The 55,241-nt window shown below is 72.1% G+C and carries 57 protein-coding genes, 1 tRNA gene and 1 pseudogene; 33 read left to right on the forward strand and 26 right to left on the reverse strand.

Annotated features, from left to right (window positions below):
* From DY218_RS07500 to DY218_RS07515, 5 genes and pseudogenes are all read right to left on the reverse strand, one after another.
* Positions 1 to 530, reverse strand: a 530-nt coding sequence (locus DY218_RS07500; RefSeq protein ID WP_128555123.1) for an SRPBCC family protein, incomplete at its 3' end; no start/stop codon positions are given.
* 47 nt (positions 531 to 577) lie between these two features.
* On the reverse strand, positions 578 to 1,708 hold the full coding sequence (locus tag DY218_RS35685) for a xanthine dehydrogenase family protein molybdopterin-binding subunit (RefSeq protein WP_407703582.1): 1,131 nt from the start codon (positions 1,706 to 1,708) through the stop codon (positions 578 to 580).
* 27 nt (positions 1,709 to 1,735) lie between these two features.
* A pseudogene (locus DY218_RS35690) lies at positions 1,736 to 2,989 on the reverse strand (xanthine dehydrogenase family protein molybdopterin-binding subunit); the annotation flags it as partial.
* Positions 2,977 to 3,531 carry a (2Fe-2S)-binding protein gene (locus DY218_RS07510; RefSeq protein WP_199566654.1) on the reverse strand — a complete coding sequence of 185 codons (555 nt, stop codon included), beginning with the start codon at positions 3,529 to 3,531 and terminating at the stop codon, positions 2,977 to 2,979. The gene DY218_RS07510 and the pseudogene DY218_RS35690, both read right to left, overlap by 13 nt.
* Complete coding sequence (locus DY218_RS07515; RefSeq protein ID WP_128555125.1) at positions 3,528 to 4,391, reverse strand: FAD binding domain-containing protein; 864 nt, start codon at positions 4,389 to 4,391, stop codon at positions 3,528 to 3,530. The genes DY218_RS07510 and DY218_RS07515 overlap by 4 nt, the downstream gene beginning before the upstream one ends.
* Positions 4,392 to 4,616: 225 nt before the next feature.
* Between DY218_RS07515 and DY218_RS07520 the strand changes: the two genes are divergently transcribed.
* Both DY218_RS07520 and DY218_RS07525 read left to right on the forward strand, forming a co-directional pair.
* Positions 4,617 to 5,744, forward strand: coding sequence for an XdhC family protein (locus tag DY218_RS07520; protein ID WP_128555126.1), 1,128 nt, complete (start codon positions 4,617 to 4,619; stop codon positions 5,742 to 5,744).
* 170 nt (positions 5,745 to 5,914) lie between these two features.
* Complete coding sequence (locus DY218_RS07525) at positions 5,915 to 7,090, forward strand: TetR/AcrR family transcriptional regulator (RefSeq protein ID WP_128555127.1); 1,176 nt, start codon at positions 5,915 to 5,917, stop codon at positions 7,088 to 7,090.
* 64 nt (positions 7,091 to 7,154) lie between these two features.
* Here DY218_RS07525 and DY218_RS07530 read toward each other — a convergent pair whose 3' ends face one another.
* Entirely contained in the window at positions 7,155 to 8,528 is a 1,374-nt protein-coding gene (locus DY218_RS07530; RefSeq protein ID WP_128555128.1) for an MFS transporter, read from the reverse strand.
* A 278-nt stretch (positions 8,529 to 8,806) separates the two neighbouring features.
* Between DY218_RS07530 and DY218_RS07535 the strand changes: the two genes are divergently transcribed.
* From DY218_RS07535 to DY218_RS07590, 12 genes are all read left to right on the forward strand, one after another.
* On the forward strand, positions 8,807 to 10,291 hold the full coding sequence (locus DY218_RS07535) for an aldehyde dehydrogenase family protein (RefSeq protein WP_128555129.1): 1,485 nt from the start codon (positions 8,807 to 8,809) through the stop codon (positions 10,289 to 10,291).
* 29 nt (positions 10,292 to 10,320) lie between these two features.
* The gene (locus DY218_RS07540) at positions 10,321 to 11,289 is read left to right on the forward strand and encodes a VOC family protein (RefSeq protein ID WP_128555130.1); all 969 of its coding nucleotides are present in this window, start codon (positions 10,321 to 10,323) and stop codon (positions 11,287 to 11,289) included.
* Positions 11,286 to 12,092: an aspartate dehydrogenase domain-containing protein gene (locus DY218_RS07545; RefSeq protein ID WP_128555131.1), complete on the forward strand. Its 807-nt coding sequence runs from the start codon at positions 11,286 to 11,288 to the stop codon at positions 12,090 to 12,092. Before DY218_RS07540 ends, DY218_RS07545 begins: the two co-directional genes overlap by 4 nt.
* A complete protein-coding gene (locus tag DY218_RS07550) occupies positions 12,089 to 12,946 on the forward strand; it encodes an alpha/beta fold hydrolase (protein ID WP_128555132.1) in 858 nt (285 codons plus the stop codon). The genes DY218_RS07545 and DY218_RS07550 overlap by 4 nt, the downstream gene beginning before the upstream one ends.
* A gap of 9 nt (positions 12,947 to 12,955) precedes the next feature.
* Positions 12,956 to 13,477, forward strand: coding sequence for a cupin domain-containing protein (locus DY218_RS07555; RefSeq protein ID WP_128555133.1), 522 nt, complete (start codon positions 12,956 to 12,958; stop codon positions 13,475 to 13,477).
* A complete protein-coding gene (locus DY218_RS07560; RefSeq protein WP_128555134.1) occupies positions 13,470 to 14,249 on the forward strand; it encodes an SDR family oxidoreductase in 780 nt (259 codons plus the stop codon). Before DY218_RS07555 ends, DY218_RS07560 begins: the two co-directional genes overlap by 8 nt.
* Positions 14,250 to 14,310: 61 nt before the next feature.
* Positions 14,311 to 15,093 (forward strand): SDR family oxidoreductase, encoded by a 783-nt coding sequence (locus DY218_RS07565; protein WP_128555135.1) that lies wholly within the window; start codon positions 14,311 to 14,313, stop codon positions 15,091 to 15,093.
* A 10-nt stretch (positions 15,094 to 15,103) separates the two neighbouring features.
* A complete protein-coding gene (locus DY218_RS07570) occupies positions 15,104 to 16,729 on the forward strand; it encodes a thiamine pyrophosphate-binding protein (RefSeq protein ID WP_128555136.1) in 1,626 nt (541 codons plus the stop codon).
* Between the two features lie 13 nt (positions 16,730 to 16,742).
* Positions 16,743 to 17,678, forward strand: coding sequence for a PDR/VanB family oxidoreductase (locus tag DY218_RS07575; RefSeq protein WP_128555137.1), 936 nt, complete (start codon positions 16,743 to 16,745; stop codon positions 17,676 to 17,678).
* 71 nt (positions 17,679 to 17,749) lie between these two features.
* Complete coding sequence (locus tag DY218_RS07580) at positions 17,750 to 17,974, forward strand: recombinase-like helix-turn-helix domain-containing protein (RefSeq protein WP_128555138.1); 225 nt, start codon at positions 17,750 to 17,752, stop codon at positions 17,972 to 17,974.
* Between the two features lie 2 nt (positions 17,975 to 17,976).
* Positions 17,977 to 18,999 carry an aromatic ring-hydroxylating oxygenase subunit alpha gene (locus DY218_RS07585; RefSeq protein WP_128555139.1) on the forward strand — a complete coding sequence of 341 codons (1,023 nt, stop codon included), beginning with the start codon at positions 17,977 to 17,979 and terminating at the stop codon, positions 18,997 to 18,999.
* 127 nt (positions 19,000 to 19,126) lie between these two features.
* Complete coding sequence (locus DY218_RS07590; RefSeq protein ID WP_128555140.1) at positions 19,127 to 20,239, forward strand: PAC2 family protein; 1,113 nt, start codon at positions 19,127 to 19,129, stop codon at positions 20,237 to 20,239.
* A gap of 171 nt (positions 20,240 to 20,410) precedes the next feature.
* On the opposite strand, the gene mshC is transcribed toward DY218_RS07590, so the two are convergent.
* From mshC to DY218_RS07610, 4 genes are all read right to left on the reverse strand, one after another.
* Positions 20,411 to 21,640 (reverse strand): cysteine--1-D-myo-inosityl 2-amino-2-deoxy-alpha-D-glucopyranoside ligase, encoded by a 1,230-nt coding sequence (gene mshC, locus DY218_RS07595; protein ID WP_128555141.1) that lies wholly within the window; start codon positions 21,638 to 21,640, stop codon positions 20,411 to 20,413.
* Between the two features lie 131 nt (positions 21,641 to 21,771).
* A complete protein-coding gene (locus DY218_RS07600) occupies positions 21,772 to 22,647 on the reverse strand; it encodes an SCO1664 family protein (protein WP_128555142.1) in 876 nt (291 codons plus the stop codon).
* The gene (locus tag DY218_RS07605; protein WP_128555143.1) at positions 22,611 to 23,201 is read right to left on the reverse strand and encodes a DUF3090 domain-containing protein; all 591 of its coding nucleotides are present in this window, start codon (positions 23,199 to 23,201) and stop codon (positions 22,611 to 22,613) included. Before DY218_RS07605 ends, DY218_RS07600 begins: the two co-directional genes overlap by 37 nt.
* Positions 23,202 to 23,321: 120 nt before the next feature.
* Positions 23,322 to 24,017, reverse strand: a complete 696-nt coding sequence (locus tag DY218_RS07610; protein ID WP_128555144.1) for a histidine phosphatase family protein — start codon at positions 24,015 to 24,017, stop codon at positions 23,322 to 23,324.
* A 111-nt stretch (positions 24,018 to 24,128) separates the two neighbouring features.
* Here DY218_RS07610 and corA point away from each other — a divergent pair, with 111 nt between their 5' ends.
* Complete coding sequence (gene corA / locus DY218_RS07615; RefSeq protein ID WP_128555145.1) at positions 24,129 to 25,121, forward strand: magnesium/cobalt transporter CorA; 993 nt, start codon at positions 24,129 to 24,131, stop codon at positions 25,119 to 25,121.
* A 31-nt stretch (positions 25,122 to 25,152) separates the two neighbouring features.
* Here the strand turns inward: corA and DY218_RS07620 are convergent, their stop codons facing one another.
* A complete protein-coding gene (locus DY218_RS07620; RefSeq protein ID WP_128555146.1) occupies positions 25,153 to 25,941 on the reverse strand; it encodes a ferritin-like domain-containing protein in 789 nt (262 codons plus the stop codon).
* 226 nt (positions 25,942 to 26,167) lie between these two features.
* On the reverse strand, positions 26,168 to 27,223 hold the full coding sequence (locus DY218_RS07625; RefSeq protein WP_128555147.1) for an LLM class F420-dependent oxidoreductase: 1,056 nt from the start codon (positions 27,221 to 27,223) through the stop codon (positions 26,168 to 26,170).
* Positions 27,224 to 27,353: 130 nt separating this feature from the next.
* Here DY218_RS07625 and DY218_RS07630 point away from each other — a divergent pair, with 130 nt between their 5' ends.
* Positions 27,354 to 28,337, forward strand: a complete 984-nt coding sequence (locus DY218_RS07630; protein ID WP_128555148.1) for an aldo/keto reductase — start codon at positions 27,354 to 27,356, stop codon at positions 28,335 to 28,337.
* On the forward strand, positions 28,334 to 30,508 hold the full coding sequence (locus DY218_RS07635) for a helix-hairpin-helix domain-containing protein (protein WP_128555149.1): 2,175 nt from the start codon (positions 28,334 to 28,336) through the stop codon (positions 30,506 to 30,508). Before DY218_RS07630 ends, DY218_RS07635 begins: the two co-directional genes overlap by 4 nt.
* Positions 30,509 to 30,569: 61 nt before the next feature.
* Here DY218_RS07635 and DY218_RS07640 read toward each other — a convergent pair whose 3' ends face one another.
* Positions 30,570 to 31,331 (reverse strand): hypothetical protein, encoded by a 762-nt coding sequence (locus tag DY218_RS07640; protein ID WP_233521422.1) that lies wholly within the window; start codon positions 31,329 to 31,331, stop codon positions 30,570 to 30,572.
* A gap of 47 nt (positions 31,332 to 31,378) precedes the next feature.
* On the opposite strand from DY218_RS07640, the gene DY218_RS07645 reads away from it, so the two are divergent.
* Positions 31,379 to 31,567, forward strand: coding sequence for a DUF5703 family protein (locus DY218_RS07645; protein WP_128555150.1), 189 nt, complete (start codon positions 31,379 to 31,381; stop codon positions 31,565 to 31,567).
* Between the two features lie 98 nt (positions 31,568 to 31,665).
* Here DY218_RS07645 and DY218_RS35695 read toward each other — a convergent pair whose 3' ends face one another.
* The 3 genes from DY218_RS35695 to DY218_RS07660 all read right to left on the reverse strand — a co-directional run bounded on the left by DY218_RS35695 (position 31,666) and on the right by DY218_RS07660 (position 34,235).
* Positions 31,666 to 32,343 carry a chaplin gene (locus DY218_RS35695; RefSeq protein WP_128555151.1) on the reverse strand — a complete coding sequence of 226 codons (678 nt, stop codon included), beginning with the start codon at positions 32,341 to 32,343 and terminating at the stop codon, positions 31,666 to 31,668.
* Positions 32,344 to 32,476: 133 nt separating this feature from the next.
* Positions 32,477 to 32,710, reverse strand: coding sequence for a chaplin ChpH (gene chpH, locus DY218_RS07655; RefSeq protein ID WP_119288983.1), 234 nt, complete (start codon positions 32,708 to 32,710; stop codon positions 32,477 to 32,479).
* A 175-nt stretch (positions 32,711 to 32,885) separates the two neighbouring features.
* On the reverse strand, positions 32,886 to 34,235 hold the full coding sequence (locus tag DY218_RS07660; RefSeq protein ID WP_128555152.1) for a M20/M25/M40 family metallo-hydrolase: 1,350 nt from the start codon (positions 34,233 to 34,235) through the stop codon (positions 32,886 to 32,888).
* A 177-nt stretch (positions 34,236 to 34,412) separates the two neighbouring features.
* On the opposite strand from DY218_RS07660, the gene DY218_RS07665 reads away from it, so the two are divergent.
* From DY218_RS07665 to DY218_RS07685, 5 genes are all read left to right on the forward strand, one after another.
* Positions 34,413 to 34,500: transfer RNA gene (locus tag DY218_RS07665), tRNA-Leu, on the forward strand.
* Between the two features lie 106 nt (positions 34,501 to 34,606).
* Positions 34,607 to 35,179 (forward strand): hypothetical protein, encoded by a 573-nt coding sequence (locus DY218_RS07670; protein WP_128555153.1) that lies wholly within the window; start codon positions 34,607 to 34,609, stop codon positions 35,177 to 35,179.
* Between the two features lie 58 nt (positions 35,180 to 35,237).
* Positions 35,238 to 35,711, forward strand: a complete 474-nt coding sequence (locus tag DY218_RS07675) for a group II truncated hemoglobin (protein ID WP_233521423.1) — start codon at positions 35,238 to 35,240, stop codon at positions 35,709 to 35,711.
* A gap of 28 nt (positions 35,712 to 35,739) precedes the next feature.
* Entirely contained in the window at positions 35,740 to 36,177 is a 438-nt protein-coding gene (locus DY218_RS07680) for a YchJ family protein (RefSeq protein WP_128555154.1), read from the forward strand.
* Between the two features lie 128 nt (positions 36,178 to 36,305).
* A complete protein-coding gene (locus DY218_RS07685; RefSeq protein ID WP_407703583.1) occupies positions 36,306 to 36,782 on the forward strand; it encodes a gluconokinase in 477 nt (158 codons plus the stop codon).
* A gap of 88 nt (positions 36,783 to 36,870) precedes the next feature.
* On the opposite strand, the gene DY218_RS07690 is transcribed toward DY218_RS07685, so the two are convergent.
* Both DY218_RS07690 and DY218_RS07695 read right to left on the reverse strand, forming a co-directional pair.
* Positions 36,871 to 38,439 (reverse strand): APC family permease, encoded by a 1,569-nt coding sequence (locus DY218_RS07690; RefSeq protein WP_128555156.1) that lies wholly within the window; start codon positions 38,437 to 38,439, stop codon positions 36,871 to 36,873.
* A 75-nt stretch (positions 38,440 to 38,514) separates the two neighbouring features.
* Positions 38,515 to 39,462 (reverse strand): hypothetical protein, encoded by a 948-nt coding sequence (locus tag DY218_RS07695; RefSeq protein ID WP_128555157.1) that lies wholly within the window; start codon positions 39,460 to 39,462, stop codon positions 38,515 to 38,517.
* 204 nt (positions 39,463 to 39,666) lie between these two features.
* Here DY218_RS07695 and DY218_RS07700 point away from each other — a divergent pair, with 204 nt between their 5' ends.
* Positions 39,667 to 40,137, forward strand: a complete 471-nt coding sequence (locus DY218_RS07700; protein ID WP_128555158.1) for an ASCH domain-containing protein — start codon at positions 39,667 to 39,669, stop codon at positions 40,135 to 40,137.
* A 91-nt stretch (positions 40,138 to 40,228) separates the two neighbouring features.
* Here DY218_RS07700 and DY218_RS07705 read toward each other — a convergent pair whose 3' ends face one another.
* Complete coding sequence (locus DY218_RS07705) at positions 40,229 to 41,884, reverse strand: FAD-binding dehydrogenase (protein ID WP_128555159.1); 1,656 nt, start codon at positions 41,882 to 41,884, stop codon at positions 40,229 to 40,231.
* Between the two features lie 158 nt (positions 41,885 to 42,042).
* On the opposite strand from DY218_RS07705, the gene DY218_RS07710 reads away from it, so the two are divergent.
* From DY218_RS07710 to DY218_RS07735, 6 genes are all read left to right on the forward strand, one after another.
* Entirely contained in the window at positions 42,043 to 42,579 is a 537-nt protein-coding gene (locus tag DY218_RS07710; RefSeq protein WP_128555160.1) for an NUDIX hydrolase, read from the forward strand.
* 52 nt (positions 42,580 to 42,631) lie between these two features.
* Positions 42,632 to 43,027 (forward strand): YidH family protein, encoded by a 396-nt coding sequence (locus DY218_RS07715; protein WP_128555161.1) that lies wholly within the window; start codon positions 42,632 to 42,634, stop codon positions 43,025 to 43,027.
* On the forward strand, positions 43,024 to 43,350 hold the full coding sequence (locus DY218_RS07720; RefSeq protein WP_233521425.1) for a DUF202 domain-containing protein: 327 nt from the start codon (positions 43,024 to 43,026) through the stop codon (positions 43,348 to 43,350). The genes DY218_RS07715 and DY218_RS07720 overlap by 4 nt, the downstream gene beginning before the upstream one ends.
* Positions 43,351 to 43,461: 111 nt before the next feature.
* Positions 43,462 to 44,484: a phosphotransferase family protein gene (locus tag DY218_RS07725; protein WP_128555162.1), complete on the forward strand. Its 1,023-nt coding sequence runs from the start codon at positions 43,462 to 43,464 to the stop codon at positions 44,482 to 44,484.
* 6 nt (positions 44,485 to 44,490) lie between these two features.
* Positions 44,491 to 45,705 (forward strand): acyl-CoA dehydrogenase family protein, encoded by a 1,215-nt coding sequence (locus DY218_RS07730; RefSeq protein ID WP_128555163.1) that lies wholly within the window; start codon positions 44,491 to 44,493, stop codon positions 45,703 to 45,705.
* A 79-nt stretch (positions 45,706 to 45,784) separates the two neighbouring features.
* Positions 45,785 to 46,132 (forward strand): PAS domain S-box protein, encoded by a 348-nt coding sequence (locus DY218_RS07735; protein WP_128555164.1) that lies wholly within the window; start codon positions 45,785 to 45,787, stop codon positions 46,130 to 46,132.
* Between the two features lie 15 nt (positions 46,133 to 46,147).
* On the opposite strand, the gene DY218_RS07740 is transcribed toward DY218_RS07735, so the two are convergent.
* The 3 genes from DY218_RS07740 to DY218_RS07750 are packed head-to-tail and all read right to left on the reverse strand — an operon-like array spanning position 46,148 to position 49,242.
* Positions 46,148 to 46,741: a TetR/AcrR family transcriptional regulator gene (locus tag DY218_RS07740; RefSeq protein ID WP_128555165.1), complete on the reverse strand. Its 594-nt coding sequence runs from the start codon at positions 46,739 to 46,741 to the stop codon at positions 46,148 to 46,150.
* 30 nt (positions 46,742 to 46,771) lie between these two features.
* Positions 46,772 to 48,481 carry an AMP-binding protein gene (locus DY218_RS07745; protein WP_407703579.1) on the reverse strand — a complete coding sequence of 570 codons (1,710 nt, stop codon included), beginning with the start codon at positions 48,479 to 48,481 and terminating at the stop codon, positions 46,772 to 46,774.
* Positions 48,427 to 49,242, reverse strand: coding sequence for an SDR family oxidoreductase (locus DY218_RS07750; protein ID WP_128555167.1), 816 nt, complete (start codon positions 49,240 to 49,242; stop codon positions 48,427 to 48,429). Before DY218_RS07750 ends, DY218_RS07745 begins: the two co-directional genes overlap by 55 nt.
* A 185-nt stretch (positions 49,243 to 49,427) precedes the next feature.
* Here DY218_RS07750 and DY218_RS07755 point away from each other — a divergent pair, with 185 nt between their 5' ends.
* Complete coding sequence (locus tag DY218_RS07755) at positions 49,428 to 50,702, forward strand: exo-beta-N-acetylmuramidase NamZ family protein (RefSeq protein WP_128555168.1); 1,275 nt, start codon at positions 49,428 to 49,430, stop codon at positions 50,700 to 50,702.
* 227 nt (positions 50,703 to 50,929) lie between these two features.
* Positions 50,930 to 51,544 (forward strand): hypothetical protein, encoded by a 615-nt coding sequence (locus DY218_RS07760; RefSeq protein ID WP_128555169.1) that lies wholly within the window; start codon positions 50,930 to 50,932, stop codon positions 51,542 to 51,544.
* On the opposite strand, the gene DY218_RS07765 is transcribed toward DY218_RS07760, so the two are convergent.
* On the reverse strand, positions 51,534 to 52,052 hold the full coding sequence (locus DY218_RS07765) for a hypothetical protein (RefSeq protein ID WP_128555170.1): 519 nt from the start codon (positions 52,050 to 52,052) through the stop codon (positions 51,534 to 51,536). The two genes, DY218_RS07760 and DY218_RS07765, sit on opposite strands and share 11 nt — an antisense overlap.
* Before the next feature lie 127 nt (positions 52,053 to 52,179).
* A complete protein-coding gene (gene soxR / locus DY218_RS07770; protein ID WP_128555171.1) occupies positions 52,180 to 52,641 on the reverse strand; it encodes a redox-sensitive transcriptional activator SoxR in 462 nt (153 codons plus the stop codon).
* A gap of 118 nt (positions 52,642 to 52,759) precedes the next feature.
* On the opposite strand from soxR, the gene DY218_RS07775 reads away from it, so the two are divergent.
* Positions 52,760 to 53,224, forward strand: coding sequence for a MaoC family dehydratase (locus tag DY218_RS07775; protein WP_128555172.1), 465 nt, complete (start codon positions 52,760 to 52,762; stop codon positions 53,222 to 53,224).
* A 34-nt stretch (positions 53,225 to 53,258) separates the two neighbouring features.
* On the opposite strand, the gene DY218_RS07780 is transcribed toward DY218_RS07775, so the two are convergent.
* Both DY218_RS07780 and DY218_RS07785 read right to left on the reverse strand, forming a co-directional pair.
* Positions 53,259 to 53,876, reverse strand: a complete 618-nt coding sequence (locus tag DY218_RS07780) for a TetR/AcrR family transcriptional regulator (RefSeq protein ID WP_128555173.1) — start codon at positions 53,874 to 53,876, stop codon at positions 53,259 to 53,261.
* A gap of 165 nt (positions 53,877 to 54,041) precedes the next feature.
* A complete protein-coding gene (locus DY218_RS07785; protein ID WP_128555174.1) occupies positions 54,042 to 55,193 on the reverse strand; it encodes an acyl-CoA dehydrogenase family protein in 1,152 nt (383 codons plus the stop codon).
* Positions 55,194 to 55,241 lie beyond the last annotated feature (48 nt).

Genomic DNA, 55,241 nt, shown 5'->3' on the forward strand with positions numbered 1-55,241 from the left:
AGCACGGGCAGGGCGGCTGCTCCGAGGTCCACGGCCGCGGGCTCGGCGGCGGCCGGTGCGACGGCGGCCGGGCCCTGCGCGGGGGCGGCGGGTGCGCGCAGCAGCTCTTCGAGGCGGTCCGCGAACTGCCGCACGATGCGGTCGCCGACCTCCGCCATGATGCCCCGGCCGAACTGCGCGGGCCGGCCGGTGATGTCGAGGTCGGTGCGGACCCGTACCCGGGTGCCGGCGGGGTCCTCGTGCAGGCTCGCGGTGACGGTGGCCGAGGCCGTGCCGGCGCCGCGGGTTTCGTCGGCGCTGAGGTCGAGGACCATGGCACGCTGCGGGGCGTCCCGCCGTACGGTGCCCTCGCCTCGGTAACTCATCTGTACGGCACCGACCTTGACCTTGACACGGCCGGTGAAGCGGTCGCCGTCCAGGGTGTCGAGCACGGCGCCCGGCATACAGGGGGCGACCCGGGCGAGGTCGAGGAAGAGCGTCCACGCCTCGTCGGGTGCGGCGGGGACGGTGAAGGAGTGGTCGAGTTGCATGGGGTGGGTCCTCTCGGTGGTGCAGGGGCTCGGCTCTCGGCGGTCGCTCAGGTGCCGGCGGCGGCCCCGCGGATCAGGTCGCGGACGCGGCTCGGGGAGAGCGGTCCGCGGCGTACGACGGCGCCGTGCGGGCGCAGGGCGTCCTCGACCGCGTTGGCGAGTACGGCCTGAGGGGCGATGGCGCCGCCCTCGCCGAGTCCCTTGACCCCGAGGTCGTTCATCGGGCTCGGGGTGTGGAGCTCGTCCATGTCCAGGTCGGGGATCTCCGAGGAGGTCGGCACCAGGTAGTCCATGTAGGTGCCGGTGCGGGGCTGGCCGTCCGGGCCGTAGATCATCTCCTCGTAGAGGGCGCCGCCGATGCCCTGGGCGATGCCGCCGGTGACCTGGCCCTCGGCGATCATCGGGTTGACGATGACGCCGGCGTCGTGCACGACGACGTACTGGAGGATCTCGATCTCGCCGGTGTGCGCGTCGACTTCGACGACCGCGGCATGCGCGCCGCTGGCGACGGCGAAGCCGGGCGGGCGGAAGTGCACGGTCTCGCTGAGTTCGGTGCCGTGCCGGCCGTCCGTGGGTTCGGGGACGCCGGGCAGGGCGGCCCGGCCGGCGAGTTCGGCGAGGGTGAGGGACGGCCCTTCGGGGTCTTTGGTGGTGAGGGTGCCGTCGTGCAGGTCGAGGGTGTCAGGGGCGACGGCCAGGCGCCGGGCCGCGGCCTCGATGATCTTCTCGCGGACCAGGCGGGCCGCGCGGTGGGTGGCGTTGCCCGCGTTGACCAGGGCGCGGCTGGCGATCGTACCGACGCCGAACGGGGTGGCGTCGGTGTCTCCGCCGATGACGTCGACGGCGTCGGGGCGTACTCCGATGGCGTCGGCCGCGATCTGCGCCATGGAGGTGCGGTGCCCCTGGCCCTGGGAGGGCGCGCCGATGGCGAGCCGGATGCGGCCGGTGGGAGTGACGTCGACACGGGCGGTCTCGAAGGGGCCGAGTCCGGTGGCTTCGATGTACAGGGCGAAGCCGATGCCGAGGTGTCTGCCGTCGGCCGGTCCGTTCCGCTGCCGGGCACGGATCCGCTCGGGCTCGACGCGGGCGACGGCGCGGCGCAGGAGTTCGGGGAAGTCACCGGAGTCGTACGACTGCGGCCGGCCCGAGCGGTCGACGAGACCTGTGGCGTACGGCATCGCGTCGGGTCCGATCAGATTGCGGGCGCGCAGCTCCTCGGGGGCGAGGCCGAGGCGGTCCGCGAGCCGGTCCATGGCGCGTTCCATCGCGAAGACCGCCTCGGGGCGGCCGGCGCCGCGGTAGGGCGTGGCGAAGGTGGTGTTGGTGAACACGCCCTTGACGTCGATGTGCAGGGCGGGGATGCGGTACGGGCCTGCCAGGTGGCACAGCGAGTTGTACGGCACGACGAGGCCGGTCATGTTGTACGCGCCGAAGTTGACGGTGATCCGGTCGCGCAGGCCGAGCAGCCGGCCGTCGGCGTCGGCCGCGAGTTCGATGCGGTGGATCTACTCGCGGGCGTGCGAGGAGGCGGTGAGGTTCTCGTTGCGGTCCTCGCGCCAGCGCACGGGGCGGCCGAGGATGCGCGCGGCGTGCGGTACGAGGAGTTCCTCGACGTAGAGGATGCCCTTCTGGCCGAAGCCGCCGCCGACGTCGGCGGCGATGACGTGCACGGTGTCGGGGGTGAGGCCGAGGGTGTGGGCGACGGCGTCGCGGAGCCGGTGCGGTGTCTGGGTGCCCGACCAGAGGGTCAACCTGCCGGTGTAGGGGTCGACTTGGGCGGACACCGCACGGGTCTCGATGGGCGAGGCGACGTAGCGGTGTGCCTGGAACTCCTCGCTGATCACGGTGTGCGCGCCGGCGAACGCCGCGTCGGGGTCGCCGACCGTGGTCGCGACCGCGACCGCGGTGTTGTCGCCGCCTTCCGGATGGAGCAGCGGGGCGTCGGCGTCCAGGGCGTGGTCGGGGTCGACGAGGACGGGAAGTGCGGAGTAGCGCACGTCGATGAGTTCGAGTGCGTCCTCGGCGAGGTAGCGGTTCTCGGCGAGGACGACGGCGACCGGCTCGCCCACGTAGCGCACGCGGTCGCGGGCGAGCAGCGGCATGGGTGTCATCCGGACCGCGGGGGCCAGGAGTTCGGCGAGTGGGGGCGGGGTGCGCAGTTCTTCCTTGTTGAGGAGTTCGGGGAGGTGGGCGACGTCGGCGCCGGTCCCTACGGCGATGACGCCGGGGGCGTTGAGGGCGGCGCCGACGTCGACCGACTCGATCCCGGCGTGCGCGTGCGGGCTGCGCAGGAAGGCAGCCTCGATCGCGCCGGGCAGGGTGACGTCGTCCACGTAGCGGCCGTGGCCGCGCAGCAGTCGTTCGTCCTCGACCCGGGGTACGGGCCGGCCGATCCAGGGGCCGTCGTCCGGGGCGGGGTGGGTCGTCAGTTCGCTCGTCGCGTTGTTCACTTCGCGCACTCCCCGTAGGTCTCGTCGAGTGCCCGGCCCACGGAGCGGCGGATGTTGCGGTAGCCGGTGCAGCGGCAGAGGTGTCCACTGAGGGCGTCGGCGACCTCGGTGGCGCCGGGGCGCTCCGGGCGGTCGGTCAGTGCGGTGGTCGTCATCAGGAATCCGGGGGTGCAGAAGCCGCACTGCATGCCGTGGCACTCGTGGAAGGCGCGCTGCACATCGGTGAGGGGCGCGTCGTCGGGCGCGAGGCTCTCCACGGTGCGCAGTTCGGCGCCCTCGCACTGGACGGCGAGCGTGAGGCAGGACCGCACGGGTTCGCCGTCGAGGAGGACGGTGCAGGCGCCGCACACGCCGTGTTCGCAGCCGACGTGGGTGCCGGTGAGTCCGAGCCGGTCGCGCAGGAAGTCGCTGAGCAGCAGGCGGGATTCGACGGGGGCGGTGACCGGTTCGCCGTTGACCGTGAGGCGTATCTCGTGCCAGCCGGAGGGTTCGGTGAGCGGCGGGGTGCGGACGGTGGGCGTGGATGTGGGGACGGGGGTGGTGGAGGTCATGAGCAGCGCTCCCATGCGGTGGTGCAGGCGCGGGCGAGGAGGTGGGCGGCGCTCTCGCGCCGGTAGGTGGCGGTGGCGTGCACGTCGTCGGCGGGATCGAGGCCGGCGAGTGCGGCGCACACCGCCGCGGCCACGGCCTCGGGAGCGACGGATGTGCCGATGAGTGCTTCCTCGGCGGAGTGCAGACGTACGGGCACGGGGCCGGCGCCGCAGCAGACGATGCGCGCGGACCGTACGGCATCCCCCGCACGGTCCAGGACGACGGCGACTCCGACGGTCGCGAAGTCGCCGTGTCTGCGGGCGAGTTCCTCGAAGGCCCAGCCGCGCCCCGGAGCGGCCGGGAACACCACCTCGGTGAGCACCTCGTCCGCGTCGACCGCGGTCTGGAAGGTGGCCACGAAGAATTCGGCGGCCGGCACGGTACGGGTGCCGCGTGGTCCGGCGATCACGAAGCTCGCGTCCAGGGCGAGCGCGGCGGTGGGGAGTTCGGCGGCAGGGTCGTGGTGGGCGAGGCTGCCGCAGACGGTGCCGCGGCGGCGGATCTGCGGGTGTCCGATGTGGGCGAGCGCCGCGGCGAGCAGGGGCCAGCCCGCGCGGACGGCCGGATCGGCTTCGGCCCGGTGCTGGCGTACGGCGGCCCCGATGTGCAGGGCGCCTGCGGCGTCCACGTGGCTGCTGCCCAGTTCGGGGATGCGGGTGATGTCGACGAGCAGTCCGGGCCGGGCGAGGCGCATGTTGAGCATCGGGATCAGCGACTGGCCGCCCGCGATCACCTTGGCGTCCCGCTCCTCGTCGGCGAGCAGGGCGAGCGCGTCGGTGAGTGTGCGGGGTGCCGTGTAGTCGAACGGTGTGGGTTTCATCCGGGCCACCTGGCCTCTCGGGTCGTCGAGCGTCATACGTCGCCGCATGTCCGTGGCGCGTCGTCGCACGTCCTCGTACCTCTTGCCTCGTGGGGATCGCGTCGGCCGCGTCGCACGGACCGGATTCCTCCACCAGGGATCTATCTAGTACCTGAAATGATTTACCCTAAAGTTTCTCCTGGCAAGGGGCTGCCGCCCATCTCTCGGTGGAACGGAGTGCGGGACATGCGACACGTCATCGACACGGCGGCCGTCTGGCAGCGGTCGGGCGACCGGTTCGCCATGGCCACAGTGCTGCGGACCTGGGGTTCTTCGCCCCATCCGGCGGGCGCTTCGATGCTGGTGCACGAGGACGGCCGGGTCGTCGGCAGCGTGTCCGGCGGCTGCGTGGAGGCGAGCGTCTGCGCGGTGGCGGAGGAGGTGCTCGCGGGCGCAGACGCGCAGATCGAGACGTACGGCGTCGGGGACGAGGACGCCTTCGCGGTGGGCCTGACCTGCGGCGGCACCATCGAGGTCCTGATCCGGGAGATCACCCGCGCGACCCCGGTCGCCCCGGTCGCCGCGGCGGTCGCCGACGGCCGCCCGGCCGCACTGCTCACCGACGTGGCGGGCGGCGGTTCGCTCGCCGTGGCCGCCGGTTCGGGGCCCGGCACGCACGCGACGCACGGCACGCTCGGCACGGCCGAGCTCGACCGGGCCGCGCGACTGGCCGCCGAGGGCCTGCTGTCCCGTGGTGCCAGCGGCGTCGTACGGGTGGGCCGAGAGCCTTCGGACACGGGCGGGGAAGCCGGGCCGTACTGCGGTCCGGCGCGCGAGTTGCTGGTGCAGTGCTTCGCCGCCCCGGCCCGTCTGCTGGTGTTCGGCGCGGCCGAGTTCGCCCGTCCGCTGGTCGCGGCGGGCGCACTGGTGGGGCGGCGGGTGACGCTCTGCGACGCCCGCGCCGCCTTTGCCACGCCGGAGCGGTTCCCCGGCGCCCACGAGGTCGTGGTCGACCGGCCCGAACGCTGGTTCGCGGCCCATGAACACCTCGTCGACGCCGCCACCGCGGTCTGCGTCCTCACCCACGACGCCCGGTTCGACGTGCCGTTGCTCGCGCTCGCGCTGCGCAGCCGGGCAGGGTTCGTCGGCGCTCTGGGCAGCAGGCGCACCCATCAGGACCGGCTCGGGCGTCTGCGGGAGGCCGGTCTCGGCCCCGTCGAACTCGGCCGGCTGCGCTCCCCCATCGGCCTCGACCTCGGCGGCCGCGGCCCCGAGGAGACGGCCGTGTCCATACTCGCCGAGATCATCGCCACCGCCCGCGGCGGCAGCGGACTCCCGCTCACCCGGCGCACCGGCCCCGTCCACAGCGCCTGACGGAGGATCCTCGACCCTTTTTGAACGACTGTTTTTGTGAACACTCGTTTAATCTGAGGCAGGTGGAATCGCAGCACAAGGGAGAACGGCACTCGTCGACGAGAGTTGCGTCACCCGGCGGTGTTCCCGGTACGGCGTTCGGGGCGCCCGGCGTACGGCAGACTCCGAGGGTGAGACAGGACGAGGAGCCGAGGCGGCGGGGCCGCGCACACGATCCGCAGGGCCGGCGCAGAGCGGTGCTCGACGCGGCGCGACGCCTGTTCGCCGACCACGGCTACACAGGCGTCGGGATCCGCGCCATCGCGGCCGAGGCGGACGTCACGCCCGGCCTGGTGATGGCCTACTTCGGCACCAAGGACGCGCTCTTCCGCGAGGTCGTCGGCAGCGGCGCCGGCGTAGGACCCGAGGTGCTGCGGGCCGCGGGCGAGGATCCGGCACGACTGCCGGACGTGCTGGCCCGCGCCTACCTGGACCGCTGGGACCGGCTGCAGCCCGGTGACCCGTGGCCGGCCCTGATCCGCTCGGCGGTCACCCATGCGCCCAGCGCCGAGCTGCTGCGGAGCATCCTGGAACGGCAGGTCGGCGAGCCGCTGGCCGCGCTGCTCGGGGACGGCCCGGACGCCGAGGTGCGTACGGCCGTGGTCCGCAGCATCCTGTTCGGCGTGATCATGGAGCGGTACGTGTTCGCCCACGAGCCGGCCGCGTCCGTACCGTCGGCGGAGCTCGGCACCGCCCTCTCCGCGGCACTCGCCACCGCACTCGGCCCGGCTCCGTCCGCCGACACCGACAGCGGTACCGACACCGCCGGCGGTACCGACACCGTCGGCGTCCCCACCGCCCGTGCGACGCCTCCGGCACCCACCGAGGCGCCCCGGACGGCACCGGCCGATCGCCGCGAACCCGCCCACTCCCCCGACCTGTTCGCCGCCCTCGGCGAGTGCACGCTGCGCTACCAGGCGCTGCTCGGCCGGATGGTGAAGGAGTACGGCATCAGCCTGCCCGCGCTCGACGTCCTCACCGCCCTGCACACCGCGGACGGATCACGCGGACTCACCATGGGAGAGGTCTCGGCCACCGGGGCGGTACGGGCCGGCGGCCTCACCCAGCACGCGGACCGGCTCGAGGCGCGGGGTCTGATCCGGCGGGAACGCGACCCGCGCGACCGCCGCATCGTCCGCCTCCGCCTCACCGACGCGGGCAGCGAGCTCACCGATCGGGTGGCGGCCGCCCGCCGCGCCCGCGAGGACGAACTGCTCTCCGGCCTGGCGCCGGCGGACCGAAGGCGCCTCTCGGCGCTCCTCGGCACGCTGTCGCGCACGCTGGAGGCCGGTGGCCCGGAACTCTGAGTCCAGAGCTCCGGGCCACCGGCCCCCTATCGCCACTCGATCGCGGCGAACTCCCTTTTCTACGTCAGGAGTTGAGCTGCTCCAGCGTCTTCCCCTTCGTCTCGACGGCGAAGAGCGCGACGATCGCACCGATCAGGGCCACCCCCGCGAGCTGGGCGAAGACCAGCTTCAGGCTGCCGCCGGCGCCGAGGATCCCGCCGACGACGACCGGGCCGAGGATGACGCCGAGCCGGTTCCAGAGTCCGCCGAAGGCGGCGCCCTTGGCGCGGTTGCGGGTCGGGTAGAGCTCCGGCGAGTAGAGGTAGAGCCCGGCGTTGATCGCGTACAGGAAGAAGGTCGTCGCCGAGGCGAAGATCGCCACCTGCAGTCCTGAGGTGGCTCCGGCCAGGGCGAGGACGCCGAGCGTGAGGACCGTGCCGCCGAGCGCCGCGACCAGGGCCGGCCGGCGTCCGATGCGGTCGATGAACATGGCGACGACGAAGGTGCCGATCAGTCCGGTCACGTTGCTGAGCAGGGTGTAGACGAGTGCCGTGGTCAGGTCGAGGCCGAAGTTCTTGGTGTAGAGCGACGGCAGCCAGGTGGAGATGCCGTGGTTGACGTAGTACGCGACGAACCACAGTGCCGACACGATGACGGTACGGCGCAGATACCGGCCGACGAACAGCTCGCGCAGCCGCCCCCGGGTCACGTCCTCCTCCACCCGGTGGTCGGTCGCCGCGGGCGCGGGCAGGACGTCGCCGGTGGCGCGGGAGACCTGTGCCTCGATGTCCGCGAGCGCCCGCTCGGCCTCCTCGGTGCGTCCCCTGGCAAGCAGCCAGCGCGGTGACTCGGTCACGGTGCGCGGCAGCAGCGCGGCGAGGATCACCGGCACGGCACCGATCACGAACATCGCGCGCCAGCCGAAGTTGGGGACGACCCAGACGGCGACCAGGCTGGCGGCGGCGAGACCCGCCGGGAAGATCATCTCGTAGATCAGTACGAAGCGGCCGCGCTTGTCGGAGCGGGCAATCTCGTTGATGTACGTGGCGGCGACCGGGACGACACCGCCGATGCCGAGGCCCTGGACGAAGCGGAAGAGGGCGAAGGTCTCGATGTTCCAGGAGAAGGCGACCGCGAGCGAGGCGATCGCGGTGACACCGACGCCGAGCGCGACGGTGCGCACCCGGCCGATCCGGTCGCCGAGCGAGCCGGCGAGCAGCGCTCCGATGAGCATGCCGATCGACGCGGCCGTCACGGCGAAGGTCGCCTGGCCGGTGCTGAGGTTCCACTCCTCCGTGAGGACCGGCAGTGCGGAGGCGGCGAGCAGCTGGTCGAACGCCTCGAAGAACGTCACGGCGCCGATCATGAATCGGACCTTGACGTGCCACCGGGATTGGGGCAGGCGCTCGAGCCTTGCGGCTATCGAACCTGCGGCAGCCGTGTCGGCCACAGTCGTCATGACGGGGATCCTTCCGCAGCAGAGAAGCTGCGGCGACCCTAGAAGCGCTTAACTAAGCGGTCAATAGTTAATGGCCTAAATACTTTCGACGACACTTCAGGGGTGACCGCCGAGCGCTCTGATGTCGAGCCGACGAACGGCACTTCGGCAAGTCGCGCGACCCAGGGGGTTGCGGGAATATATTTAAGCCCTTAGATTTCTAGCACTTGACCGACCTCGATCGAACTCGCAGCGAACCGTCAACAGGCCCATGCCCCGCCCCTCTTGGAGGTCTTGCCGTGCCTCGCACAGCCCACGAGATCCTGATCGCCGGCCAGTGGCGACGCGGCGCGGGCGAGCCCATCGACACCGTCGACCCGGCGACCGGCGATGTGCTCGCCACCGTCCACTCCGCGTCCGTCGACGAGGTCGACGAGGCGGCGCGGGCCGCGGCGCGGGCCGCGGCGGATCCGGCCTGGCGCGATCTGCTGCCGCACGAGCGGGCCAGGCTGCTCCACCGCATCGCCGACCGCACCGAGGCGGCGGCCGACGAGCTGTCCCGCCTGCAGACGGCGGACACCGGCAAGACGCTCACCGAGACCAGGGCGCTCGCGCTGAGCGCGGCCGGCACCTTCCGGTACGCCGGCGCCGCCCTGGAGACCGCCGAGGAAGCGCTCACCCCGTCCCGTGGCCCGTACGTCACGATGAGCGTCCACGAGCCGATCGGCGTGGTCGGCGCGATCAACCCCTGGAACTCCCCCGTCGCCTCCGACGCCCAGAAGATCGCCCCGGCGCTCGCGGCCGGGAACGCGGTCCTGCTCAAGCCGGCCGCCTGGACCCCGCTCGTCTCCCTCGCCCTCGGCCGCATCATCACCGAGGCGCTGGACGAACTCGGGCTGCCCACCGCGCTGTTGTCGGTCCTGCCGGGCAGCGGCCGGGTGGTCGGCGACGCCATCGTGCGCCATCCCCTGGTGGGGCGGATCGGCTTCACCGGCGGCACCGGTACCGGCCGGACCATCGCGGCCGCCGCGGCCGAGAAGCTGATCCCGGCCTCGCTCGAGCTCGGCGGCAAGTCCCCGACCATCGTGCGCGCCGACGCAGACATCGAACTCGCCCTGTCCGGCGTCCTGTTCGGCATCTTCTCGTCGACGGGCCAGTCCTGCATCGCCGGCTCACGGCTCTTCGTCGCCCGTGAGATCTACGACTCCTTCGTGGGCGAACTCGTGGCGCGCGTGGGCAAGTTGCGGGTCGGCCCGGGCACCGCCCCCGACACCCAGGTCGGCCCGCTCGTGCACCACAGCCACCGCGACGCCGTCGCCGCGCACGTGGACCGGGCACGGGCCGAGGGCGCACGGGTGCTGTGCGGCGGCGCGGCACCCGAGGGCGAGCAGTACCGCGACGGCGCCTACTACCTGCCGACCGTCCTGGACGGCGTGCCCAACTCGGCGCGCATCTGCCAGGAGGAGGTCTTCGGCCCGGTCCTGGTGGCTCTCCCCTACGACGACGAGGACGACCTGGTCCGCCAGGCCAACGACACGGTCTACGGCCTCGCCTGCGGCATCTGGACCCGCGACCACCGCGCCGCCTGGCGACTGGCGCGGCGTATCGACGCGGGCACGGTCTGGATCAACACCTACAAGCAGTTCAGCGCCTCCACCCCGTTCAGCGGGACCAAGGACAGCGGCCTCGGCACCGAGAAGGGCCGCGAGGCCATCCGCTCCTACCAGCGGCAGAAGTCCCTGTACTGGGGCACCTCGGACAGCCCGCTGCCCTGGGCCAACTGACCCGGCACGCCCGCCACTTGGAGTACGTCATGCACCAAGCACCCCCGGTCCTGCACCAAGCACCCGCGTCCGGGCCGATCGCTCGCCTGCGCTCCCTGCGCTACGTGGAGTTGCACACCCCCGCCTTCACCGAGGCCGCCGACTTCTACCAGGAGGTCTGGGGCCTGACCACCGTCGAATCGGACACCGGAGCGCGCTGGCTGCGCGGCACCGGGGACGAGCACCACGTCCTGCACCTCACCGAGCGGGACCGGGTCGGCCTCGGCCGGCTCGCCTTCTCCGTCGGCACGCCCGCCGAGGTCGACGAGGCGGCCCGCCGCCTGGAGGCCCGCGGGATCGTCCCGGTGTACGGGCCCGGCCCGCTCGACCAGGCGGGCGGTGGCTACGGTCTGCGGTTCACCGACCCCGAGCAGCGGCTCGTCGAGATCAGCGCCGAGGTGCACGCGGTCGCGCCGCGCGGACGCGACGCCGCCGTCCCCGTCGGGGTGACGCACGCCGTACTCAACACCGTCGACATCGACGCCGCCGTCGCCTTCTACTGCGAGGTGCTCGGCCTGAGGGTTTCCGACTGGTCCGAGCACCAGATGGCCTTCCTGCGCTGCAACGCCGACCACCACTGCATCGCCTTCAACCGCGCCGAGTGGACCTCCCTGAATCATGTGGCGTACGAGATGACCTCGGTCGACCACTTCATGCGCGGGCTCGGCAGGCTGCGCCACCACGGGATCGTCCCGCAGTGGGGCCCCGGCCGGCACGGGCCCGGCAACAACACGTTCTCGTACTTCACCGACCCGTCCGGGCTCGTCTGCGAGTACACGTCCGAGGTCGCCCAGATCGTCGAGGACGCCTGGATCGCCCGGGTCTGGCGGCGCGTCCCCGAGCTGTCCGACCTGTGGGGCACGGCGGGACCGCCGTCCGAGGAGATCCGCTGCCACATGGCGGGCACGCCCGACCCCGGCCCGCTGCACCGCCCGCAACCCCAGGAGGCCACCGCATGACGACCGCACACACCGTACGCAAGGTCGGCGTGGTCGGCTGGGGCGCGATCGGCCGAGTGGCAGGCGGCGCGCTCGCCGCGGGTGGGATACCCGGCGCCGAGCTGGTCTGCATCGTCGACAACCGTCCGCTCGGGGAAGCCGCCCCCGCTCCCCAGGTCTCCTTCGAACAGGCCCTGGACAGCTGCGACTTGATCGTGGAGGCCGCGGGCCAGGGTGTCGTACGGGAATGGGGCGAGCGGGTACTGGCCTCCGGCACCGATCTGCTCGTCGCCTCCACCGGGGCGCTCACCGACGACGAGCTCGCGAAGCGACTGCTCGCCGCCGGACCGGGCCGGGTGTACTTCACCGGCGGCGCGGTCGGCGGGCTCGACCTGCTGCAGTCCGTCCGCGGACTCGGCCCGCTCGACTCGGTGACCCTGACCACCACCAAGCTGCCCTCGACCCTCGAACAGCCTTGGATGGACGAGGAGTTGCTCGATCGGATGCGGTCGGCGACCGGTCCGGTGGTCGTCATGTCGGGCACCGCACGGGACGTCCCGGTGAAGTTCCCGAAGTCGACGAATGTGGCCGCCTCCGTCGCCCTGGCCGTCGGCGACCTGGACGCTGTGCGGGTCCAGGTCGTCGCCGACCCGGGTGCGCTGCGGACCCGGCACGTCATCGAGGCGTCGGGCCCGCACGGCGCGTACCGCTTCGAGGTGGCGCACGTACCGGACGCGGCGAACCCGGCGACCAGCAAGGTCGTGCCGCACGCGGTACTGCGCAGCCTCGCGGCGCTGGCCGGCCGGACGGGACAGATCCTGTGAGCGCGCCGACCCCGGTCGGCGCACCGACCGCCACCGCCGCCCGGGTGCACGTCCAAGAGGCGGGCGAGCAGGGCCCGTTGCTGCTCTGTCTGCACGGGATCGGCTCCTCGTCGGCCGCGTTCGCCGACCAGCTGGCCGAACTGTCCGCGTACGTACGGGTGGTGGCCTGGGACGCCCCCGGATACGCCGCGTCCGCCGACCCGGACGAGCCGCTCGACCTGGACGGATTCGCCGACGCGGCCGCCGAGGTGATCCGCGCACGGGCCGCCGACGCCCATGTGCTCGGCGTCTCGTGGGGCGGGGTGATCGCACTGCGCCTGGCCGCCCGCCACCCGGACCTCGTCAGGTCGCTGATCGTCGCGGACTCCAGCCCGGGGTCCGGGACCGACGAGGCGAAGGCGGCGGCCATGCGGGCGCGGGCCGATGAGCTCGCGACGCTCGGCCCGCGGGCGTTCGCCGAGTCGCGCGGCCCGCGCCTGGTGTCGCCGGGCGCGCCCGGCGAACTGGTCCGCCGGGTCGTCGACACCATGGCCTCGTCCGTGCGGCTGCCGGGCTACGGCTACGCCGCCGAGTCGATGGCCTCGGCCGATCTGCGCGCCGAACTGCCCGGCATCGCCGCACCCACCCTCGTGATCTGCGGCGAACACGACACGGTGACCGGGATCGAGGCCGGACAGGCCATCGCCGGCGCCATCCACCGGACCGCCTACGTGATCGTCAAGGACGCCGGTCACCTGGCCAATCAGGAGCAGCCCCGGGCGTTCGACGCCTGGGTCCTCTCGCACCTGCGCATCACCGACCGGATACCCGAGCACATCGCCCGGTCCGCAACCGAACAACCCTCGTACGTCTAGGAGTTCACCATGCCTCTGACCACCACCGAGTACGTCGAAGGCGGCGACCTCGCCGCGTACACCGACTCCCTCATCGCCACCAAGGACTCGCGGATCGCGGACTTCGACACGCTGTCCTTCCAGGAGAAGGCCGGTGCCCGGTTCCGCCGCGGTCAGATCCGCTACGTCGGCTCCGGTGCGACCGGCAACCACGAGGGCGACAGCCGCATCATCCCGTCCGGCGGATTCACCTTCTCCAACATGCTGCTGCCGCCCGGCGCCGAGGGCCCGGCGCACACCCACCACGACGTGGAGGAGGCCTTCTTCGTCCTCGAGGGCGAGGTCAAGGTGGGCATCCACCGCGGCCCCGACGAGGCCGAGTACCGCACCCTCGGCTACCGCGACATGATCGTCGTGCCGGCCGGTGTGACCCGCTCGCTGAAGAACGAGGGCGACACCGACGCGCTGTTCTGCGTGGTCATCGGCACCCAGAAGCCGCAGGTGCCGAGCTACCCGGAGTACTCCCCGATGCACGGCGTCACCCGTGACTGACGCTCGCCCGCCGGAATCGGGCACGACCGGCACCCGCACGGTCGTCGTCACCGGCGCGGGCCGTGGCCTCGGACTGGCCATGGCCCGCCGGGCCGGCGCGGACGGCTTCCGGGTCGTCGTCGCCGAACTCGACGACGCCCGGGGGCGGGAGGCACAGAAGCTGCTTCGCGCGGACGGGCTCGACGCCCACTTCGTACGCTGCGACGTGGGCGTACCGGACTCGGTGGCCGAACTCGCCTCCCGTACGGCCGAGTTGGGTCCGCTGCACGCCGTGGTGAACAATGCCGCGCTCGCGAACGGCGTGGGCGGCAAGGAGTTCTGGGACCTCGAGGTGGCCGAGTGGGACCGTCTGATGACGGTCAACGCGCGGAGCCCGTGGCTGGTGTCCAGAGCACTGCTCCCGCAGCTCCTGGCGCACGGCGCGGGCGGCCGGATAGTGAATCTGGCCTCGGACGCGGCCCTGTACGGCTCGCCCCGGCTGGCGCACTACGTGGCTTCCAAGGGCGCGGTGATCGCACTGACCAGGGCGATGGCCAGGGAGCTCGGCGACCGGGGCGTGACCGTCAACGCCGTCGCGCCCGGACTCACCGAGTGCGAGGCCACCGAGACCGTGCCGGCCGAGCGGCACGAGCTGTACCGCCTGAACCGGGCGATCTCGCGGCCGCAGCAGCCCGAAGACCTCACCGGCCTCGTCGCGTTCCTGCTCGGCGACGAGTCCCGCTATCTGACCGGACAGGTGCTCGCCGTCAACGGCGGCTTCACCATGCACTGACCGCCGGGCCGTTCGATCGGCCCACCGGTCAACCCCGCACTACGACTGGAGAGTTCACCCCATGGATCTGGGTCTCGCCGACCGCACCGTGGTCGTCACCGGAGGCAGTTCGGGCGTCGGCCTGGCCACGGTCCGCGCCCTGCTCGAGGAGGGCGCCCGCGTCGCCACCTGCGGCCGGGATGCCGAGCGCCTCGCCAAGGCCACCGCCTCGCTGCCCGCCGACCGGCTCCTGACATCGGTCTGCGACGTGCGCGACGCGGATGCGGTCAACGCCTTCGTACAGCAGACCGCCGACACCTTCGGCGGCGTCGACGGCCTGGTCAACAACGCGGGCCAGTCCCGTATGAAGGGCCTGGACGCCGCCACCGCCGACGACTGGCGGGACGAGCTCGAGCTGAAGTTCGCGGGCGTGCTGCACCCCCTGCATGCGGCCCGCCCGCACCTGAAGGCCTCCGACGCGGCGGCCGTGGTCAATGTCAATGCGGTCCTGGCGAAGCAGCCGGAGACCCGTCTGATCACCACCAGTGCCGCCCGCGCCGGAATCCTGAACCTCTCCAAGTCCCTGTCCACCGAACTCGCCCCCGAGGGCATCCGGGTCAACTCCGTCTGCCTCGGTCTGGTCGACACCGGCCAGTGGACGCGCAGGCACGCGGCCGCGGCCTCCGGTCTCGACTACGCGGACTGGCAGGCGGAGTTGGCGGCGGACCGGGGCATCGCGCTCGGCCGGCTCGGCCGCGCCGAGGAGGTCGCCTACGCCGTGGTGACGCTCCTTTCGCCACGCGCCTCCTACATCACCGGCACCGGCATCGACGTCTGCGGCGGCGTCGGCCGCTCGATCCTCTGAGGAGACCACCATGGATCACGACAACGGAGGCGATCTCCTCGTCGCCGTCCTGCGGGACCTTGGCATCGACACCGTCTTCGGCATCGTCAGCGTGCACAACCTGCCGCTGGTCGAGGCCGTCGACCGCGAACTGCGCTTCGTCCCCGTACGCCACGAGGCCTCCGCGGTGAACGCGGCCGATGCGTACGGGCGGGCCAGGGGCGGCCTGGGCTGCGCCCTCACCTCCACCGGCACCGGCGCGGGCAACGCAGCGGGATCGCTCATCGAGTCGCTGAGCGCGGGCAGTTCGGTGCTGCATGTCACCGGGCAGGTGGAGAGCGCATACCTGGGCAGCGGCCGTGGCTTCATCCACGAGACCAAGGACCAGCTGGGCATGCTGACCGCGGTCTCCGCGTACGCGGCGACGGTGCCGTCCGCCGAGGCCGCGGGCGGGATCCTGCGCGAGGCGGCGGCCGCCGCGCTGCACGCGCCCGGCGGCCCGGCCAGTGTGGAGTGGCCGATCGATCTGCAGTACGCGGCGCAGACGGACGACTCCGCGCCGGCCACCCCGGCCGCACCTGCCGTACCGGATCCGGTCGAACTGGCGGCCGCTGCCGACCTGTTGGCCTCCGCAGAGCGCCCGCTGATCTGGGCCGGCGGCGGCGCCGCACGCGCCGGGACCGAGCTGCGGCGGCTCCTGGAGGCGACCGGCGCAGGCCTGCTCACCTCCAACTCGGGCCGCGGCGCGGTGCCCGAGGACCACCCGCAGGTGATCGGCAACTTCGCGACCGCACCGGCCGGGCGTGCGCTGCTCGCCGACGCCGATGTACTGCTGACCGTGGGCACCCACTTCCGTTCCAACGAGACCGCCGACTACGGGCTCGAACTGCCCGCCGCGCACATCCAGATCGACCTGGACCCGGCCGCGCTCGGCCGGGTGTACCCGGCGCGGCACGCGCTGCACGGCGACGCGGCCGCCACGCTCGCGGCCCTGCTGCCGCAGGCCGTGCCCGCCGAGGCCGGCTGGCGCGACCGGATCGGCGCGGTGCGCACCGAGGTGCGGGCGGCCCTGCACGAAGGCATCGGGCCGCAGGCCGCGATCTGCGACGCGCTGCGCTCCGCGCTGCCGCGCCGCGCGGTGGTGGCCCGCGATGTGACGATCCCGTCCAGCAGTTGGGGCAATCGGCTCCTGGAGATTTACGACCCGCGCGACAACGTCTTCCCGCGCGGCGGCGGCATCGGCCAGGGCCTCGGCATGGGTATCGGCGCGGCGCTCGCCCGCCCCGACTCCCCCACCGTCGTGCTGGCCGGCGACGGCGGACTCGCCGTCCACCTCGGCGAGCTGCTCACCCTGGCCCAGGAGCGCCCCCGGCTCACCCTGATCGTCTTCAACGACGGGGGCTACGGCGTGCTCCGCAATATGCAGGACCGGTACGCGGACCGCCGCTCGGGAGTCGATCTCGTCACCCCCGACTTCGAACTCCTCGCCCGCGCCTGCGGGTTGCCGTATCTGCGGATCGCCGCCGAGGAGCACGCCGAGCCGGTGCTCGACCAGGCCGTCGCCTCCGAAGGGCCGGTTCTGGTCGAGGTCGACCTGGCCTCGCTCGGCCCCATGAAGAACCCGTTCACCCCGCCCGTGAAGATCCCGGGCCAGTGAGGAGGCAGCAGCGATGAGCGAGAACTCCCTGCAGCTGACGGTGCACCGGATGACCTGGGAGGCCGAGGGTGTCCTCTCGGTCGAGCTCGTGCATCCCGAGGGCAAGCCGCTGCCCGAGTGGACTCCGGGCTCCCACATCGACGTGGTGGCCGGTGCGTACACCCGCCAGTACAGCCTCTGCGGCGATCCGCGGGACACCGGCAGATACCGGATCGGGGTGCTCGACGAGCCCGCATCGCGCGGTGGTTCGCGGCACGTGCACACCAAGCTGCGCCCCGGACAGCTTCTTACGGTCTCCGAGCCGCGCAACCACTTCGTGCTCGAGGACGCCGGCGCGTATCTCTTCGTGGCGGGCGGCATCGGGATCACTCCGCTGCTCGCGATGGCCCGCGAGGCGGCCGCCCGCGGCGCGCGGTGGCGGATGGTGTATGGCGGGCGCAGCCGCGCCTCGATGGCGTTCGCCGAGGAACTGTCCGCGCTGGACGGTGAGTTGACCCTCGTACCGCAGGACGAGCTGGGGCACATCGATCTGGACGCGGAGCTCTCCGGGCTGCCGGACGACACGCTCGTGTACACCTGCGGACCTGCTCCGCTGCTCGCCGCCGTGGAGGAGCGCTGCCCCGCCGAGCGGTTGCGTCTGGAGCGGTTCTCGGCGCCGGTGGTGGAGCGCACCGGCGGCGAGGAGGCCTTCGAGGTCGAGTGCCGCAGCTCGGGCCGCACCCTGAGCGTCGGGCCGGACAGCTCGATCCTGCAGGCCGCGGAGGAGGCCGGGCTGAGCGTCAACAGCTCCTGCCAGGAAGGGATTTGCGGATCCTGCGAGACCCGGGTCCTCGACGGCACCCCCGACCACCGCGACTTCCTGCTCAGCGAGGCGGAGCACGCCGCCGGCGCCACGATGATGATCTGTGTCTCGCGGTGCGCCTCCGGCCGGCTCGTCCTCGACCTGTGACCCGCCCCCTGTGACCCGTGGCGCCCGGGTCCGCCGCCCGCAGCGCCACCGCCGTACGTACTGGAGACACCATGACCGACAGCTGGCCGTACCTCGAGATCCACCAGAGCCGCACCCACGAGCCGACGCCGTACGAACTCAAGCTCGCCGCCACCCTCGAGGAGGTCTTCACCGTCGAGGGGCACGAACTCGCCGATGTCATCCGTGGCCTGAATGCCCGTCAGGTGCATGCGCCGGACGGCCGGCCGTGGACCGAGCAGACCTTCCGCACCGAGCTGGACCGACTGGGAGCCTGACCATGACACTGTCGACGACCGCCACCGCGGAACACATCTACGCCAACGGCCTGCGCAACCAGTGGCACGCCGTCGTCCCCTCCGACTTCGTCGCGCCGGGCGCGATGCGCAAGGTCACCGCGCTCGGCGAGCAGTGGCTGCTCTTCCGCCGCTCGGACGGCACCCTGTCGATGCTCGCCGACCGCTGTCCGCACCGTGGCGCCCCGCTGTCGCTCGGCAAGCACCTGGGCGACCGGGTGGCCTGCTGGTACCACGGCGTGGAGGTGGAGACGGACGGCACGGTCTCCTCCGTGCCCGGCCTGCCCGGCTGCAATCTGGAGGGCAAGCAGCTCGTCGCCTCGCCCCCGGTGCGCGAGGTGGGCGGCGCGATCCTCGCCTACTTCGGCGACGAGGAGCACCCGGAGCCGGTCGAGCTGACCCTGCCTGAGCCGCTCACCGACCCCGAGGTCGACGCGTTCCTCTGCTATGCCGAGTGGAACGTGCCGTGGCGGTACGCCATGGAGAATCTGCTCGACCCGATGCACGGCGCCTTCCTGCACCACGACTCGCACACGATGTTCGACGGCGACACCACCGCCAAGTTCCGCATCCGTGAGACCGAGCGCGGCTACTTCTTCGAGAAGACCGACCAGCGCGGAGTGAACTTCGACTGGGTCGAGCTGTGCCACACCGGGGTCGACTGGGTGGACCTGTCGATCCCGTACCCGCCGTCGGCAGGGCCCGGCGGCCCGTTCGGCATCGTGGGCATGGCCTGCCCGGTCGACGCGGGCCGTACCGGGGTCTTCTTCTGGCGCTACCGGCGGGTGCAGGGCTGGCAGCGGGCGTCCTGGCGCTTCCTGTACCGGACGCTGATCGAGCAGCGGCACTGGGACGTCCTCGAGCAGGACCGGGTGATGCTGGAGGCGATGCCCGCGGACGCGGACCAGCGGGAGAACCTCTACCAGCACGACCTCGGAGTGGTCCGGCTGCGCCGCCTCTACCGCGCGGCCGCCGAGGCCCAGGGAGCGAAGCCGGCGGGCGGGTAGCCGGGGTACGACGGCCCCGCCCCGAAAGGCGGCGGGCCCTCGCGGACGCCGTAAGGTTGGGGCGTACGCGAAGTGGGGGTCCCCCAGGCCGTCCAGGCCCCGGGGGAACGTCGGAAGGAGGCGCTGGGTGATCGAGCTCGAGGGGGTTCCCGAGCTGGTCGACCCGGTCATGGTGGCCGCGTTCGAGGGCTGGAACGATGCGGGTGACGCGGCCTCCACCGCGGTGGCGCATCTCGACCGCGAGTGGAAGGGCGAGGTGTTCGCGGCGCTCGACGCGGAGGACTACTACGACTTCCAGGTCAACCGGCCCACGGTCTGGCTCGACGAGGGCGTGCGCAAGATCACCTGGCCGACGACCCGGCTCTCCGTGGTCCGGGTGGGCGGGGACAAGCCGCGCGATCTGGTCCTGGTGCGCGGCATCGAGCCGTCGATGCGCTGGCGCTCGTTCTGCAACGAGATCCTGGGCTTCGCACACGAGCTCGGCGTGGAGCTGATCGTGGTGCTCGGCGCGCTGCTCGGCGACACCCCGCACACCCGCCCGGTGCCGGTCAGCGGCGTGACCTCGGACGCCGATCTGGCGCGCTCGATGAGCCTGGAAGAGACGCGGTACGAGGGCCCGACGGGGATCGTCGGGATTCTGCAGGAGGCCTGCACGCATGCCGGTGTGCCGACGGTGTCGCTCTGGGCGGCCGTCCCGCACTACGTCTCGCAGCCGCCGAACCCGAAGGCGACCCTTGCCCTGCTCAACCGCCTCGAGGACCTGATCGACCTGCGCATCCCGCTGGGTGACCTGGCGGAGGACGCGCGAGCCTGGCAGATCGGGGTGGACCAACTGGCCGCCGAGGACAGCGAGGTGGCGGAGTACGTGCAGTCCCTCGAGGAGGCACGGGACACCGCGGAGCTGCCGGAGGCGTCGGGCGAGGCGATCGCCCGCGAGTTCGAGCGCTATCTGCGGCGGCGTGACGGCGGTCCCGGGCAGCCGGGCGGCCACGCCACGGACGGCGGGGACTCGGCGTCGTATCTGCGGGACACCGGCTCCGACCGCACCCGGCCGCCGAAACCCCAACTGCCGGAGTCCGGTGGGTCGGAGTCGTCGCGCACGGAGTCCTCGCGTACGGAGTCGTCCCGTCCGGAGCCGGGCGGTGACGGTGCGTCGGAGGAGAGCGGCGACGGTGACGGTTCCTCGGGCGGGAAGCCGGGGGACGACAGCGGCGGTGACGGGGGCGAGGGGACCGTCTGACGGTGCCTCGGCCGGCCGGGTCTCGCTCCCGCTTGCGGGCGAACAGGCCCCCGTTGCAGTGAAGTTGCCACAGGCCGACGGCCGTCGCGCAGATCGAGCGCGATGGCCGTCGGCCTGTGGCGTACCTGAGCCTGTGGCGTACCTGATGGGGCCCGGGCCGGGTCCCGTCGGCTACAGGGCTACTCCGAGGAGTGCGTCGACCGCGCGGGAGACGACTCCGGGGGCGCCTTCCTCGTCGCCGCCCGTGTCCGCCTGCCGTTCGGCCCAGCGGTCGACCGCGAGGAGCGCGGCCGGTGAGTCCAGGTCGTCGGCGAGCGCGGACCTGATCTCGTCGACCAGGGCCTCGGCGGACGGTCCGTCCGGTCGCGACACGGCGGCCCGCCAGCGGTCCAGGCGGGCGACGGCGTCCTCGAGCACCTGGTCCGTCCACTCCCAGTCCGCGCGGTAGTGGTGGGCGAGCAGCGCGAGGCGGATCGCGGCCGGATCGACTCCGGAGCGGCGCAGCGTGGAGACGAAGACGAGATTGCCCTTCGACTTCGACATCTTCTCGCCGTCCAGGGCGACCATGCCGGCGTGCACATAGGTCTGGGCGAAGGGGTGTTCACCGGTGAGCGCCTGCGCGTGCGAGGCGCCCATCTCGTGGTGCGGGAAGGCGAGATCGGAGCCGCCGCCCTGCACGTCGAAGCCCATGCCGAGGTGTTCCAGGGCGATGGCCACACACTCGATGTGCCAGCCGGGCCTGCCCTGTCCGAGCGAGCCGCCGTCCCAGCTCGGCTCGCCCTCGCGGGCGGCCATCCACAGCATCGGGTCGAGCGGGTTCTTCTTGCCGGGGCGCTCCGGGTCGCCGCCGCGCTCCGCGGAGAGCGCCTTCATGGCGGCGGCGTCGAGCCGGGACACCTCGCCGAAGTGGGCGTCGGCCTCGACGGAGAAGTAGATGTCGCCGTCGAGTTCGTAGGCGGCGCCGAGGTCCCTGAGGCGTTCCACCAAGGGGACTATCCGGGGTATGGACTCCACGGCTCCGATGTAGTGCCGCGGCGGCAGCATCCTGAGGGCCGTCATGTCCTCGCGGAAGAGGGTCGTCTCCCGCTCGGCGAGCGCCACCCAGTCCTCGCCGTCGCGCACCGCCCGCTCGAGGAGCGGATCGTCGACGTCGGTGACGTTCTGGACGTAGTGCACCTGCCGCTTGGTGTCGAGCCACACGCGCTGGACGAGGTCGAACGCGTTGTAGGTCGCCGCGTGACCGATGTGGGTCGCGTCGTACGGCGTGATGCCGCAGACGTAGATACGGGCGACGGGACCGGGGGCGAGCTCGACGAGTCGGCCGGTCGCGGTGTCGTGGATCCTGAGGTCGCGGCCCTTGCCGGGCAGGGCGGGGACCTCGGAAGCGGGCCAGGCATGCATGACTCGAGCCTAACCGGACGCTGCTTCCGGATACGAACCGGACCGGGGCTGTTGGCCGGTTCGGACCTCTTGCGCGGCGGCCGCATCCATGCGTGTCCGGCGGGACGTCACGGGCTACGGGACGTCACCGGCTATACGGGTGGCCAGGGAACCGCCGGCCACTCCCCCGACGGCTTCGGATGCCGGCCGCTGCGCAGCAGCGCGGCGACCCGGGCGCGCAGGGCGGTGATCTCGGCCGGGGTGATCAGCGGTGCGAGGCGCAGGGTGAGCGCACCGTCGTCGGTGAGGGCCCCGGCGAGCGAGCTCAGCACATCGGATGCCTCGGCGGTCAGCCGGTCGCCCGCCCAGCCCCACAGCAGGGTGCGCAGCTTGTTCTCGGTGTTGAAGGTGACCCCGTGGTCGATGCCGTAGAGCCGGCCGTCCGGGGCGGGCAGCAGATGGCCGCCCTTGCGGTCCGCGTTGTTGATCACCGCGTCGAGCACGGAGAGGCGGCGCAGGCGCGGGTCGTCGGCGTGCACCAGCAGGGCGGTGCGTCCGCCGCCGATCTCGGCACGGCCGATCGCCTTCCAGCCGTCGCCCGGCTCGTCGGTGTCGACGAGGGCGAGCAGTTCGGCGCCGGGCGCCTCCAGGGTGTCCTCGGCGTCGCCCTCGCTCCCGCCGCCGTCGACGGCGTCGATCCACAGCTGGCACATGCCCTCGCCGTACGGCCCGTCCCGCAGCACGGTCGGCGGCACCAGACTCCATCCCGTCGCCTCGGAGACCTCGTACGCGGCCACTTCGCGCTGCGCCAGAGTGCCGTCGGGGAAGTCCCACAGCGGCCGCTCACCGGCCACCGGCTTGTACACGCAGGCCGCGGCCCGACCGTCCTCGGACGTGACGTCGCAGAGCAGCACGGCGTTGGACGCCTCGCGGATCCGTCCGCGCACCGTGAGCTCGCCGTGGGTGAGCAGCTCGAGCGCATCGGCCCCCGTCACGCGTCGCGACGGTATCCGTTCTGACGCGGGCATACGTGTCCTTCCGGGTCGAGCGGCAGGCTGCACAGGGGGCAGGGCGGACGGCCGGCGTTGACCACTTCGAGTGCGCGCTTGGCGAACGCCCTGGCCTGTGCGCCGGAGAGCCGTACGCGCAGCATCGGGGGGCCGTTCTCGTCGTCCTGGAGCAGCTGCTCCTCGGCCGCCTCGAGGTCCTCGTCCTCGTCGCCGTCCAGCTCGACGAGGGCCTGGGCCTCGACGATCATGCACTGCTCGTCGCCGTCCCAGGCGAGTGCCATCGTGCCGACCCGGAACTCCTCCTCGACGGGCGAGTCGAGCGGGGCGCTGTCGGCGATCTCGGTGGGGGCGACGGCCGGCACCGAGGCGTTTCCGCCGCTGAGCCGTACGACGTCGTCAAGCAGCTCGTCCATGCGCTCGGCGAGTGCGGCGACCTGGGTCTTCTCGAGGGCGACACTGGTGACCCGGCCTGCGGCGGAGGCCTGCAGGAAGAACGTACGGCGTCCGGGCAGTCCGACCGTGCCGGCCACGAAACGCTCCGGCGGGTCGTAGAGGAACACCTGACGGGACACTTCCTGGCCTCTCCTGGTGGGACTGGGGCTTCGACTGATGACCTTCTGACGGCCTTCGAGGGCGCGGCTGCGTCAAGTGCCGCTCCTGGTCCGACCCGTTCACCCTACTGCGGGCGACGATCACGGTGCGCCCGCACCGCCACCGACGGTCGCGTCGTCGGCGTTCGCCTCCGGCGACACGGGTGGCGGCGCCAGCGGGCCCAGATCTCCGGTGTCGCCGAGCCGCACCAGGAAGGGCCGCAGCCTGGTGTGCCGGATCGCGGTGACCGAGCACGGGTCGACATGGATGCGCTGGAAGAGGTCCAGGTGCAGGCCGAGGGCGTCCGCCACCAGCGACTTGATGATGTCCCCGTGCGAGCACATCAGGTAGACGGCGTCGGGGCCGTGGTCGCGCTCCACGCGCGCGTTCCACTCCCGTACCGCCTCCGCCGCCCTGGCCTGCATCGCCCGCATCGACTCGCCGCCGGGGAAGGCCGCTGCCGAGGGATGCTGCTGCACGACCTGCATCAGCGGTTCGTCGGCCAGTTCGGCGAGCTTGCGTCCCGACCAGTCGCCGTAGTGGCACTCGCCGATCCGGTCGTCCTCGTGGACCTCGGTCCCGGGCCGGTCCGCGAGCAGCGGCGCGATCGTCTCCCGGCAGCGCTGCAGCGGGCTGCTGACGACCGCCGCGATCGGCACGCCGGCCAGCCTGCCGGGCAGTGCGGCGGCCTGCTCCCGGCCCCGCTCGTCCAGGGCGACGCCCGGCGTCCAGCCGGCCAGCAGGCCCGCGGTGTTGGCGGTCGATCGTCCGTGCCGGACAAGGATCAGCGTGGGCATGCCTGCCACCCTAAGGGAGCTCCGGGGCGCCGGTGCCACCCGCCGGCGAACGTGGTCCACGCGCGCGTGATGTGCCCCGCGCGGGTGCGCGCCGTGCACCGGACGGGGAGAATGCGCGCAGTGATAGTCGACTGTGCGATCTACCGCAAGGGCCGCAGGACGGAGGCGTCCGGGGACTTCTCGGACTCGCTGTCCGAGGCGCGCACGTCCGGCGACGCCTTCCTGTGGATCGGTCTGCACGAGCCGACGGCCGACGAGTTCGACCGCGTCACCCACGAGTTCGGGCTGCATCCGCTGGCCGTGGAGGACGCGCTCAAGGCCCACCAGCGGCCGAAGCTCGAGGTCTACGACGACTCGCTGTTCGTGGTCCTCAAGCCGGTGGTCTACGACGACGTCGCGGACACCGTGACGGCGGGCGAGGTGATGGTCTTCATCGGCGACTCGTTCGTGGTCACCGTCCGGCACGGCGCCGGCGCACCGCTCGCGGCCGTACGACACCGTCTCGAGCACGACCCCGACGTCCTGGCGCACGGGCCGACCGCCGTCCTGTACGCGGTCAGCGACGCGATCGTGGACCACTATCTGGAGGTCGCCGACGAACTGCACCTGGATCTGGAGGCGCTCGAGGCGGAGGTCTTCGCACCCGGCCGTGCGGACACCCGTGGACTCGCGGCGCGGATCTACGCGTTCAAGCGCGAGGTGCTCGAATTCCGGCGCGCCACCGTGCCGTTGACCCTGCCGATCGAGCGCCTGACGGGCACCGGCGTGCCGTTCGTGAGCGTCGAGGCGCAGCCGTTCTTCCGGGACGTGGGCGACCATCTGACGCGCGCCAACGAGGCGGTGGAGAGCCTGGACCGCCTCGTGTCGGACATCCTCTCGGCCCACTTGGCGCAGACCGGCGTACGGCAGAACGACGACATGCGCAAGATCTCCGCGTGGGCGGCCATGGCCGCCGTGCCGACCATGATCGCCGGTGTGTACGGCATGAACTTCGACCACATGCCGGAACTGCACACGGCATGGGGCTATCCGGCCGCGGTCGCCCTGATGGCCGCCCTCGTCTTCGGTCTGTACCGGCTCTTCAAGCGCCGGGACTGGCTGTAGCCCGCCGTGCCGTCCCGGATCCGCGGCCTGCTCAGGCGAACTCGGCGGCCGAAGTCGCGGGCCCGCCGAGGGCGTTGCGCCGCTCGGGCATCTTGAGCGACACCATGCGCCGCCAGCCGCCGGCCCGCTCGTAGAGGTACATGGCGTGGATGCCGGCCGCGAGCAGCATGGCCTTGGGGCGCGACCAGCCGAGGATGCGGCCCATGTTCGCCATCACGGCCAGGCTGACGTCGCGGTAGACCTTGATCTCCGCGTGCGCGGACTCGCGCAGGATGCGCTGGATCTCGCGGCCGTGGCCCTCGCGCGCGAGGGCGAGCAGTTCCTCGTGGCAGTACGCGAGGTGGTTGTCCTCGTCCTGGGAGATCATCTTGACCGCCCGGCCGAGCTCGTGGTCCACGGGGAAGAGCTTGCGCAGCTGCTCCATCTGCTCGGACGCGCGCTGCTCGGTGACCCTGCTGTGGGCCAGGTAGGTCACGATGTCCTGTTCGCTGAGCTGCCGTTCACCGCGCAGCAGGTCGTGCGGGAGCCCGATGCCCTGGCCTTCGAGCAGCATCGTGTAGTCGACGTCGGGCGGGACGTCGCACGCGGTCAGGCCCCGCTTCTTCAGCAGGGCGGTGAAGATACGGCCGTGCTTGTCCTCGTCCGCCCCGTGCCGGGTGATCTTGGGGGCGAGGCCGCGCCTGCTCTCCGGGACGAGCGCGGCGATCCTGGCGTTCTCCCAGCCGCCCTGCGCTTCCCCGCTGGCCGCGATGGAGCAGAACAGCCGGTACGACTCGTCGTTGTCGATGATCTCCTGGAAGAGACTCTTGGCCGACAGCATCACTGCCACCTCCGTAAGGCGTCCGCAAAGAACGAGTCAAATGCGGTACGGGGCGACTGGCAACAGCTGTGCCGGACAACTCCGCCGAAAGGCGGACGCGACGGGTGGCCGTTCGACCGCGACCGGGTGCGTAACCGACCGGACTCCGGCGCGTTGTTAGGGGTGACGGCCGTGGCGGGGAAGACCCCCGAGCCCCCACCACGGCCGCAGAAACCTCCCCCTCCGGCTACGCCAGTCCGGCGTGCTCGAGCGCCTCCGTACCCGCGCGCAGGGCGGCGATGCGCTCGTCGAGGGTGAAGCCGGCCGGGGCCAGGGTCAGCGTGGTGACGCCGGCCGCGGCGTACTCCCGCATCCGGTCCGCGATCCGCTCGACGGAGCCGAGCAGCGTCGTCGAGTCGATCAGCTTCTCCGGTACCGCGGCCGCCGCGCCCTCCTTGTCGCCGGACAGGTACTTGTCCTGGATCTCGGCCGCGGCCTGCTCGTAACCCATGCGCTGGGCCAGCTGGTTGTAGAAGTTCTGCTTGCGGCTGCCCATGCCGCCGACGTACAGGGCGGTGTACGGGCGGAAGGTGTCGGCGAGCGCCGGGACGTCGCTGTCGGCGCCGAGCGCGAGCGGGACGGTCGGACAGACGTCGAAGCCGTCCATGGTGAGTCCGGCCTTCTCGCGGCCGGCGCGCAGCGGCTTGACGGCCGTCTCCTCCAGGTGCTCGGCCGACGGGAAGATCAGCAGCGCGCCCTCGGCGATCTCGCCGGTCTGCTCGAGGTTCTTCGGGCCGATGGCGGCGATGTAGAGCGGGATGTGCTCGCGGGCCGGGTGCACGGTCAGCTTGAGGGGCTTGCCCGGGCCGTCCGGCAGCGGCAGCGTCCAGTGCTGCCCCTCGTAGGAGAGCCGCTCCCGGGTCATGGCCTTGCGCACGATGTCGACGTACTCGCGGGTGCGGGCCAGCGGCTTGTCGAACTTCACTCCGTACCAGCCCTCGGAGACCTGCGGTCCCGAGACGCCGAGGCCGAGCCGGAAGCGGCCGCCGGAGAGCGAGTCGAGGGTGGCGGCCGTCATCGCCGTCATGGCCGGCTGCCGGGCCGGGATCTGGAAGATGGCGGAGCCGACGTCGATGCGCTCCGTCTGGGCCGCCACCCAGGACAGGACGGTCGCAGCGTCCGAACCATAGGCCTCCGCGGCCCAGCACACCGAGTAGCCGAGTCGGTCGGCCTCCCTGGCGACGGCGAGATTGTCCGCGTCCATCCCGGCGCCCCAATAGCCGAGGTTGATCCCGAGTCGCATGGGCCGATCCCCTTACTGATCAGTAACGTCCTTGTTGCGGGGACTCTAGCGCGCCCGACCCGGATCCGTCAGCAGTGGGTTATCCACAGGCCGAGACCGTTGCGCGGTCCGGACAGTAATCTCAGCGCCCATGGAGCAGAGGCATCTCGGCCGTACCGGCCTGCGTGTGTCCCGGATCGGGCTCGGCACCCTCACCTGGGGCCGCGACACCGACGAGCACGACGCCGCGGACCTGTTGAAGGTCTTCTGGGACGCGGGCGGCACGCTGATCGACACGGCGGATGTCTACGGCGACGGGGACGCCGAGTACATCGTCGGGCGGCTCCTCGACGGACTCGTGCCCCGCCGTGACCTGGTGATCGCCACGAAGGCGGGCAGCGTCCCCGACCCGGACCGGCGGTTCGACGCATCGCGCGGCCATCTGCTCGCCGCCCTCGACGCCTCATTGCAGCGCCTCGGCACGGACTACGTGGACGTGTGGCAGGTGCACGCCTTCGACCCCGACACCCCGCTCGAGGAGACACTGGGAGCGCTCGACATCGCTGTCGCCTCGGGCCGCGCTCGCTATGCGGGGGTGTCGAACTTCTCCGGCTGGCAGCTGGCAAAGGCGGCGACCTGGCAGCTCGGCGCCCCCGGCGCCCGCACCCGGATCGCCAGCACCCAGCTCGAGTACTCGCTGCTGCAGCGCGGCGTCGAGCGCGAGGTGCTGCCCGCCGCACTCGACCTCGGGGTGGGGCTGCTTCCGTCCTCACCGCTCGGCCGTGGCGTACTGACCGGCAAGTACCGGCACTCGACACCGGCCGATTCGCGGGGCGCCTCCGAGCACTTGGCGCCGTTCGTCGCGCCGTATCTGGACGAGGCGGCAGGGCGGGTGGTGGACGCGGTGGCGACCGCCGCGGACGGCCTCGCGACCACTCCCCTGCAGGTGGCACTCGCCTGGGTGCGCGACCGGCCGGGAGTCGCGGCCCCGATCGTCGGCGCGCGCAACGCGCAGCAGCTCACCGCGGCACTGTCGGTGGAGGCCCTTAGTCTTCCTGACGAGATCTGCCGGGCCCTCGACGACGTGTCGGCGCCCGTGCACCGCTATCCCGATCACGACTGGAGCACCCTGTGAGTACGGAGTCCACGGCGAGCACCGAGCCCGAGACCGCCGGGAGCGCCGACGACACCGGGGCGGACGGAGGCGCCCGCGCCGCCGATGACGCCGGGACCGGCGCGGCCGTCGGAGACGACCGAGCCATCGGGAGCGCCGGGGATGCCGGGAGCGCCGAAGGCGGCGAGGGGGCCGGGGACAGTGGACTGTCCGAGGCCGAGGCCGAGTTGGCCGCCCAGCGGGAGTTGAGAGAGCGCATCGCCCGGCGCAAGGCCGACAAGCAGGCTCCCGTCGACGCGGGCGCCAAACTGAGCGGCACGGCCGCCGACCTGCTCGCGGCGGTACGCGCGGTGGAGAGCGGCGAGAAGCCGGTCGCCGCCCTCCGGGAGCCGCCGGCCGCCCCGCAGGAGTCCCGCCCGCGCCCGGCGGCCGCGGCCGCACCCGCACAGACGGTGGCCGAGCACGCCTCGGCCGGCGTGCGAGCCGTGCTCGCCGCGGGTTCCGCACCCGAGGCCCTCGCCGGCCAGGTGACCCGCACACTCGGCGAGGACGCGGACGACCGGCTCCGCGAGGACCCGTGGCTGCTGCTCCGCGTCCCCGGCGTACGTCCGGAGCAGGCGGACGGCTTCGCCCGAGCGCTGCTCGGCGACGCCTGCGGTCCGGACGACGAGCGCCGCGGGCGCGCCGTCGCCGTCTGGCTCCTGGAGCAGGCAGCGGTGGCCGGCCACACCGCCCTGGATGCCCCGGCCCTGCGCGAGGCGCTCGCCCGGCGCTCCGTACCGGACCCGGACTCGGCGGTGCAGGACGCGATCGCCGAGGGCGACTTCCTCGTCTTCCAGGACGCGCTCGACGATCCGGCGCCGGCCCGTCCCGCCGAGACCCCCCAGAGCGAGGAGCCGGAGGAGCGTCCGGTACGGGTCCTGGTGGGCCTGGAGCGGTACGCACTGGCCGAGGAAAGCCTCGCGGACGGCCTCGCCCGGCTGATCAACTCCCCGGTGGCGGAGGGCGACGAGACCCGTACGGGCCTGGAGCGCGCCGCGGGCGGCGCGCGCGGCTCGGCGGCCGAGCTGATCGGTGCGGCCGCGGGCCACGGTCTCGTCCTGCACAGTGGCGGCGAGAGCGCACGGGCCGAGCCCGCCGCTCTCGTCACGGCGGCCCGCGAGCTCGGCCTGCGCGCGGCGGCCGCAGTCCACAGCGATGACGGGCGCCGGCGCCTGTCCGCCGCGGCCGGCGACGACGCGGTGTGCACGCTGGCCGGACTCCTGTCCGGCGCGGAGGGCCCCGGCCGGGACGCCGAGGGCGCACTGGCCCTGGACCTCCTGGTGGTCCTCGACGCTCCCCAACTGGACGTGGAGACCGCCGCGATGCTCGCCGAGTCCCTCGCGGACGGCACCCGCCTGGTGCTGAGCGGCGATCCGGCCGTGCTCTGGTCGGCCGGTCCGGGGCGGGTGTACGCGGACCTGCTGGCCGCCCGCGCCTGCCCGGTCGTCGTCTCCCGTACGCCCGACCCGGGCCCGCTCGGCGAGCTGGTCTCCGGGATCGGCGCCGGTGAGCTGCTGAGCGTGCCGGCCCCGGACAAGGAGATCGTGATCGTCCCGGTGCGCGATCCGGGCGAAGCGGTGCACCGTACGGTGCAGTTGGTGGCCGACTCCGTGCCGCGGGCCTTCGGGGTCCCGGCCGAGCAGGCCCGGGTGATCACACCGGCCCACGGCGGCCCTGCAGGGACCCGAGCGCTCAACGAGGCCCTGAAGTCCCGCCTCAACCCGGGCCCGGGCCGCTTCGGCGGATTCGACCCCGGCGACGTCGTGGCGTACTCACCGGCCCCCGGGCGGATCCTGCAGGGCCGGGTGGACCGGGCGGACGCGGACGGGCTGCATCTGGACTGCGGTGACCGGACCGTGGTCGTACCGCGTCAGAGCGTCGAGCAGCAGGTGCGGCACGGCTGGGCGCTCACCGCGCATCAGGCCGTCGGCCATCGGTGGCCGGCCGCGGTCGTGGTGCTGCCCGGCGATGCGGCGGGCGCCCTGACCAGGGCCTGGGTGTACACGGCGTGCGGCCGGGCGGAGCGTCATCTGTCGGTGGTGCAGGGCGTGGACCAGGCGCTGCCCAAGGCGGTCGCCGAGATCCCGGCCAAGCCGCGCACGACCCGGCTCGGCACGCTGCTGCGTGCCCAACTGCCGGCACAGTCCTGAGGGCCCGGGCGGTTCCGGGCGGCCGGCCACCGCCCGGGCCGCGGGTCAGCGGTCCGCGTCGTCAGCGGTCCGCGTCGAGCGGTTCGAGGCCCTCGTCGTCGTACGTGGCGGCCGACGGGTCGCCGTTGCGGCCGGGCGATGTGCCGAAGGCGCCCCCGGCCCGGCGTGCGCCGCCCCGCTCCGGCTCCTCCGCGTCGTCGGGGTCCTCGTCGAAGACGGAGCTGACGTCGAAGCGGCAGACGATCTGCTGGGGGTCGGCCTGCTCGAAGGGTGTCTCGAGCCATTCGCCCGGCTCGGCCGGCTCGTCCACGGCCGTCACCCAGAGCGTCGAATCGCCCTCTTCGAGGCCGAACTCCTTGTGCCGGGTGGCGATCTCGTCCGGTTCGAACTCGCCGAAGAGCACGCCGAGCGCGGCATGCGTGCTGTGCCCCACCGACTCGTCGGCGGAGGCAGCTCCGTCCTCGACGTCGGCATCGAGGTCCGCGACCCGCTGCGCCTGCGCGAGCAGCCGGTGCGGCTCCGCGACCGTGTAGTCGCGCCGGATCAGGACGCTGAGCGCGTGTGGATCCTCGGGGCCGGTGTACGGCGGCAGGCCGTCCTCGCCCCCGGGGATCTCGAAGGGGGTGACCTCGTCGTAGGAGTCGTAGAGCAGTTCGTCGTACGCCTCGGCCGCCGCGGCGAGCCGGTTGAACGCCTCGTAGACGACCGGGTCGTCCTCACCTGTGCGCCGTTCGACGGCCGCCAGGTGATGGTCGAGGGCGGCCTTGACCGCTTCGGCGGCGGCGCGTACCTCGGCGGCCGTGGACTGCGCAGCATCAGACATAGTGCAGACGCTATCCGCACCAGGGTGTTGCCCGCACAATAGATGCGATGCCGGAATACGAATTTGTCGACGTGTATGTACCACGCGGGGTTTCCCGCAAGGACACCACCCGCCTGCTCACGGACCACGCCGAGTACGGGCACTGGGAGTTGGACCGACTGAGACTCGACCCCGACGGCAGTCGCCGGGTACGGCTGCGCCGTCGGATCATCCGCCAGCTGCGCGCCACCTGGTGACACCACCGAGGGGAGGGAGCGGGGGCGGGGGGACGAGCAGACGCAACAAAAGGGAGTGGGCCCAGGGCGGCACCCACTCCCCTCATCTCACGCCCCGACTACGCGGCGCGGCGTGACGACCTGCGGTACAGCACGGCACCGCCGAGCAGCAGTCCCGCGGCCATCGGCACGGCGGCTGCGATCGGCAGCTCGCTGCCGGTCTCGGCGAGTTGAGCGGTGGGCTCCGCGGCGACGAGCTGGGTGTCCGGCTCATTGGGCTCGGCCTCGACGACGCGGTCCTCGTCCGGCGTCTCCGGGGTGACCGGCGTCTCCGGAGTCTTGGGCTCGTCCGGGGTGGACGGCACTGCATCGTTGCTGCAGTCGTTGCCCGCAGTCGGGTTGAGCAGTCCGACGACGTTCACCGAGTTGCCGCAGGCGTTCACCGGCGCGTGCACGGGGGCCTGCACGGTGTTGCCCGAGAGGAGCCCCGGGGAGCCGCTGCTCTTGCCGGTGGCTGTGGCGCCGCCGCCCGAGCCGTTGCCCGCGTTGCTGCCGCTGCTCTTGTTGGCGCAGCTGTTGCCCATCGCCGGGTTGAGCACTCCGACGACGTCCACGGTGTTTCCGCAGGCGTTCACCGGCACGTCCACGGGGACCTGCACGGTGTTGCCCGACGCCACGCCGGGTGATCCTGAAGCACTGCCGGTGGCGTCCGCGGCGTACGAGTACCCGCCGGACATGGCGAGCACTCCGCCCGCCGCCGCCACCGTGATCAGGCCTTTTCTCGTGACCTGTCGCATAGCTTGTTCCCTGCCTTTGACCATACTCAGTGCGCACGAGCCCGATGCCGTGCGCCTAGTGTCCAGCGGCCCCGGAGTGCAGGGGATGCGCTCCGGGGCCGGGACTCAGACCCTCATGGGGTGAGGCACAACGTCAGGCGTTGGCGCAGGTGTTGCCGAAGGCGGGGTTCAGCAGCCCGATCACGGAGACCGTGTTGCCGCAGACGTTCACCGGCACGTGAATGGGAGCCTGAACCACGTTCCCCGAGAGGACGCCCGGGGACCCCACGGCAGCGCCCTGGGCGCCCGAGTCGGCGACGGCCATGCCCGCACCCGCGAGCACCAGACCACCAGTGGCAGCCGCAGCAGCGACGACCTTCTTGATCATTATTCCTCCTTGTTGGCAATGCGGTCCAAGCCTCGGACCGCAACACCTGTAACGAGGAGTCGCCGACGGAGCTACGAGCCTATTGGTCCATTCACTCTTTTCAGTCGATTGCGCACGTGCGGACGATTATGGGGAAAGTCGTTTCAGCAGGTCAGCGGCGCGGACCTGGTTCGGCTCAGCCGGCGTCGAGGAAACGGTCGAGCACCCGCACGCCGAACTGGAGTCCGCTCACCGGGACGCGTTCGTCCACGCCGTGGAACATGCCGGCGAAGTCCAGCTCCGGCGGCAGCTGCAGCGGGGCGAAGCCGAAGCAGCGGATGCCGAGGTCGTCGAAGGACTTGGCGTCGGTGCCGCCGGAAAGCATGTACGGGACGGCGCGCGCGATCGGGTCCTCCGCCTTGAGCGCGGTCTGCATGGCGTCGACGAGCCGGCCGTCGAAGTCGGTCTCCAGGGCCTTGTCGCCGTGCACGTCCTCGCGGTGGACGCGCGGGCCGAGGATGCGGTCCAGGTCCGCGAGGAACTCCTCCTCGTACCCCGGCAGGAAGCGGCCGTCCACGTGGGCGGTGGCCTGACCGGGGATGACGTTCACCTTGTAGCCGGCGCCCAGTTGGGTCGGTGCGGCCGAGTTGCGCAGGGTGGCGCCGATCATCTTGGCGATGCCGCCGAGCTTCTCGAGGGTGGCGTCCATGTCCTCCGGGTCGAGCTCGGTGCCGAGCGCGTCGGAGAGTTCGTCGAGGAAGGAGCGCACGGTCTTGGTGACGCGGACCGGCCACTCGTGGCGACCGAGGCGGCCCACGGCCTCGCAGAGCTCGGTGATCGCGTTGTCCTTGTTGGTCATGGACCCGTGGCCTGCGGTGCCGTCGACCGTCAGGCGCATCCAGTGCATGCCCTTCTGCGCGGTCTCCACGAGGTAGAGGCGCAGGTTCTCGTTGACGGTGAAGGAGAAGCCGCCGACCTCGCCGATCGCCTCGGTGACCCCTTCGAAGAGCTGGGGCTGCTTGTCGACGAGATGCCGCGCGCCGTACACGCCGCCCGCCTCCTCGTCGGCGAGGAACGCGAGGACGATGTCGCGCGGAGGCTTGCGGCCGGAGCGCATGCGGTCGCGTACGACGGCGAGCGTCATCGCGTCCATGTCCTTCATGTCGACCGCACCCCGGCCCCAGACACAGCCGTCCGCGATCTCGCCGGAGAACGGATGGTGCGTCCAGTCGTGGGCGTTGGCCGGCACCACGTCGGTGTGGCCGTGGATGAGGAGTGCGGGCCTGGAGGGGTCCTCGCCCTCGATCCGCGCGACGGTGGAGGCGCGGCCCGGGTGCGACTCGAAGATCTGCGGCTCGAGTCCCACCTCGGCGAGCTTCTCGGCGACGTACTCGGCGGCCTTGCGCTCACCGGGCCCCGAGTGGTCGCCGTAGTTGCTGGTGTCGATCCGGATCAGGTCTCGGCAGAGGTCGACGACCTCTTCTTCGCCGCGGGCGGACCCGCCCCGGACGGAACCTGTGGCGCCGGCCGTACTCGACTCGCTCACGCTGCTGCCTCCCGGTGGTGCGGTTGGGTCCCTCCCATCCTCCCCCGCCGGGCCCCGCGTCCCAAGGGCGGGCGGGCTTCGACATACGGCGTTCACCTCGGTCCGAGGGTGTGATCAGGGGCCCCGGATTGTTTGCTATGGTTTTCCACGTCGCCGCGGGAGACCGCGGTTCACCTGGTCCGGGTGGCGGAATGGCAGACGCGCTAGCTTGAGGTGCTAGTGCCCTTTATCGGGCGTGGGGGTTCAAGTCCCCCCTCGGACACCACATCGCAGGTCATATGACCCCGTAGCTGCTTGTCGGCTGCGGGGTTTTTGCTGTGCTCCGCTCCTGGCTGTTGTGCGTGCGCGGGCGCGGGTGCAAGCTTGATTACATGATTACAGCCGAACAGCGTGACAAGCTCCGCGGCTGGTTCACCGGCCGTCTGCCGGACGATCTCTTCGAGAGTCTCGTCGAGGTGACCGTCGACCGTGAGGAGATCACCGTCGTCGGACGTATCCCCGGACCCCGCCTGGCCGCGGACGTCTCCGAGGCCGAGCGGGATGCCGCGGTGCGGGGCCGCATCCAGGAGTTCCGGGAGCGCACCCGGGACGAGCGGATGGCGGTGGCCCGGGACGCGGAGCACCGGTTCAGCAAGAAGGTCTCGTGGGGTGTGGAGTGTGCCGGCGAGCGCGCTCTGTTCACTCATGTCGCGGCTCCCGTGATGACCCGGCTGCGGCAGCCCGAGCGGCAGGTCCTCGACACCCTGGTCGCCGGGGGTGTGGCCCGCAGCCGCAGTGACGCGCTCGCCTGGTGCGTACGCCTGGTGCAGCGGAACACCGACGACTGGCTCGGTGAGCTGCGGGACTCGCTCGACCACGTCCAGCGGGTCCGCGAGCGGGGCCCGGACACCGACGCGTCCACGCAGGACGACGGCCCCGACTCCCAGGAGTCCGCCCGGGATTGACCGGACCTGCTGACGCGAGAAGCTGGGCGCGAGCCCCCGAGTACAGGGAGAGGCGCCCATGGCGACGACGGTCGAGTACAGCCGCCACCGGATCGCGCCGGACGATCAGCGGGCCTTCGCGGACGCCTGCCGGGCAGCCGCCGGGACCGCCGGGCAGGTGGCAGGTGGGCGGATGAGTGACAAGCCCGGTACGCCGTCGGTCTACGAGTGGATGGGCGGGGCGGACGCGCTCGAGCGGCTCACCGATGTGTTCTACGGCCGGGTACTCAAGGACCCTGTCCTTGCACCGGTGTTCGCCGGTATGGACGCCCGGCATCCGCACCATGTCGCGCTCGGGCTCGGTGAGGTGTTCGGCGGCCCCGACACGTACTCGGCGCGGCACGGCGGCCATGCCCACATGGCGAGCCGTCACCTGGGACGGCACATCACCGAGGAGCAGCGACGCCGCTGGGTGGACCTGCTGCTCGATGCCGCGGACATGCCCAAGTGGGAGTGGGGCCAGACCCCGCCCTGGCAGCCCGACGCGGGCTGACGGACCGCGCCGGCGTGCGCTGTGCACAATGGTCCGCATGTCGTCCCGCCGTACTCCGCGCCGCCCGCACTCCGCAGTCCGTGCCGCCTCACCCTGCCCGTGCGGGCTGCCCGCCGAGTACGGCGCGTGCTGTGGCCGGCTGCACGAAGGGCGGGCCGCGGCCGCGAACCCGGAGGCGCTGATGCGCTCGCGGTATGCCGCGTTCGCGGTGCGGGACCCGGCGTATCTGCTGCGCACCTGGCATCCCTCGACGCGTCCGCCGGGCCTCGAACTCGACGAGGGCACCCGCTGGCTGGGCCTGGAGATCCTGGGCAGCACGGAGGGCAGCGCCTTCCACTCCACGGGCACGGTGACGTTCCGGGCGCGCTGGACCGAGGGCGGGCGGCCCGGGGCGCTGCACGAGCGCAGCCGGTTCGAGCGGCTCAACGGCGCCTGGGTGTACGTGGACGGTGACCTGCTCGACTGACCCCGGCCGTCCCGGTCACGGGCCGGTGCGCGGGCTCCGGCATCATGGGGGCGACGTGCGCAGCGGGTGGACGTGCGCAGCGGGTGGAAAGGGAGAGGTCTGTGGAGACCGGTCGGGTCGTGGTCGTGATGGGTGTGTCCGGTACGGGGAAGACCACCGTCGGGGAGCTGCTCGCGGCGGACCTGGGCGTGCCGTACGCGGAGGCCGACGCGTTCCACTCACCGGCCAATGTGGCGAAGATGGCCTCCGGCACTCCGCTCGACGACGAGGACCGGTGGCCGTGGCTGGACGCGATCGGCGCCTGGGCCGCGGAGCGCGGCGGGCGGGGCGGGGTGGTGAGCTGCTCGGCGCTGAAGCGGGTGTACCGGGACCGGCTGCGAGCCGCGGCGCCGGGCCTCGTCTTCGTGCATCTGCACGGCACGCGTGAGGTGATCTCGGCGCGGCAGTCGGCCCGTGAGGGGCACTTCATGCCCAGCTCGCTGATCGACTCGCAGTTCGCCACCCTGGAGGCGCTGGAGGCGGACGAGGTGGGCGTCCTGGTGGATGTGGCGCCCGGACCGGAGAGTGTGGCGCGCGAGGCGGCGGCGGCACTGCGGAAGCTGTGACTCCGGCGGGTACGGGCCCGATGGGTACGGCCCCGGCACGGGTCGGGAGCCGTACCCGACGCGCACCCGGAGCCGTATCCGCGGCGGATCACCCGGAGGAGCTCTCCGCGTCCGCTGCCTTGTCCAGCTGGAAGGCCTGGTTGCCGAGGCCGATCCTGGCGTGCACCTCTGGCTTCGTGCGGCGCAGCACCGTCCCGTAGACGAGCCCTGCGACGGCGGCGAGCGCGATGATGCCGGGCAGGATCCAGCTGAGCGAGGAGCCGGGTCCGGCGCCGACCAGGACGTCGAAGTCCTTGACCGTGTAGATCGCGATGCCGACCAGGGCGAGGCCCGCAAGTCCGGAGGCGACCAGGCGCCAGGACTGGGCGGCGGCCGCCCCGCGGCGTACGAAGAAGACGATCACGGCGAGGCTCGCGGTGGCCATCAGGACGATCACGCCGAGGGCGCCGATGTTGCCCATCCAGGTGAACAGGTGCAGGACGGACGCCGTCGGGTCGTCCACCGGGCCGTCGTCGGTCACCGCGAAGGCGAGGATCACGGCCAGCGAGATCGCCGTCTGCAGCAGCGAACCGGTGGCGGGCGCACCGCTCTTGGCGTTGGTCCGGCTGAAGGCCTCGGGCAGCAGCCCCTCTCGGCCCATCGCGAAGGCGTACCGGGCGACCACGTTGTGGTAGCTGAGTGCCGCCGCGAACATGCCGGTGACGAACAGGATGTGCAGGACGTCCGTGAAGGTCCCGCCGAGTCTGCTCTCGGTCAGGAAGAAGAGGAGGTTGGGCCCCTGTTCGCCCGCCTGGTTCACGATCGAGGACGGTCCGGCGGCGACGGTCAGTGCCCAGGAGCTCAGGGCGAGGAAGACGGCGGCGATGCCGACGGCCAGGAACATCACGCGCGAGACGACGACCTGCGGCCTGCTTGTCTCCTCCGCGTACACCGGGGCCTGTTCGAAGCCGACGAATGCGGCGAGGCAGAAGCACAGGGCGGTGCCGAGGCCGGCGCCGCCGAGGGTGTCCGGATTGAAGGCGTGCAACGAGAGGCCCTCGCCGCCCGGTTCGGACACGGCCGCCAGGTCGAAGATCACGACGAGCGCGAACTCGATGATCAGCAGCACGCCGAGCACCTTCGCGTTGAGGTCGATCTTCAGCCAGCCGAGCACACCCACCACGGCGGCGCAGCTCAGTGCGAACACCCACCAGGAGACTTCGAGGTCCAGATAGGTCGCGAAGATGGTGGACATCTCGAAGCCGAGGATGCCGTAGATGCCGACCTGGAAGGCGTTGTACGCGACCAGCGCGACGAGCGAGGCGCCGGCGCCTGCGGTGCCGCCCAGGCCGCGGGCTATGTACGCGTAGAACGCGCCCGCGTTGTGCACATGGCGGCTCATCTCGGCGTAGCCGAAGCTGAAGAGGATCAGGACGGCGCCCAGGATCAGGAAGAGCAGTGGTGTGCCGACGACCTCCATCACGCCGAATGTGGTGGGCATGACACCCGCGACCACCATCAGCGGGGCACTGGCCGCCAGTACGGACAGCAGGAGGCCCACGGTGCCGAGCCGGTTCGCCCGCAGCGCCCGGTCCTCGCCCTTGTAGGTGTTGATGACGTCCTGTCCTGCGCTGCGCTCTCCGGTTCTCTGACCGGTGCTCGAACTGCCCGTGAGCATTGGGGTGTTCCTTTCGTGGCGTGGTGCGGATCCGGGGTGCGATTCCGGTGGGTCCCGCGGCCCGTGGGCGCGCGGTCAAGCGGAGCCGAGCGCGGCACTGCGCGCGGCGCGGAAGGCCTTGAAGGGATCCCGGTCGGGGTACGACCAGGGCGCGGGCGTGGCGTGCGGGCCGATGCGCTGGAAGAGCGCGGCGGCCTCGGCGGCCCGGCCCTCGCAGAACTTGCCGTGCGCCAGGAAGTTGAGGTCGACGCGGCCTCTCGGGTGCTGGACGCCGTCCCATTCCAGCCACCAGTCGAAGGCCCTGCGCATCACGCCGCGGGCCCGGCGTCCGCTCCAGTGGCCGGACGCGGTGGGGTCGGCCGGCTCGGAACCGGCGGCGGCGAGCACCCGGTAGCGCTCGGTGTGGGCGATCACCGGAAGCAGCGACAACGGCGAATCGGCGGGGGCCTGTTCGGCGGCCCAGGAGGCGAAGTCGTACACCTCGTGCATGGGGTCCTGGCCGGCGGCCGGCCGGCGTTCGGCGAGTCTGGCGACCATCAGGTGGTGGGCGTGATGGTGGTCGGGGTGCCGGTGGCGCACCTCGTCGAAGAGCTGGAGGACTTCCTCCTCGGTGCCCAACGAGCGGGCGAGCAGCAGGAGTCCGAGCCAGGGGGTCGGGTCGGCGGGAGCGAGCGCGGCCGCCGTGCGGCAGGTGTCCTGCGCGCGCTCCGGGCGTAACTTCCCGCGCAGTGCACGGAAGACGTCCGCGGCGGCGGCGAGCGCGGCGGCGTCCGGGCTCTCCGGCTCGGCGAGCCGCCATTCCTCGGCCCAGGACGCGGTGGACGGGGCCTGCCCGAGGACGACGAGGCGGTGTCCGCGGCGATCCCAGTCGTCTCCGGTGTCGGCGAGCAGCGAGCGGACCGCGGTCCAGCGGCCGCGGTCGAGGGCGTCCCGTGCGGCGGCCAGGCCGGTGTCGTCGAGTGCGGCGTCGAACGCATCCCTGGCGCGCTTGCGGGAACGCCCGAGGGGCGGTGGTGGGGGCACCGGTGTTTCCTCTACAGCGCGGTTAGCAAGCGGATGATCACGCACAGCAAACCGGTAGGCACAGCTCCCCGTCAAGGGCCCCCTGTCCGGTGTGGACTCCAACTCGGCCGCTCACGGGCCGAGTCGGCGAGCGGCTCGGCATCGTCGACCGGCCACCCGGACAATCCCCGGGCGACGCCCGTGACCTGCGGCTACGCTGCCCGGATGACCATCCCCGAGACCGGTCCGACATCCACGCCGACATCCGTACCGACATCCGGCGCCGACGATCTGCCGCCCTTCGAGCTGGCGTTTCCGGGTCCGCTGCGGGACCGCCTGGTCGCGGCGGTCCTGAGCGGCGCCAAGACGACCACGACGTCGCTGCACGCCGCTTACGGTCCGGACGAACCGCTGCCGCAGGCCGGCGAGCGGTGTGCCTTGATCGACTCGGCCGGGCGGGCCGTCGCGGTGGTCGAGACGACCGAGGTGCGGGTCCTGCCGCTCGGGGACATCGATCTGCGGCATGCCGTGGACGAGGGCGAGGGACATACGACCGTGGCCCGATGGCGGTCGGATCACGAGGAGTTCTGGCTCGGCCCCGAGTCCCTGGCCGCGATCGGCGACCAGGACTTCACGCTCGACGACTCCAGCCTGGTGGTCACCGAGCGATTCCGGGTGACCGAGCGGCTCGGCTGATCCGACGGCCCGTACGCCGGCCGCCCGTACGCCGACTGCCGTACGACGACCGCCCGTACGGCCACCGCCCGTACATCCGACCGCCCGTCCGTCAGTCGACCGCCTGCGCCGCCGCGCGCCCGGCCGCGCGGCCGGAGAAGATGCAGCCGCCGAGGAAGGTCCCTTCGAGCGAGCGGTAGCCGTGCACACCGCCACCGCCGAATCCGGCTGCCTCGCCCGCCGCGTACACGCCCTCCAGCGGGCTGCCGCCCTCGGTCAGGACACGGGAGGACAGATCGGTCTCGAGGCCGCCGAGCGATTTGCGGGTCAGGATGTTGAGCCGTACGGCGACCAGCGGGCCCGCCTTCGGATCGAGGATGCGGTGCGGGGTCGCGGTCCGGACGAGGCGGTCGCCGAGGAACTTCCGGGAGCCGCGGATGGCGGTGACCTGAGAGTCCTTCGTGAACGGGTTCGCGATCTCGCGGTCGCGGGCGACGATCTCGCGGCGCAGGCCCGCCTCGTCGATCAGGGCGTCCTTGGTGAGCTCGTTCATCCCGCGGACCAGGGAGCCGAGATCGTCGGCGACGACGAAGTCCGCGCCGTGGTCCATGAACGCCTTGACCGGCCCGGGCACGTCCGCCCTTGCCCTGCCGATCACGTCACGCACGGACTTCCCGGTCAGATCCGGGTTCTGCTCGGACCCGGAGAGGGTGAACTCCTTGCCGATGATGCGCTTGTTGAGCACGAACCAGGTGTAGTCGTGGCCGCTGTGCATGATGTGGTCCAGGGTCCCGAGCGTGTCGAACCCGGGGAAGAGCGGCACGGGCAGGCGCTTGCCGCGGGCGTCCAGCCACAGCGACGACGGGCCCGGCAGGATGCGGATCCCGTGCTCGGGCCAGATCGGATTCCAGTTCTCGATGCCCTCGGTGTAGTGCCACATCCGGTCGCCGTTGATGCGGCGGCCGCCCGCGTCCTCGGCGATGCCGAGCATCAGGCCGTCGACATGGGCGGGCACACCGGACAGCATCCGCTCGGGCGCGGTGCCGAGGCGCTCGGGCCAATTGGCGCGCACCAGGTCGTGATTGCCGCCGATGCCGCCCGAGGTGACGATCACGGCCTGCGCCCTCAGCTCGAACTGCCCTGTCACCGCGCGGCTGCTGGCCTGGCCCCGCTCGATGTCCGAGGGCTCCAGGACCTCACCGCTGACCGTGTCGACACTGCCGGCGCTGCGGCTCAGTCCGGTGACGCGATGCCGGAACCTGAGGTCGACCAGGCCCTGGGCCGCGCCCTCGCGCACCCGGCGCTCGAACGGCGCCACCACGCCAGGACCGGTGCCCCAGGTGATGTGGAAGCGGGGCACCGAATTGCCGTGCCCGGTCGCGTCGTAGCCGCCGCGCTCGGCCCAGCCCACCACGGGGAAGAAGCGCACACCCCGCTCGTACAGCCAGGAACGCTTCTCGCCGGCCGCGAAGTCCACGTACGCCTCGGCCCATTTGCGCGGCCAGTGGTCCTCCTCGCGGTCGAAGGCGGCGGTGCCCATCCAGTCCTGCAGGGCGAGTTCGCGGCTGTCCTTGATCCGCAGTCGGCGCTGCTCGGGCGAGTCGACGAAGAAGAGGCCGCCGAAGGACCAGTGCGCCTGACCGCCCAGTGACTGCTCGGGCTCCTGGTCGAGGAGGATGACCTTGCGGCCGGCGTCCACCAGCTCCGCCGTGGCCACCAGACCGGCGAGCCCGGCCCCGATCACGATCACATCAGCGTCGTACGCCATCGCCGTCCGTCCTCTCCGGTGGCCGCCGCGCCGGTTACTCGCGCGTCAATGTCGCTTCGATCCAAGCCGTGCGCCGACGGCGCGTCAACAGTTCCGCCGCCGCTGTCGCGGACCTGCCGCGAGCGGGGACGGCCGCCCGGACCTGGTTGGATGACCGGATGAGCGCTGAGGAAATCATCGACGTCGTCGACGAGGAGGACCGGGTCACCGGGCAGTCGCCGCGCGGCGAGGCCTACCGTCTCGGGCTGCGGCACCGCTGCGCGTTCGTCCTCGTCACCGACCCCGAGGGCCGGATCTTCGTCCATCGCCGCACCCCCACCAAGCAGGTGTTTCCTTCCCGGTACGACATGTTCGTGGGCGGGGTGGTCGGCGCGGGCGAGTCGTACGACGAGGCGGCGCTGCGCGAGGCCGGCGAAGAACTCGGCGTGACCGGACTCCCGCAGCCCACCGGGCTGTTCAAGTTCCTGTACGAGTCCGAGTCCGGGACCGGCAGCGGATCCGGGCGGCACAGCTGGTGGTCGTACGTCTACGAGGTCCGCTGCGAGGTTCCGGTGCGGCCGCAGGTGGAGGAGATCGACTGGTACGCCTTCCTCACCGAGCAGGAACTGGCGCAGCGGCTCGGCGAGTGGGACTGGGTGCCGGACGGGGCGGCCGCCTACGACCGGCTGCGGGAGTTCCGCGAGGGCAGGCCGTGAGGCCCGGCGCTGCGGCCCTGGCGGCCGCCGGGCCGCGGGTAGGGTGCGGCGCGTGAGTGGGTTCGTGGAGTCGTTGCGCCTGTGGTTCTCGCCGGAGCAGGTGCGCGAGGAGGGCGATACGCCGGACTACCGTTTCTCACTGGCCAATGAGCGCACCTTCCTCGCGTGGATCCGCACCGCGCTGGCGCTGGTGGGCGGAGGGTTCGCGGTCGACCAGTTCCTGCCGGACCTGCGCTGGGGGATGCGGGTGACGCTCGCCCTGGTGCTGCTCGCCACCGGCGCGCTCTGCTCGCTGCGGGCGGTGAACCACTGGGTGCGCTGCGAGCAGGCGATGCGGCGCGGTGTGGACCTGCCGGTGTCCCGGTTCCCGGCGGCGCTCAGTCTCGCGGTGGGCGTGGTCGCCCTGGTGATGGTCGTGGTGGTGCTGGTCGGCTGGGAAGGCCGGTGAGTGCGCCGGCGGGGGTGCATCCGCGTGATCCCGGCCTGCAGCCGGAGCGGACCCGGCTCGCGTGGCGGCGCACCACGCTGACCTGCACGGTGGCGGCGGTGCTCGCCGGCCGGCAGGCGGTACAGGAGGATGCGGGCACGCTCACGCATCTGGCGGTCGGCTGCTCGTTGCTGCTCTGGCTCGCGTTCATCGCCGTGGCGCATCGCCGCATTCGCGAGCTGGCCCGCTCGAACCGGCCCGGGGCGCCACGGCGTGCCACGGTGGCGGCCGCGGCGCTGTGCACGGTGGGCCTTGCCGCGTTCGCGGTGGGCGTGGTGCTCTGACGGGGCCCCGCGGGACGGCCGAGAAACCGGTCACGTTCCGTTCACGCACTGGACGGCATACCGACTGGTCGGCATCATGCTCTGGAGAGTCCCTACCCGAGGAGCCACCGCATGACCGCAGACCAGCCCCCAGGCCTCGATCTCGACCGGCTGCGCGGCTATCTGGACCGCGAGCTGCCCGGTCTGGTCCGCGGCCCGCTCGACGGCCGGCTGATCGAGGGCGGCCGGTCGAATCTGACGTACGCGGTCACCGACGGCACCGAGCGGTGGGTGGTGCGCAGGCCGCCGCTCGGCCATGTACTCGCCACGGCGCACGACATGAAGCGCGAGCACCGGGTGATCAGCGCGCTGCACCCGACGGCGGTGCCGGTGCCCCGGACGCTGCTGCTGTGCGAGGACGAGGAGGTGACCGGGGCGCCGTTCTACGTCATGGAGTTCGTGGACGGGACCCCGTACCGCACCGCGGAGCAGCTGACGGCCATCGGGCCGGAGCGCACCCGGGAGGCCGTGCTCGCCCTGGTCGACACCTTGGTGGAGCTGCATGCGGTCGACCCCGCCGAGGCGGGGCTCGCCGACTTCGGGCGGCCCGAGGGCTTCCTCGACCGGCAGCTGCGGCGCTGGGGCAAGCAGCTGGACGCCTCGCGCAACCGCGAGCTCGCGGGGATCGACGAGCTGCACGCCGCGCTCGGCCGTGAGCTGCCCCGCTCCCCCGCACCGACCGTGGTGCACGGCGACTTCCGCCTCGACAACGTCCTGACGGACGAGGAGCAGAACATCCGCGCCGTCCTCGACTGGGAGATGTCCACGCTCGGCGACCCGCTCACCGACCTCGGTCTGCTCGTGATGTACAGCGCCGAGCTCCAGGTGGCCGACTCCCCCATCAACACGACGGCTTCGGCGCCCGGCCACCCCGCCCCGGCGGAGCTGATCGAGCGGTACGCCGCGCGCTCGGGGCGTGATGTGTCCGCCGTCTCCTGGTACACGGCCTTCGCCTGGTTCAAGCTCGCCGTGATCCTCGAGGGCATCCACTACCGGTACACCCTGGGCCAGACCGTCGGCGCGGGCTTCGACCGCATCGGCGAGCTCGTCCCGGTCTTCATCGAGCACGGCCTCACGACTCTGCAGGAAGGCTGACGCGCCATGGACTTCGGATACGACGCGACGACACAGGAACTCCGCGAGAAGCTGCTCGCCTTCATGGACGAGCACGTGTACCCGGCGCAGGCCGTCATGGCGGAGCAGCACGCGAAGCTCGACTCGCCGTGGCAGACGCCGCCCGTGGTGCAGGAGTTGAAGGCCGAGGCGCGCCGGCGGGGTCTGTGGAACCTCTTCCTGCCGGACAGCGAGCACGGTGCCGGGCTGACCAATCTGCAGTACGCGCCGCTGGCCGAAATCACCGGCCGCAGCCCGCAGTTGGCGCCCACGGCACTGAACTGCGCAGCCCCGGACACCGGGAACATGGAGGTGCTCGCCCAGTTCGGCTCCCCGCAGCAACAGGCGGACTGGCTGAAGCCGCTGCTCGAGGGCGAGATCCGCTCGGCGTTCGCGATGACCGAGCCCGAGGTGGCCTCGTCGGACGCGACGAACATCGAGACGCGGATCGAGCGGGACGGCGACAGCTATGTGATCACCGGCCGCAAGTGGTACATCTCCGGTGCGATGAACCCGAATTGCAGGATCTTCATCGTGATGGGCAAGACCGACCCCGAGGGCTCGGACATCCGCCGCCAGCAGTCGATGATCCTGGTCCCGCGCGACACCCCGGGCCTGGAGGTACGCCGTGCCATGCAGGTGTACGGGTACGAGGACCACTGGCACGGCGGGCACGCGGAGGTCGTCTTCGACCGGGTGCGCGTACCCGCGACGAACCTGATCGGCGAGGAGGGCGGCGGCTTCGCGATCGCCCAGGCACGGCTCGGCCCGGGCCGCATCCACCACTGCATGCGCCTGATCGGGATGGCGGAGCGGGCCATCGAGCTGATGTGCCGGCGCGCCGTGACGCGCACCGCGTTCGGCAAGCCGCTCGCCCAGCAGGGCGCCGTGCAGCAGTGGATCGCGGACGCCCGGGTGGCGGTGGAGCAGCTGCGGCTGCTCGTCCTGAAGACGGCCTGGCTGATGGACACGGTGGGCAACCGCGGTGCGCACACCGAGATCCAGGCGATCAAGATCGCGACTCCGCGCACCGTGGTGGACATCATCGACCGCGCGGTGCAGCTGCACGGCGCGGGCGGCGTCAGCCAGGACTTCCCGCTGGCCGAGCTGTGGGCCGGGGCCCGCACCCTGATGCTCGCCGACGGTCCGGACGAGGTGCATCAGCGCTCGCTTGCGCGGCGGGAGTTGAAGAAGTACCTGTGAGGAAGCGAGAGGGGGCGCGCACCGCGGTGCGCGCCCCCTTCGGCTCGCCCGGCCCCGCTCCGCGTGCTGGACTGGGGCCATGGTCTTCCACGCGGTGATCGGTGCCGACACTCAGGGCCGGATCCGGTACTGGGACGAGGGCGCGGTACGGCTGTTCGGCCACCGCGCCGAGGTGGCGCTCGGCCGAAGCCTGGACCTCGTCGTGCCCGAGCATCTCCGGGAGGCACACTGGGCCGGCTTCCACCGGGCCATGGCGCACCCCGAGGTCAAGGACCTCGCGGCGGACCTGCCCGTGCTGTGCGCCGACGGCGAGGTGCGGACGTACGCCGGCCGGCTGCTCGTCGTCAGCGACGGTCTGGGCACGGCGCTGGGCGCGACGGCCGTGTACGCCGGCGAGGGCAGTACGGGCGTCGCGCCCTTCGGCTGATACGGGTCGGTGCGCTCAGGGCCGCAGGGCGCGCAGCAGCAGGTCCGCGAGGTGGTCGGCGACCTCGCGCGGGGTGAGCGGGCCGTCTGGGCGGTACCAGGTCGACAGGTGGTGGACCGAGCCGAAGTGGTAGTCGACCACCAGATCGGCGGGGGTCGCGTCCGAGAAGACGCCCGAGCGCTGGCCCTCCTCGACGAGGGCGCGGAAGCGTTCGTGGTACCTGCGGCGCTCGGCCCGCACCTGCTTGTTCTTCTCGGGGCTCAGCTGGTGCATCGAGCGGAAGAAGATCGATGCGTCGTCCAGATTGTCGATGGTGGTGACGACGACGTCCGCGGCCGCGTTGCGCAGCCGGGTCTCGACCGGCTCGTCGGAGACCGCGACCGCGTCGAGGCGCTCCTGCTGCAGCCGCAGCAGCCGGGCGTAGACCTCGTGCAGCAGGTCGTCCTTGGAGCCGAAGTAGTGGTAGAGGGCGCCCTTGGTGACGCCCGCGGCCTCCACGATCTCCTGGACCGAGGTCCGGTCGTACCCCTGCTCGGCGAAGAGCCGGGTGGCGGCCGCCAGGAGCCGCTGCGGTACGGGCAACGTGTCCCCGTCCGTCGTCCTTGGCACTGCCGCCACCTGCCTTTCGTGAACTGGACTCTATGGGCGGGAACGCAGTTCCCGCCGGAGGATCTTCCCACTTGCCGTCTTGGGCAGTTCCGGCAGGACCTCGACTTCCCGCGGGTACTTGTAGGCGGCGAGTCTGTCCTTGCAGTACGCGGCCAGTTCGGCGGGGTCCGCGGCGGCGTCCGGCCGCAGGCTGACATACGCGCGGACCGACTCGCCGCGGTAGGCGTCGGGCACGCCGACCACCGCGGCCTCGCGGACCGCGGGGTGGGTGTACAGGACGTCCTCCACCTCCCGCGGCCAGACCTTGAAGCCGGAGGCGTTGATCATGTCCTTCTTGCGGTCGACGACGTACAGCCAGCCGTCGCGGTCCATGAACCCGATGTCGCCGGTGCGCAGTTCACCGTCCGGGAAGCCCTCGGCGGTGGCCTCCGGGCGGCGCCAGTAGCCGGGCACGACCTGCGGTCCGCGCACCGCGATCTCGCCGTGCTCGCCGATCGGCACGTCCCGCCCCTGGTCGTCGATGATCCGTACGACGGTGTCCGGGCCGGGGACCCCGACGGACAGCGTGCCGGACTCCGGGTCCACGGGTGCCTCGTGCTGCGGCGGTACGGAGGCGCAGGGCGCGGTGCACTCGGTGAGCCCGTAGCCGTTGTGCAGTGTGGGCCCGAAGCCGGTCCGGAACTTCTCGACCAGGGCGGGCGGCACCGGAGCACCGCCGGAGGAGATGACCTGGAAGGAGGCGAAGTGCTCGCGGGTGGCGCCCGGGTGCGCGGCGAGCGCCATGAACGCGGTGGACGGGCCGACGGTGTAGGCCGGCCGGTGCTCGGCGAAGGCGTCGAGCACCACGCCGGGCTCGAAACGGTAGGCGAGGACGAGGGTTCCGGCGTTGGCGAAACAGGCGGCGAGCTCGCAGACCATGCCGGTGATGTGGAAGAGCGGCGCGAGCGCGAAGTACGGCGAGCCGGCCGGTATCGGGTGCCCGGTGCGCTGGCGTTCGGCGTTGTAGGTGATGGCGCCGTGCGGATTGGTGGCGCCCTTGGGGGTGCCGCTGGTGCCGGAGGTGTAGCTGATCAGGGCGATGTCGTCGGCGGCGGGCTCGCGCTCGGCGGGCGCCGGCAGGTCCGCGCGGGCGACGGCGAGCAGGTCCGCGGCGTCGTCGGCCACCGGCAGCCGCTCGAAGCCGAGCACCCGCGGGTCGTCCCGGGTCTGCAGATCGCGTTCGCAGGCGGTGAGGACCAGGCGTACGGAGGAGCCCGCGGCCGTCTCCCGCAGATAGCCCTCCCAGGCCCGGTCCGCGCAGATCAGGACGGTGACCTCGGCGTCGTCGAGGACGTGCCGCACCTCGGCCGACTTGTACATCGGGTTGACCGGGACGACGACGGCGCCCGCCTTCCAGGCGCCGAGCAGGGCGAGCACGAAGTGCGGGGAGTTCTGCAGCATGATCGCGACCCGGTCGCCGCGCTCCAGGCCGCGTGCGGCGAGGTGGCCGGCCACGGCATCGGAGAGCCGGTCGGTCTCCGCGTAGCTCAGCCGGCCGTCGAAGTAGGCGAGCGCGGTGTGTTCCGGGGTCTCGGCGGCCGCGGCGCGGAAGGCGCGGACCACGGTCGGCGGCGGGTCGACCGGCCGGCGCTGCTGCTCGCTGAGGAGGGCGAGCCAGGGCTGGTCGCGGTATGTCGTCGTGCCGGTCACCGTGCCGTCTCCTCCCACTTGCGCTGGATGCGGTTCATCCCGCCGAGCCATCGGTCCGGTTCGGCCGCGCGGGCCTGGTAGTACGGGCCGACCTCGGGGTGCGGCAGGATCAGGAAGCGGTCCTCGGCGATCCCGGCGAAGAGAGCGTCCGCCACGTCCTCGGGCTCGATCGCGGTCGGCGCGAGCACCAGTTCACCGGCCGTGCCGGAGGCGGTGAGCATGTCGGTGCGTACGCCCTGGGGGCAGATGGCGTGCACCTTCAGGCCACGGTGGCGGTAGGTGAGCGAGAGCCATTCGGCGAAGGCGTACGCGCCGTGCTTGGTGACCGAGTAGGGCGCGGCGCCGACCATGGTGAGCAGCCCGGCCGCCGAGACGGTGGAGACGAACCGGCCCCCGCCCCGCTCCAGCCAGCCGGGCAGCAGGGCGCGGGCCGCTCTGACGTGGGCCATCACATTGACGTCCCAGGCCGTCTCCCAGACCTCCTCCTCGGCCGCCTCGGTGCCGCCGGATGCCACGCCGGCGTTCGCGCAGTAGACGTCGACCGTGCCGTCGAGTGCGGCCACGGCAGCGGGCACGATCGCGGATGCGTCGCCGGGCACGGCCACGGCACCGATCTCGTCCGCGACGGACTTGGCGCGGTCCCCGTCCAGATCGTTGACCACGACGCGGGCGCCCTCGGCGGCGAACCTGCGGGCGAGGGCCGCGCCGATGCCGCCGCCCGCTCCGGTGACGACAACTCCCTTGCCCTGCAGGGCGTCTGCGAGGTACGGAGCGTACGGCGGCTGGTTCTCCTGCGAGTGCGAGGTACTCATCGATCTCCGTAAGTTGTCAGGCGGCCCGAGAGTCGCAGACTAACCAGTCGGTATGTCTTCCGGGAAGGGGTCGTCCCGACCGCGTCCCGTCCAGTTCGTTCCCCGCACGGCACCCGGCGGCTAGCGTGCGTGCTCATGTCACCTCGAGATCGCTCCAGTCACTTCGGAACCAGGGAGGGCACTTCATGAACCTGTCCAGACGGGGCCTGCTCGCCGCCACCACGGCCACCGCGGCAGCCGGCGCGATGGCCGCCGCCCCTGCGGCAGCGGCGGACCGGGGCCACGGCGGCGGACGCCGGCTGCGCACCGGTTACGAGCGGCTGGCCGCCGACGGCTACCGGCTGCTCGACGGTCGGAGCGTCGGCATCGTGACCAACCCGACCGGCGTGACCCGCGGCGGCCCCGGCAGCGGCGGCGTGCAGCACATCGTGGACGTGATGCACGCCGACGAACGGATCGAGCTGACCGCCGTGTTCGGCCCCGAGCACGGTTTCCGCGGCACCGCACAGGCGGGCGGCTCCGAGGGGCGCTACGACGACCCGGCGACCGGCCTGCCCGTCTACGACACGTACCAGACGAGCGGGCAGGATCTCGCGGACATCTTCACCGAGTCCGGAGTGGAGACCGTCGTCTTCGACATCCAGGACGCGGGCGCCCGGTTCTACACGTACATCTGGACGCTCTACGACTGCATGGAGGCGGCGGAGCTCGCCGGGCTGCCGTTCGTGGTGCTCGACCGGCCGAATCCGGTGACCGGGCGGGCAGCGCTCGGCCCTGTGCTGCACAAGGAGTTCGCCACGTTCGTCGGGCGCGAGCCCATCTCGCAGGCGCACGGGATGACCGTGGCGGAGCTGGCGCTGCTGTTCAACGGTGAGTTCCTGGAGCGGCCCGTGGAACTCGAGACGGTGTGGATGTCGGGCTGGCGGCGCGACGACTTCTACGACGCGTCGGGCCTTCCCTGGGTGCCGCCGAGCCCGAACATGCCCACGCCGGAGACCGCGGTGGTGTATTCCGGCACCTGCCTGTTCGAGGGCACCAACCTCTCCGAGGGCCGTGGCACCACCCGGCCGTTCGAGCTGCTGGGCGCCGAGGGCATCGACCGCGGCTGGGCCGAGCTCGCGAACCGCGAGGAGCTGCCCGGCGTCGACTTCCGCGAGGCCTACTTCGAGCCGACCTTCTCGAAGTTCGAGGGCAAGACGGTCGGCGGGGTGCAGATCCATGTGTACGACCGTGAGGTCTTCGACCCGGTACGGACCGGGATCGCGCTGCTGATCACCGCCAAGCAGGCCTGGAGCGGATTCGCCTGGCGCGACGACAACTGGATCGACAAGCTGACCGGCTCCACCCGGGTGCGCACCATGATCGACGCGGGCGCGGACACCGACGAGGTGGTGGCCGGCTGGCAGGACGAGCTCGCGGACTTCCGTGCGGTGCGGCGGAAGTACCTCAAGTACCGCTGATCACACGGCTGTCGTACGCGGACGGGGCCCGCCCGGAGTTGTCCGGGCGGGCCCCGCGGCCGTGCGGATCAGCGGTGCGAGGGACCTGGTGGGCGCCTTCCGGCCCGATGACGGCTGCCGTTCGAAATCCGATGGCGAACCGATGGAGCCGGATGAGGCCGGCGTACGTCGAAGGCTCGACGCCGTTGCGTCGACGCGAGACAGCCCGCTCAAGGAGGTGCGTTGCCATGGCCGGTTTCCGCAGCCTGGCGAGACAGGTTCGTGACCCTCACAACGACCTGGCACTGCGGCGGTATTCGCTGCGCAAATGCCTGGAACGCTTCGCCCCCTACGGCCACCGGGCCACCTGGGACCACCTGTGCGCCCGGGCCGGGTTCGGCCCCGAGGACCGCGCTCCCGAGCCCGCCCGCCTGGTCGCGGCGCTCGACGAGCTGGAGGAGGCCCGGGCCGTGTGGCTCGGCTACGAGGCGGAGTTCGCCGACCGCCGCAGGCGCGAGAAGCACCACGGCCTTCGCCGGCCCGGCACCGTGGACCACTGGCACCGCTGCACCTGGGGTGGCTGCGGGATCGCCTGGTGCGACGACCCGCACACCCACCCCGCCGAGCCGCTCGCCGACGTCCTGCGCAAACTGATCGCGGCCCTGGAGCGGGAGCCTGGCACCCACTGCCCGGTCTGCTCGGACGCGGACATCACCTGGAACCCCGACCTCGGTCACGAGCCCTGGGCCGGTCCGGTCTGCACGGGCTGCGGCATCCTGGTGCCGCAGCCCGTACTCGCGCCCGCGGCCCTGATCCGGGCCCGGCAGTCCGCACCCGCGGGCCGCGCGCTGGTCACGGCGTGAGCACGTCCGTGTGGATCGCCAGCTTGAACTGGGCGTGCATCAGCGGCGTCGCGATCTTCGCGTCCGCCCGTCCGCGGGCGGAGACCTTGAGGCCGAGCGGCACTCCCTTGTGCACGAACATCTGCCAGACATAACTGCGGTACTGGCCACCACCGGTCGGCGCGGAGTCGGTGGTGGCCGTCGAGTCGTACCCGGACCCCGCGTCCAGCGGGTCGCGGACGAAACGCGCCCGGTACTCGCTCGGCCTGCTGTCCGGCTCCCAGAAGACCATCGCCGACAGCACGCCCCAGCCCTCGTGGCTCGGCCAGATGAGCCCAGAGCGGCCGTCGGGGAACTCGGACGGATCGCCGCCGCCCTGCGCGGGATCGTGCATCTTCCAGGGGTCGTACGACTCCTCGTCCTGCTCGTAGGGGAACCGCACGAGGTGATAACCGTCGCTGTCGTAGTCGATGTTCTGCGGCGGTGACTGCTCGACGTCCCACTTCAGTGAACAGATGGCGAGTCCCATCGGCGCTCCTCACGGTGTCGCTCGAGCGGCCCGCGTCCCACGGGCCGCTCCCGACGCGTACGGCGTCGCCCCTGGCCCGTACCCCGCACGCGGGGCGCCCAACAGTCCGCGCACCGGCCGCCGTTGGTCAGGAACGGCGCTCGGCGTAGAGGCGGGAGCCGGTGAGCTCCTGGCCGAAGACGTCGTCCGGATTCGACAGGACGCAGGTCTCGAGCGAGAGACAGCCGCAGCCGATGCAGTCGGTCAGATGGTCGCGGAGACGGCCCAACTGCTTGATGCGCGCGTCGAGTTCGGAGCGCCAGGCCTCGGAGAGGCGGGCCCAGTCCGCGCGGTTGGGGGTGCGCTCCTCGGGCAGTTCGGCGAGGGCGTCCCGGATGGTGGCGAGCGGGATGCCGACCCGCTGGGCGGCGCGTACGAAGGCGACCCGGCGCAGGGCGTCGCGGCTGTACCGGCGCTGATTGCCGGTGGTGCGGCGGCTGCTGATGAGGCCCTTGGACTCGTAGAAGTGCAGGGCGGAGACGGCCGCACCGCTGCGGGCCGACAGCTGGCCGACGGTGAGCTCATGGATCTTCTCTGGAATCTGCGGCACCCCTGCAAGGCTAATCGGGGCGAGGGCAGGTGCGACCTCGGGCCTTCCGTTGACAGCCGACCGCGCCGCGACCATGCTGAGCAAGCGCTTAGAAATGAATCTCCGGGAGGCACCGAACATGGCAGAGCCAAGGATCTTCACCTCCGCCGACGAGCTCGAGGCGGCCGTCGGCGAGCAGCTGGGCACCAGCGACTGGCTGGAGATCGACCAGCAGCGGATCGACCGCTTCGCCGAGGCCACCGGCGACCACCAGTGGATCCATGTCGATCCCGAGAAGGCCGCGGCCGGCCCCTTCGGCACCACCATCGCGCACGGCTATCTCACCCTGTCGCTGCTGCCGGCCCTGGTCCCGCAGATCCTGTCCGTCGAGAACGTACGGATGGGTCTCAACTACGGCACCAACAAGGTGCGTTTCCCCTCGCCGGTGCCGGTCGGCTCCCGGGTGCGCGCCTCGGGCGTACTGAAGGAGGTCGCCAGGACGTCCGACGGCGGCGTCCAGCTGACCACCACGGTGACCGTCGAGCGCGAGGGCGCCGACAAGCCGGCCTGTGTCGCCGAGTCGGTGTCGCGCTTCTACTTCTGAGCGGCTGCCGAAAGGCCTCGGGGAGACACCCCACCTACGCCCCGGACCGCACCATCCTGTTGACGAGGTCGGCGTACAGCACGCCGACCTCGTCCGGTGTGCGACGGCCCGCGGCGTTGAACCAGCGGGCCACGTCGATGCAGAGGGACATCACGGCGAGCGTGGTGCCGGGCACGTCGGGTACGTCGAACTCGCCGTCCCGGACGCCGTCGAGCAGGATCCGGCGGACCGCGGCGTCGCACTGCCGGCGCAGGTCCACGACCTCCGCACGGTGCTCGGGGCCGAGCGCGTCCAGCTCGTACTGGACGACGCGGGCCGTGGTGTGGTGCTCCGCGTGCCAGACCACGAAGCTGCGGACGGCGCGGGCGAGGCGTTCGGCGGCACTGCCCTCGGCGTCCGCCGCCGCCTGCAGGATCCGGACGGCCTTCTCGTGACCGAGGCGGCTGATGCGGTGCAGCAGCTCTTCCTTGGTCTTGTAGTGGATGTAGAGCGCGGCCGGGCTCATCCCGGCGCGGCCCGCGATGTCCCGGGTGGTCGTCGCGTGATAGCCCTGCTCGGCGAAGGCCTCCACCGCCGCGATCAGGAGTCGCCTGGCCGCGTCAGGGGTGACCTCGTCCCAAGCAGCGCCCTCGGTCGGCTCCGCCGCGTCCATCGTCGCCCCTCTCGCCACGTCCACAGGTGTGGCCGGCGGCACGGCGGGACACCCCGCCGCCCTTCCGGCAGGACAGCACCCTACCCCCATCGCTGAGCAAGCGCTTAGGGAGCGCTCGGGGAGCGTCGTGGGCGGTACGGGACGGACCCGCCGGGCGGCCCCGGGTCAGAAGGCGGAGACGCCGGTGAGGGCCCGGCCGATGACCAGCTTCTGGATCTGACTCGTGCCCTCGTACAGGGTCATCACACGGGCGTCGCGCAGGAGTTTGCCCACCGGATACTCGTCGATGTAGCCGTAGCCGCCGAACACCTGGATCGCGTTGTTCGCCGCGCGGACCGCGGCCTCGGAGGCGAACAGCTTGGCCTTGGACGACTCGGTGGCGAACGGCCGGCCGCGGTCGATCAGATCCGCCACCCGCCAGGTCAGCAGCCGGGCCGCGTCCACGTCCACGGCCATGTCGCTGATCAGCTCCTGCACCAGCTGGTGGCTCGCGATCGGCTTGCCGAACTGCTCGCGCTCGCCCGCGTAGCCGACGGCCGCGTCCAGGGCCGCCCGGGCGATGCCGACACAGCCGGCCGCGACCGACATCCTCCCCTTGGCGAGTGCGGACATCGCCACCGAGAAGCCCTTGCCCGCGGGCCCGAGCATGGCGCCCGCGGGTACCCGTACGTCCTCGAGGACCAGTTCGGCGGTGGCCTGGCCGCGCAGGCCGAGCTTGCCGTGGATGGTGCGGCGGCTCAGGCCGGGACTGTCGGTGGGGATCAGGAACGCGGACACGCCCCGGTGGCCGCTCTCCTCGCCGGTCCGGGCGAACAGCAGCACCACGTCGGCCCAAGTGCCGTTCGTGATGAAGGTCTTGGTGCCGGTGACCAGGTAGTCGCCGCCGTCCCGGACCGCCCGGGTCGCCAGATTGCCCGCGTCCGAGCCGGTGCCCGGTTCGGTGAGGCCGAAGCAGCCGAGGGCGGCGCCGGAGGTGAGCCGCGGCAGCCACTGCTGCTTCTGCTCCTCGCTCCCCCAGGCGGCGACCGTCTTGGCCACCAGACCCAGCGAGACGGAGACGATGCCGCGCACCGAGGAGTCGCCGCGGCCGAGCTCCTCGGTCACCAGGCAGTACGCGAGGTGGTCGCCGCCGGAGCCGCCGTACTTCTCGTCGACGGTGAGGCCGAGGAAGCCGAGCTCGCCGAGCTTGCCGACGACCGCGCGGTCGACGCTCTCGGCCCGGTCCCAGTCCCGGACGTGCGGCGCGATCTCGCGCGTCACGAAGTCGCGGGCGAGCTGCCTGACGGCGGTCTGCTCCGCACTGAGCTCCAGGTTCACCGGGTCCACCCACCTTTAATTAACACTGCTAGTTTTAGGCTCGGAGGG

This window comes from Streptomyces triticagri, from assembly GCF_003429565.1.
Taxonomy (GTDB): domain Bacteria; phylum Actinomycetota; class Actinomycetes; order Streptomycetales; family Streptomycetaceae; genus Streptomyces; species Streptomyces triticagri.

Coding starts and splice junctions, on each gene's coding strand:
- DY218_RS35685 (WP_407703582.1), bottom strand. CDS start 1,708: ATGCCGTACGCCACAGGTCTCGTCGACCGCTCGGGCCGGCCGCAGTCG.
- DY218_RS07510 (WP_199566654.1), bottom strand. CDS start 3,531: ATGACCTCCACCACCCCCGTCCCCACATCCACGCCCACCGTCCGCACC.
- DY218_RS07515 (WP_128555125.1), bottom strand. CDS start 4,391: ATGAAACCCACACCGTTCGACTACACGGCACCCCGCACACTCACCGAC.
- DY218_RS07520 (WP_128555126.1), top strand. CDS start 4,617: ATGCGACACGTCATCGACACGGCGGCCGTCTGGCAGCGGTCGGGCGAC.
- DY218_RS07530 (WP_128555128.1), bottom strand. CDS start 8,528: ATGACGACTGTGGCCGACACGGCTGCCGCAGGTTCGATAGCCGCAAGG.
- DY218_RS07540 (WP_128555130.1), top strand. CDS start 10,321: ATGCACCAAGCACCCCCGGTCCTGCACCAAGCACCCGCGTCCGGGCCG.
- DY218_RS07545 (WP_128555131.1), top strand. CDS start 11,286: ATGACGACCGCACACACCGTACGCAAGGTCGGCGTGGTCGGCTGGGGC.
- DY218_RS07555 (WP_128555133.1), top strand. CDS start 12,956: ATGCCTCTGACCACCACCGAGTACGTCGAAGGCGGCGACCTCGCCGCG.
- DY218_RS07565 (WP_128555135.1), top strand. CDS start 14,311: ATGGATCTGGGTCTCGCCGACCGCACCGTGGTCGTCACCGGAGGCAGT.
- DY218_RS07570 (WP_128555136.1), top strand. CDS start 15,104: ATGGATCACGACAACGGAGGCGATCTCCTCGTCGCCGTCCTGCGGGAC.
- DY218_RS07575 (WP_128555137.1), top strand. CDS start 16,743: ATGAGCGAGAACTCCCTGCAGCTGACGGTGCACCGGATGACCTGGGAG.
- DY218_RS07580 (WP_128555138.1), top strand. CDS start 17,750: ATGACCGACAGCTGGCCGTACCTCGAGATCCACCAGAGCCGCACCCAC.
- DY218_RS07585 (WP_128555139.1), top strand. CDS start 17,977: ATGACACTGTCGACGACCGCCACCGCGGAACACATCTACGCCAACGGC.
- mshC (WP_128555141.1), bottom strand. CDS start 21,640: ATGCATGCCTGGCCCGCTTCCGAGGTCCCCGCCCTGCCCGGCAAGGGC.
- DY218_RS07600 (WP_128555142.1), bottom strand. CDS start 22,647: ATGCCCGCGTCAGAACGGATACCGTCGCGACGCGTGACGGGGGCCGAT.
- DY218_RS07610 (WP_128555144.1), bottom strand. CDS start 24,017: ATGCCCACGCTGATCCTTGTCCGGCACGGACGATCGACCGCCAACACC.
- corA (WP_128555145.1), top strand. CDS start 24,129: ATGCGCGCAGTGATAGTCGACTGTGCGATCTACCGCAAGGGCCGCAGG.
- DY218_RS07620 (WP_128555146.1), bottom strand. CDS start 25,941: ATGCTGTCGGCCAAGAGTCTCTTCCAGGAGATCATCGACAACGACGAG.
- DY218_RS07625 (WP_128555147.1), bottom strand. CDS start 27,223: ATGCGACTCGGGATCAACCTCGGCTATTGGGGCGCCGGGATGGACGCG.
- DY218_RS07630 (WP_128555148.1), top strand. CDS start 27,354: ATGGAGCAGAGGCATCTCGGCCGTACCGGCCTGCGTGTGTCCCGGATC.
- DY218_RS07640 (WP_233521422.1), bottom strand. CDS start 31,331: ATGTCTGATGCTGCGCAGTCCACGGCCGCCGAGGTACGCGCCGCCGCC.
- DY218_RS07645 (WP_128555150.1), top strand. CDS start 31,379: ATGCCGGAATACGAATTTGTCGACGTGTATGTACCACGCGGGGTTTCC.
- DY218_RS35695 (WP_128555151.1), bottom strand. CDS start 32,343: ATGCGACAGGTCACGAGAAAAGGCCTGATCACGGTGGCGGCGGCGGGC.
- chpH (WP_119288983.1), bottom strand. CDS start 32,710: ATGATCAAGAAGGTCGTCGCTGCTGCGGCTGCCACTGGTGGTCTGGTG.
- DY218_RS07670 (WP_128555153.1), top strand. CDS start 34,607: ATGATTACAGCCGAACAGCGTGACAAGCTCCGCGGCTGGTTCACCGGC.
- DY218_RS07675 (WP_233521423.1), top strand. CDS start 35,238: ATGGCGACGACGGTCGAGTACAGCCGCCACCGGATCGCGCCGGACGAT.
- DY218_RS07680 (WP_128555154.1), top strand. CDS start 35,740: ATGGTCCGCATGTCGTCCCGCCGTACTCCGCGCCGCCCGCACTCCGCA.
- DY218_RS07685 (WP_407703583.1), top strand. CDS start 36,306: ATGGGTGTGTCCGGTACGGGGAAGACCACCGTCGGGGAGCTGCTCGCG.
- DY218_RS07690 (WP_128555156.1), bottom strand. CDS start 38,439: ATGCTCACGGGCAGTTCGAGCACCGGTCAGAGAACCGGAGAGCGCAGC.
- DY218_RS07700 (WP_128555158.1), top strand. CDS start 39,667: ATGACCATCCCCGAGACCGGTCCGACATCCACGCCGACATCCGTACCG.
- DY218_RS07705 (WP_128555159.1), bottom strand. CDS start 41,884: ATGGCGTACGACGCTGATGTGATCGTGATCGGGGCCGGGCTCGCCGGT.
- DY218_RS07710 (WP_128555160.1), top strand. CDS start 42,043: ATGAGCGCTGAGGAAATCATCGACGTCGTCGACGAGGAGGACCGGGTC.
- DY218_RS07725 (WP_128555162.1), top strand. CDS start 43,462: ATGACCGCAGACCAGCCCCCAGGCCTCGATCTCGACCGGCTGCGCGGC.
- DY218_RS07730 (WP_128555163.1), top strand. CDS start 44,491: ATGGACTTCGGATACGACGCGACGACACAGGAACTCCGCGAGAAGCTG.
- DY218_RS07735 (WP_128555164.1), top strand. CDS start 45,785: ATGGTCTTCCACGCGGTGATCGGTGCCGACACTCAGGGCCGGATCCGG.
- DY218_RS07745 (WP_407703579.1), bottom strand. CDS start 48,481: ATGGCTCGGCGGGATGAACCGCATCCAGCGCAAGTGGGAGGAGACGGC.
- DY218_RS07750 (WP_128555167.1), bottom strand. CDS start 49,242: ATGAGTACCTCGCACTCGCAGGAGAACCAGCCGCCGTACGCTCCGTAC.
- DY218_RS07755 (WP_128555168.1), top strand. CDS start 49,428: ATGAACCTGTCCAGACGGGGCCTGCTCGCCGCCACCACGGCCACCGCG.
- DY218_RS07760 (WP_128555169.1), top strand. CDS start 50,930: ATGGCCGGTTTCCGCAGCCTGGCGAGACAGGTTCGTGACCCTCACAAC.
- DY218_RS07765 (WP_128555170.1), bottom strand. CDS start 52,052: ATGGGACTCGCCATCTGTTCACTGAAGTGGGACGTCGAGCAGTCACCG.
- DY218_RS07775 (WP_128555172.1), top strand. CDS start 52,760: ATGGCAGAGCCAAGGATCTTCACCTCCGCCGACGAGCTCGAGGCGGCC.
- DY218_RS07780 (WP_128555173.1), bottom strand. CDS start 53,876: ATGGACGCGGCGGAGCCGACCGAGGGCGCTGCTTGGGACGAGGTCACC.